The organism is Curvibacter sp. PAE-UM, assembly GCF_001432305.1.
Lineage (GTDB): Bacteria > Pseudomonadota > Gammaproteobacteria > Burkholderiales > Burkholderiaceae_C > Hylemonella.
Window position 1 is genome coordinate 1,375,094 of record NZ_KQ483358.1, and the last position, 54,590, is coordinate 1,429,683.

Below are 54,590 nucleotides of genomic sequence, written 5' to 3' on the forward strand. Positions count from 1 at the left end.
CGCCCGGCCGTCATGAAGCCGAAACACGCGGCGTGCACACTCGCCGCATGCTTTCCTTTGCGACCAGTCTTCTCTCCACGCTTCAGGGCGCTTTTTCCGCCGACACCGTCACCAGCGATGTCGATGACCGGCTCGAGGCCATCCGGCAGGCCATGCTCGACAGCCTGGCGGGTACCGGCATGCCGTCCGCCCAGGTGACGCGTCGCATTCTGTTCGCCTGCGACGCCGAGTCGCTGTGGTACCTGCGGCCCGAGCTGCTGCGTGAGATCGCCGTCCTGCACGGAGAGACGAGCGCCAGGCGTTGCATCGACCATGTCTCGGCCATGTTCGCCGGCCTTCTGCCCCGGGCCATGCAGGCCGGCCGGCCGGCACTTGCCGGCTAGGGCTACGCCGGGCCCTGGCGGCCCGGCACCCTTGCTTACTCCGCCTTGATCGCCCGATCCGCAATGATCTTGCCCAGCACCGCCGTATCGGACTTGATGCGCAGCGCCAGCGCTTCCGAGGAGCCGCCTGCCACCTGCCAGCCCTGCTGGAACAGGCGTTGCCGCACCTCGGGGCTGCGCGCGATCTCGCTGAAGAGTGCCGAGAGTCTGGCGACGACGGGCTTGGGCATGGAAGCCGGGCCGGCCACAGCGTTCCAGATCTCGAGCTGGAAGTTCTTCACGCCGGCTTCGGCCAGGCTGGGAATTTCCGGTGTCAGCGTGCTGCGGCCGGCCGACGTGACGCCCAGCACGCGGACCTTGCCCGCACGTGCCTGTGCCAGGGCCAGGCCCGGCGGCAGCATGGAGAGCTGGATCTGTCCGCCCAGCATGGCCGTCACCACCTGCGGGTAGCCGGGGTAGGGCACGTGCACGGGGTTCATGTCCACGCGCGCCTTGAGCAGTTCCATGCCGATATGGCCCACGGTGCCCACGCCGGGCGAGCCATAGCTCCACTTGTCGCCGCTGCTGCGTGCCGCGGCCAGGAATTCGGCGGTGGTCTTGCCGGGGGCGTCGACCGGTGCGGCCAGCACCAGCGGTGCGGTGCCGATCAGGCTGATGGGGGCCAGGTCCCTGGCCGGGTCATAGGGCGTCTTCGCGTTCAGCAACTTGGCGATGGTCAGGTTGCCATTGATCATCACACCAATGGTGTGGCCGTCGGTGGCCTTGGCCACCATGTCGGCCGCGATATTGCCGCCCGCACCCGGCTTGTTCTCCACGATGACCGGCTGGCCCAGCGCCTTGCTCAGCGGTTCGGCCAGCGTGCGTGCCACCAGGTCGGGCGAGGTGCCGGCCGGAAAACCGACCATGATTTTCAGCGGTTTGGTTGGCCAGGCCGCAGCCTGCTGGGCCTGGGCACCGACGGTCAAGGTCAGGAGGCCGAGCGCCAGCAGGGCGCGCCGCAGCGGGGAGGGTGTCAATCGCATTCTTGTCTCCAAAGAAAAAGCCCCGGACTCATGGCAAGTCAGGGGCCTGTTGAGGCGTGCGCCAGGATCAGGCGTATTCTGCCAGTGCCGTCTTCATCTTCTTCATGGCGGCCACTTCGATCTGGCGGATGCGCTCAGCGCTCACGCCATACTCGGCCGCCAGTTCGTGCAGCGTCATGCCGCCCGAGCTGTCGTCGTTGACCTTGAGCCAGCGCTCTTCCACGATGCGCCGGCTGCGCGCATCCAGCACGTCCAGCGCCGCGGCGATGCCGTCGCTGGCCAGCACGTCGCGCTGGTGCGCCTCGATCATGGCGGTGGGCTCGTGGTTGGCATCGGCCAGGTAGGCAATGGGGCCGAAGCTGTCTTCGCCATCGTCGCCCGGGCCCGGGTCCAGCATGACGTCACCGCCCGACAGGCGGGTTTCCATCTCGATGACCTCTTCGCGCTTGACGTTGAGCTCCTTGGCCATCAGGTCGATTTCCTGCTCGCTCAGCGTCTCGCGGTGGGTGGCGGCGTCCGCGGCGGCGGCGTCGGCCTTGTAACCCTGCTTCTTGGAGCGCAGGTTGAAGAACAGCTTGCGCTGGGCCTTGGTTGTGGCAACCTTGACCATGCGCCAGTTCTTCAGGATGTATTCGTGGATCTCGGCCTTGATCCAGTGCAGGGCATAGCTGACCAGGCGCACGCCCTGGTCCGGGTCGAAGCGCTTGACGGCCTTCATCAGGCCCACATTGCCTTCCTGGATCAGGTCGCCGTGGGGCAGGCCGTAGCCCAGGTACTGGCGGGAAACGGACACCACCAGACGAAGGTGAGAGAGCACCAACTTACCGGCGGCCTCAAGATCGTTCGAGTCGCGGAATTTGCGCGCGAACTCCTGCTCTTGCTCCAGCGTGAGCATGGGCAGGCGGTTGGCGGCAGAAATATAGGCGTCGAGATTACCCAGCGGGGGCACGAGCGCCCAGGGATTGGCGACGGTCAGCGCAGAAGCGGAAACTCCAGTGACAGCGGTCATGGCAGAACTCCTTTCGAGGTCATGTTTCTATATTAGCACTCTCTATGATTGAGTGCTAAACCCAAAGTTCCTGGGGTTTTACACAGTTCCGTGGAGGGATATCCGCGTGGCGGGCAGGGGCGGCCGAAAACGTTTGGAAATTGTATTGCGAACCATTATCATTCGCATGACTAGCCGATCTACCCCCACCCGCCATGATTGTTTGCGTCTGCCATCGCGTTTCCGACAAGACCATCGAGCGTGCCGCCCGTGCCGGCGCCGACTTCGACGAGATCCAGCTCGAACTCGGCGTGGCCACCCAGTGCGGCAAGTGCGAGGGCTGCGCTCGCGCCCTCTGGTCCGAATGCCGGCCCAGCCACAAGATGGCGCACCTGGGCCAGGAACTCGGCCTGGGTCGTTCCATCCAGCTCGTGGCCGCCTGAATCTCTGCTGTCACCCCATGAAAAAGGGCTACGCACTGCGTAGCCCTTTTTGTTGGCGCAGGGACCGGCTCAGGAGAGCTCGCCCATCTGGCTCTGCAGGTAGTTCTGCAGGCCCACCTTCTCCAGCAGTTCGATCTGGGTTTCCAGGAAGTCGATGTGCTCCTCGGTGTCGTCCAGGATCTCCTGCAGCAGGTCGCGCGAGACGTAGTCGCGCACCTTCTCGCAGTGGGCGATGCCGTCCTTGATGGTGGCCTGCGCCCCCGTCTCCAGCGCCAGATCGCTGCGCAGGATCTCGGGCACGTCCTCACCGATGTTGAGCTTGCCCAGGTCCTGCAGATTGGGCAGGCCGTCCAGCATGAAGATGCGGTCCATGAGCTTGTCGGCGTGTTTCATCTCGCCGATCGACTCCTCGTATTCCTTCTTGGCCAGCTTGTCCAGGCCCCAGTGCTTGAGCATGCGGTAGTGCACGAAGTACTGGTTGATGGCCGTCAACTCGTTCTTGAGCTGGGCCTGCAGGTGGGAGATGGCTTGTGGGTCGCCTTTCATGGGCCTTCCTGTTCGGTGGTGTGGGAGACAGCTTGCATTGTCATCCAAAGCACGTTGCTTGCAAGCCCATGGTCTTGAGGAATGGTGCTGAGAACCATGCCCAGTAGGGCTTGCAGCTGTATACTGTAAATATGAACAGTATTACATCGGGGGTGCCGGTACCTGTCGCTGAGGCCTCGGTGCACGCGCTGCAGCGGCTCGATAACCGCGTGGCCGCAGGTTTCCCGTCCCCGGCCGAAGACCTGGGTGGACAGCGTGTGGACCTCACGCGTGAACTGGTCACGCATCCGCAGGCCACCTTCCTGTTGCGTGCGCGGGGCCACTCCATGGTGGGCGCGGGCATCCTGGATGACGACATCCTGGTGGTGAATCGCGCGCTCGTGCCGCGGCACCAGAGCGTGGTGGTGGCCGTGGTCGACGGCGAGTTCACCGTCAAGACGCTGTGGCAGCGCGCGGGTCGCGTCAAGCTCCAGCCTGCCAACCCGGCCTATCCCGAGATCGTTCCCACGGACGGCCAGACGCTGGAGATCTGGGGTGTGGTCACGGCCGCTATCCACCAGTATGTGCGCTGAGCGGAGGGCCCGGTGTACGCCCTGATCGACGGCAACAATTTCTATGTGAGCTGCGAACGCGTATTCCAGCCGCGGCTCGAAGGCCGGCCCGTGATCGTGCTCTCCAACAACGACGGCTGCGCCATCTCGCGCAGCAACGAGGCCAAGGACATCGGCATTCGCATGGGCGCGCCCTGGCACGAGATCCGGCACATGGAGCGCAGCCACGGCCTGGTGGCCCTCTCGGCCAACTTTGCGCTCTACGGCGATATGTCCGACCGCATGATGGAGGTGCTTGCGGACTTCGGCGCGCGCCAGGAGATCTATTCCATCGACGAGTGTTTCGTGGACCTCTCGGGCGTGCCGGGCGACCTGGCGGACAGCGGCCAAGCCATGCGCCAACGTGTGCTGCAGTGGCTGGGCCTGCCTTGCAGCATCGGCATCGGCCCGACCAAGACCCTGGCCAAGTTCGCCAACCACATCGCCAAGACCGCTGAGCGCAAACCCGAGCCGTATCCGGCGCGGCACGCGCGCGTCTGCAACCTGGCTGCGCTGGACCGCGCTGAGATCGACGCCCTGCTGGCCGCCACCGATGCCGGCGGGGTCTGGGGTGTGGGCTGGCGTCTGCGAGACCAGCTGCGCGATGCCGGCGTGCACACGGCGCTGGACCTGGCGTGCCTGGACCCGGTGCAGGTGCAACGTCGCTGGTCCGTGGTGCTCGAGCGCACCGTGCGTGAGTTGCAGGGCCGGCCCTGCGTGGGTCTGGAGGACGGCCCGCAGGACAGGCGCCACATCGCCGTCACACGTTCCTTCGGCCACAAGACCGGTGCGTTGGCTGATCTGCGCGAGGCCGTCACCGTCTTCGCCACGCGCGCGGCCGAGAAGCTGCGCCGCCAGCGTGGCGTGGCGGGGCAGGTTTATGTCTACATCCGCACCGGGCACTACGAACAGGCACGCCCCCGCTCCAAGGGGCATTCCGTCGAGTTGCCGCAACCCACGAACGACACATCGCGTATCGTGCACGCGGCCCTCGCGGTGCTGGAAGGCATTTACAAGCAAGGCTACCCCTATGCCAAGGCCGGGGTCATCCTCATGCACCTGCAACGCGAAGGCCTGCGCCAGGGAGAGTTAGATCTGGGAGACGCCCCCGCGCCGCGTCCACGGCTGGTGCAGGTGCTGGACCAGCTTAACCAGCGTTACGGGCAGGACACGGTCTTTCTGGCCAGCGCCGGCCTGGGCGGCCGCGCGCGCCGCTGGAGCATGAAGCAGGAACACCGTACGCCGCGCTACACGACCAGCGTCGGGGAACTGCTGGAAGTGCAGGCTTGAGACGGTTCAGGCGAGGCGGGGGTTCACGTGGGCATCCAGCGTCCGCCGCTGCAACGTTCGATGCCGGCAAGATCCTGGCGTGACTGCACCTCGGTGTAGCCGGCCTGTGCGAGCAGTGCGCGCACGGCCTGCGCCTGATCCCAGCCATGCTCCAGCAGGAGCCAGCCGCCGCGCTGCAGTCGGTCCGGCGCCTGGGCGACGATGGTGCGGATGGCATCCAGGCCGTCGTGTCCTGAACTCAGGGCCATCTGCGGTTCATGTCCCAGCTGGTCCAGATGCGGATCACCCTCGGCGATGTAGGGCGGGTTGGAGACGATCAGGTCGAACTTCTGCTGCAGGCCTTGGAGCCAGTTGCCGGCGTGGAAAGCCACATCGAGCGTGAGGCGCTGCGCATTGGCCTGGGCCACGGCCAGGGCCTCAGGGCTGGTGTCCACGGCCTCGACGCGTGCTTGCGGCCTTTGGCTCTTGAGGGCGAGGGCGATGGCGCCGCTGCCCGTGCCCAGGTCCACCACCGATCCCTGGGGCGCCAGGTGTTCAAGCGCCCAGTCGACCAGGGTCTCGGTGTCGGGGCGCGGGTCGAGCACACGCGCATCGACCTGCAGCGTCAGGCCGTAGAACTCGCGCTGGCCGGTCAGGTAGGCCAGGGGCGTGCCGGCAGCGCGGCGGCGCGTGAGATTGATGTAGCGCATCTCCGCATCCGGGGCGAGCGGGTCGCTGTCGTGGGCGACCAGCCAGGCGCGGTCATTCTGCGGGCGGCCCAGGGCGTGCAGCAGCAGCAACTGTGCATCCAACCGCTCCAGCCCGAGGGCGGAGCAGGCCGCGGCGAGGGCTTGCTGGATCTGCATGGTGCTACGGAAAATGTAGCTGCATTCTAGGACGGGAAGCCGATTTCGGGCGGTTTTCCAGGATCAGTTGTTGCCTACTTCCAACTCCGCCAGCTGCTCGGCCTCACGCGCGTGGCGCAGGGCGCTCACCACGTCGTCCAGCTCGCCCTCCACGATGCGGTCGAGCTTGTAGAGCGTGAGATTGATGCGGTGGTCGGTCAGGCGGCCCTGCGGGAAGTTGTAGGTGCGGATGCGGTCGCTGCGGTCGCCGCTGCCGATCAGGCCCTTGCGCATGGCGGCGTCCTTGGCGGCGCGTTCGCTGCGGTCCTTTTCCTGGATGCGGGCCGAGAGCACCTGCAGGGCCTTGGCCTTGTTGCGGTGCTGGCTGCGGTCGTCCTGGCATTCGGCCACGATGCCGGTGGGGATGTGGGTGATGCGCACGGCCGAGTCGGTCTTGTTGATGTGCTGGCCGCCGGCGCCGCTGGCGCGGTAGGTGTCGATGCGCAGGTCGGCCGGGTTGATCTGCACGGCCTGGGTTTCGTCCGGCTCGGGCAGCACGGCCACGGTGCAGGCACTGGTGTGGATGCGGCCCTGGGTTTCGGTGGCCGGCACGCGCTGCACGCGGTGGCCGCCGGATTCGAAACGCAGGTCGCCATAGACGTGGTCACCGGCGATGCGCAGCACCACTTCCTTGTAGCCGCCGAGTTCGCTGGGCGACTCGCTGATGAGTTCGGTCTTCCAGCCGCGGCGCTCGCAGTACCGTGTGTACATGCGCAGCAGGTCGCCGGCGAACAGCGCCGATTCGTCGCCGCCGGTGCCGGCCCGGATTTCCATGAAGGCGTTGCGCGTGTCGTCCGGGTCCTTGGGCAGCAGCAGGCGCTGCAGCTCTTCTTCCAGCTGGGTCAGCTCGGCCGTGGCCGCGGTGATTTCTTCCTGCGCCATCTCAGCCATGTCCGGGTCGGCCAGCATGCCCTGGGCACCGGCGAGGTCCGCCTCGCGCTGCTGGTAACGGGCGTAGCGGCCGGCCATCTGCGTGACCTCGTTGTGCTCGCGCGAGAGCGCGAGGAACTGGCCCATGTCGGCCATGATGTCCTCGCGCGAGAGCAGGAAGTTGAGTTCTTCCAGGCGCTGGGCGTAGCGTTCGAGTTGCTGGCGCAGAAAGGGTTTCATGGAGATCGAAGGGGAATTCTGTTCGGGTTCCCTCGCCCCTTTGGGGAGAGGGTGGGTGTGAGGGGCTGGGGCCATCGATGCCCTTACCCTGACCCTCTCCCAGCGGGAGAGGGAATACGAGGGCCGCCGCTAACGCTCTTTGCGCAGGAAGAAGTGCTGGATGGCGGCGCTGGCGCGTTCGCGCGCGGCGGCGTCGCCGGCATGCAGCTCGGCCAGGGCGCCGTGCAGCATCTTCTGCGTCAGGCCCCGGGACAGGGTCTGGAGTACCGCGTCCACGTCCTCGCCCCGGGCCAGGGCCTTGCGCGCGCGCGCGATCTCGGCGGCGCGCCACTCGTCGGCCTGGGCGTTGAGCTGCTGGATCAGCGGCACGCTGCTGCGCTGGTCCATCCAGTGCATGAAACTCTGCACGCCGGCGTCGATGATGACTTCGGCCTGGGCCACGGCGGCCTGACGGTTGGCCTGGCCGGTCTGCACCACGACGGCCAGGTCGTCGACGGTGTAGAGGTAGACGTCGGACAGGCCCTTGACTTCGGGTTCGATGTCGCGCGGCACGGCCAGGTCCACCATGAACATGGGGCGGTGTTTGCGCAGTTTCAGCGCACGCTCCACCGCACCCAGGCCGATCAGCGGCAGGGTGCTGGCGGTGCAGCTGATGACGGCGTCGAATTCGTGCAGGCGCTCGGGCAGTTCGGCCAGGCGCATGGTTTCGGCGCCAAAACGACTGGCCAGTTTTTCGCCACGGTCCAGCGTGCGGTTGGCGATGACCATGGCCTTGGGATTGCGGGCCGCGAAGTGGGTGGCCGCCAGTTCGATCATCTCGCCGGCCCCGACAAAGAGGATGCGCACCTGTTGCAGGTCTTCGAACAGGTTGCCGGCCAGGCGCACGGCAGCGGCCGCCATGCTGATGGAGTGCGCGCCGATCTCGGTGGAAGTGCGCACTTCCTTGGCCACGGCAAAGGAACGTTGGAACAGCTGGTTGAGCGTGGTGCCCAGGGCGCCGGCTTCTTCGGCCACGCGCACGGCGTCTTTCATCTGGCCCAGGATCTGCGGCTCGCCCCGCACCATGGAATCGAGCCCGCTGGCCACGCGGAAGGCGTGGCGCGCGGCTTCATTGCCCTGCAGGGTGTAGGTGTGCGAACGCAGCTCTTCGGCCGAGACCCCGCCGCTTTTGGCCAGCCAGTCCAGCGTGGGGGCCAGCTCCAGCTGCTCGCTGGCGCAGTAGATCTCGGTGCGGTTGCAGGTGGAGAGGATGGCGGCCTCGGGCGGGCGCGGGAGCGCACCGCGCAGGCCGTGTAAGGTGGGGGGTAGCTGGTCGAGCGCAAAGGCAAACCGGCCGCGCAAATCGAGCGGCGCGGTCGTGTGATTGATGCCCAAAGCCCAGACTGCCATGGCGTGATTATAAAATTTATAGATACATCAATGGTTTGCGCCATTTTTTACCGGCGCCGGCCTGTTCCATGAACCTCCAAGACATCCTCTTACACCTGCTCAACTTCGTCGCCCCGGCCTTCGCGCTGGCCGTGCTGGTGCCCCTGCTGGCCTGGCCCCTGTTCAGGAAGCGGACCGCCATGCCCTGGTGGGGGCAGGTGCTGGTGAACTTCGCGGTGGGGGTGAGCGTCCTGCTGGCCAGCCTGTGGTGGCTGGGGCGCGACGGCAAGATGACGGCCTATGCGATGCTGGTGCTGGCCGTGGCCAGCTCGCAGTGGCTGCTGGCTCGGGGCTGGCGGCGCTAGCCGCTGACATGCAAAAGCCGGGCAGGGCCCGGCTTTTTTGCGGGGGCAACGCTCAGAAGTCGTAGGTGACACCGACGGACAGGCGTGTCATGTCGGCGCGACTGCTGGTGGACGGCACCTTGGTGCGACCCAGGCTTTCGTATTGCACGCGCATGCTGAACTCCCTGTCGAACCGGATCTGCGCGCCAAAGCCGTAGATCAGGTCGTCGGGCAGGCCGTTCACCCCGCCGTCGTGCAGGCCCACGCCGGCTTTGCCGAACAGATGGATCTGGCTGTTGAGCGGCACCCTGCCCACGGCCACGGCGCTCAGGATGTTCTGGTTGATGCTCACGCGCCCCGTGCCGGGCACGTTGGCTGTGGCGCTGCCGATCAGCGTCAGGCCTGCTTCCAGGTCGAGGTTGGGGAGGTAGTGGTAGCCGCCGGAAAGTGTGAGTGCCCCGGGGCTGGAATAGGAGCCGGGGCCACTGAAGCTGACGATGCCGTAGTCGGCGGCGCCGTAATAGCGGGAGCTCTGGGCCAGTGCGGGGGTGAGGGCGGCGCTGCAGAGCAAGGCCGTGGCGAGGATTTTTTTCATGGCGTGAACCTGTCGTTGCAATGGAGGACCCGCCGGGTGGCGGGGACGCGGTCGGAATTATGGGAAAGCCGCGGCCACGCCTTGTAACGAGGTGTTATGCCCCTCTTCGCCCTGGGCGTAAAAAAGCCGGGCAGTGCCCGGCTTGCTGGAGCGGTTCGGGAGAACTCAGAAATTCAGCACGCCGCCAATGGAAACGCGGCTGATGTCGGCACCCGGATCGGTCGGGCTGCTCTTGGACTTGCCCAGGGCTTCGTACTGCAGACGCAGGCCGAACCGGGAGTTGATGTTGAATTGGCCGCCGAAACCGATGATGGCATTGGTGGTGGTTTCCTTGCTGTAGGTACCGGCATAGGCGCCGGTACCCGTGATCTTTGCGGTGTGGAAGCCGATGCCGGCCTTGCCGAAGAGGTCGAAGCTCTGCGACAGCGGCAGGATGCCGACCGCCAGGAAGCGGGCATCACCCTGTGCGGCGGTGGTGGTGCCGTTGTTGTAGACCAGGGTGGAGTCGCCGTAGCCGGTCAGGCCGCCTTCGAGCGCAAAGTTGCGGTTGAAGCGATAACCGCCCGAGACGGTGAGGGAGCCCGGGTTGGCGTAATTGGTGTTCTGCATCTTCAGCGTACCGGCATCCAGCGCGAGATACCAGTGATTTTCCTTTTGCGCCAAGGCGGGCGTGGCGACGGCTGCGCAAAGCAGGGCGGCGGCGATGATCTTTTTCATGGGACTCCCGGAAAAGTTGAGACAAAAAAACGGTGCGTTCCCGCAAGGGAGCACGGGGTGATTCTAGGTGCCTCTTTTAACGTCAGGGGCTGCGTGCGGGTTGACGGCCACGCTGTCGGCTTGTGAGGGATCGAAGAAATCCACGCGGTCGGTGATCAGGCCGTCGAGGCCCAGCGCCAGCAGGTCTTGCGCAGCGCTGGCGTCGTTCACCGTGTAGCACAGGCAGCGCAGTCCGGCCGCGCGCGTGCGCGCCACCAGGGCGGCATCCCATAACGTGTACTTGCAGACCACGGCGACGCAGTCCAATTTGTGCGCGGTGTCCAGCCAGCCCTCCCACAAGCTGTCCAGCAGCAGGGCGCGCGGCAGTGCCGGGGCCGTAGCCTGCGCGCCCGCCAGGGATTCGGGCTGGAAAGAACTGAGCAAGGGCGGCACCGCTGCTCCTTGCCACAGCTGCGCTGCGGCTTGTGCCACGACCTCGCCGGTCTGGCGCTCGGTGCCGGGGGTGGGCTTGATTTCGATATTGAGCAGGCTGTCGTGGTCCAGGCAGAAACGTGCAATGGTCTGCAGCGTCGGGATGGGCTCGCCGGCATAAGCGGGTGCCAGCCAGCTGCCCGCGTCCAGCCGGGCCAGCTCGGCCCATGGCCACTGGCCCGCCGTGCCCTGGCCCTTGGTGGTGCGTTCCAGGGTGGCGTCGTGCAAGAGAAAAGGCACGCCGTCGGCGCTGAGCTTCACATCGCATTCGAACATGCGCCAGCCGTGCGCGTGCCCAAGCCTGAAGGCGGCCAGGGTGTTCTCGGGGGCCAGCTTGCCGGCGCCGCGGTGTGCGACCCAGCGCGGGTAGGGCCAAGGCTGGGCGCCGGAGGCCGGGCTCACAGGCGTTTCCCCGTGGCCTCGTCGAAGCGGTGCAGGCGTTCAGCTTGCGGGAGCAGGTGCAGGGTGCTGTCGATGGCGGGGACCGTGCCCTGGCCTTCGTTGACGCGCACGATGATCTGCTCGCTGTCCATGCGCGTGTAGAGCAGGCGCTCGGCGCCCAGCATCTCGATGGCCTCGACCCGCACGCTCCAACCCTGAGCTGCTGGCTGCGGCACGATGTCCAGGTGCTCGGGGCGGATGCCCAGGATGGTGCCCGGCGCCACATGCGGCGCGCTGCTCAGCAGGTTCATGGGCGGCGCGCCGATGAAGCTGGCCACGAAGGTGGACGCCGGGCGGTGGTAGACCTCTTCCGGCGTGCCGAACTGTTCCATCACGCCGGCGTTCATCACGATCATGCGCTGCGCCAATGTCATGGCCTCGACCTGGTCGTGCGTGACGAAAAGCGAGGTGATGCCCAGTTCGCGGTGCAGTTTCTGGATCTCGATCCGGGTCTGGGCGCGCAATTTGGCGTCCAGGTTGGACAGCGGCTCATCGAAGAGGAAGACCTGGGGCTGGCGCACGATGGCACGGCCCATGGCCACGCGCTGGCGCTGGCCACCGGAGAGCTCACGCGGCTTGCGCTCCAGGAAGGGTTCCAGCTCCAGGATGCGCGCGGCCTTGTCCACGCGTGCGCGGATCTCGTCCTTGGGCACCTTGGCGATCTTCAGGCCGTAGGCCATGTTGTCGTACACGCTCATGTGCGGGTAGAGCGCGTAGTTCTGGAACACCATGGCGATGTCGCGCTCGGCGGGTTCCAGGTCGTTGACCACGCGCGGGCCGATGCGGATCTCGCCGCCGCTGATCTCTTCCAGCCCGGCCACCATGCGCAGCAGGGTGGATTTGCCGCAGCCCGAGGGGCCGACGATGACGATGAACTCGCCGTCGGCGACCTCGGCGTTGACGCCATGGATGACCTGGTTGGCCTTCGGGCCATGGCCGTAGCGCTTGATGACGTTGGAGAGGGTCAGGGATGCCATAACTTGGGTCTCTTATTTTTCCGTGTCCACCAGGCCCTTGACGAACCACTTCTGCATGAGCATGACCACCAGCGCCGGCGGGATCATGGCCAGGATGGCGGTGGCCATCACGATGTTCCAGTCGTTGGCGGCGTCGCCGCCCGAGATCATGCGCTTGATGCCCATCACCACCGGGTACATGTCCTCGCTGCTGGTCACCAGCAGCGGCCACAGGTACTGGTTCCAGCCGTAGATGAACTGGATCACGAAGAGCGCGGCGATGCTGGTGGTGGACAGGGGCAGCAGCACGTCCTTGAAGAAACGCAGCGGCCCGGCCCCGTCCACCCGGGCTGCTTCCACCAGTTCGTCCGGGACGGTCAGGAAGAACTGGCGGAACAGGAAGGTGGCCGTGGCCGAGGCGATCAGCGGCACGGTGAGGCCGGCGTAGCTGTTGAGCATGCCCAGATCACTGACGACCTGGTAGGTGGGGCCGATGCGCACCTCCACCGGCAGCATCAGCGTGACGAAGATGGCCCAGAAGAAGAACTGGCGACCGGGGAAGCGGAAGTAGACGATGGCAAAGGCCGACAGCAGCGAGATCGCGATCTTGCCCAGCGCGATGACCAGTGCCATCACGAGGCTGACGGTCATCATGCGCCCGACCGGGGCCGTGGAGGCCGCGCTGCCGCTGGTGCCGAAGATGGCGGCCTTGTAGTTCTCCACCAGGTGGGGGCCCGGCAGCATGGGCATGGGCACCTGCACGATGTCCTGTGCCGTATGGGTGGAGGCGACGAAGGTGATGTAGAGCGGGAACGCGACGATGATCACCCCCAGGATCAGCACCAGGTGGGAGATGGCGGTGGCAAGCGGGCGGCGTTCAACCATGGTGCGCGATCAGTAGTTGACTTTCTTTTCCACGAAACGGAACTGCACCACCGTCAGGGCGATGACGATGACCATCAGCACCACCGACTGCGCGGCGGAACCTCCCAGGTCCAGCGCCTTGAAGCCGTCGTAATACACCTTGTAGACCAGGATGGCGGTGTCCTTGCCCGGGCCGCCTTCGGTCGCCGCGTCGATGATGGCGAAGGTGTCGAAGAAGGCGTAGACCACGTTGATGACCAGCAGGAAGAAGGTGGTGGGCGAGAGCAGGGGGAAGATGATGGACCAGAAGCGCCGCCAGGGCCCGGCGCCGTCGATGGCGGCGGCTTCGATCAGGCTCTTCGGGATGGACTGCAGGCCGGCCAGGAAAAACAGGAAGTTGTAGGAGATCTGCTTCCACACGGCGGCAAAAACGATCAGCGTCATGGCCTGGTTGCTGTTGAGCAGGTGATTCCACTCGATGCCCATGCTGCGCAGCGCGTAGCTCACCACGCCGATGGAGGGCGCGAACATGAAGAGCCACAGCACGCCGGCTACGGCCGGCGCGACCGCATAGGGCCAGATCAGCAGGGTCTTGTACAGGGACGCACCACGCAGCACCCGGTCGGCGAAGACGGCCAGGGCCAGAGCCAGCGTCAGGCCCAGTACGGCGACCAGCAGCGAGAAAACGGCCGTGGTCTTGAAGGAGGCCAGGTAACTCTCGTCATTCCACAGCCGCTGGAAGTTCTCCAGCCCGACCCATTCGATCGAGGTGCCGAAGGCGTCCTGCTGCTGCAGGGATTGCACCAGCGCCTGGGCTGCCGGCCAGAAAAAGAACACGGCGATGACCAGCACCTGGGGTGCCAGCAGAACCCAGGGCAGCCACCAGCTCTTGAAACGGACCCGTTTTTCCATGGTGTGTGATTCTGCACTTCCCAAAGACACCCTCCCCGCCGGGCGGGGAGGGACGGGGAGGGGTGCCGACTTTCAGCGCCAGCTAACAAGTCCCTCAGGACTTGTTAGCTTTCTCGAAACGCTCCAGCTGTTCGTTGCCGCGTTTGACGGCGGTGTCCAGTGCCTCCTGGGCAGACTTCTTGCCGGCCCAGACCTGCTCCAGTTCCTCTTCCATGATGGCGCGGATCTGCACGAAGTTGCCCAGGCGGATGCCGCGCGACTTGTCGGTGGTCTTGCGGATCATCTGGTTGACGGCGGTGTCCGTGCCCGGGTTCTCCTTGTAGAAACCGGACTTCTCGGTCATCTGGAAGGATGCCAGTGTGATCGGCAGGTAGCCGGTGCGCTGGTGGCTCTTGGCCTGGATCTCGGCGCTGGTCAGGTGGTTGAAGAAGGCGGCCACGCCCTTGTATTCAGCCGCTTTCTTGCCCGACATCACCCACAGCGAGGCGCCACCAATCACGGTGTTTTGCGGCGTGCCAGCCACATCCGGGTAGTAGGGCAGGGGCGCAATGCCGAAATCGAACTTGGCGTTCTTTTTGATGGTGGCATAGGTGGACGAGCTGGCCGTGGCCATGGCGCACTCACCCGAATAGAAAGGCGCATCGCCCTTGTTGCCGCGGCCGCGGTAGTGGAACAGGCCCTGCTTGGACATGTTGGCCAGGTTCTCGATGTGGCGCACGTGCAGCGGGCTGTTGAAGGCCAGGCGGGCCGACGTGCCGCCGAAGCCATTGTTCTGGGTGGCGAACAGGGTGTTGTGCCAGGTGGAGAAGCTCTCCAGCTGTGTCCAGGTCTGCCAGCTGGTGGTGAAGGGGCAACTCACGCCCGAGGCCTTGAGTTTGGCGGCGGCCAGCACCAGTTCCGGCCAGGTCTGCGGCGGCTTGTTGGGGTCCAGGCCGGCTTTGCGGAACATGTCCTTGTTGTAGTTCAGCACGGTGGTCGAGCTGTTGAGCGGGTAGCTCAGCATCTGGCCGTTGGGCGCCGTGTAAAAGCCCACCACGGCGGGGATGTAGGCCTTGGCGTCGAATTTGTAGCCGGCGTCGCTCAGCACCTTGCCGACGGGCACGATGGCGCCCTTGGCCGCCATCATGGTGGCCGTGCCCACCTCGAACACCTGCAGGATGTGCGGGGCATTGCCGGCGCGGAAGGCGGCGATGGACGCGGTCATCGATTCGTCATACGTGCCCTTGTAGGTGGGGATCACCTTGAATTCCTTCTGGCTGGCGTTGAAGTCGTTGGCCAGGTCGATGACCCAGTCGTTCAGGCCGGCGGTCATCGAGTGCCACCACTGGATCTCGGTCTGGGCCTGAACGGGGGCGAGCAGCAGGGCCGAGAGGGCGGCGACGCTCAGTTTCGTGGAAAGTTTCATGGGGGGCTCCTTGTGGACAAGCTCGCCAGCCTAGGCGGGGAATGTGACAGACACATTAAGCCCCGGTTACGCTCATCTCCGGATTCGGGGTTTCCATGATGCGGACATGGCCCCCATGCACTGGCCGGGGGTTCTTTGTTGCACTGCGGTAACATCTCGCCTCAGCCGGTGGCTCCGTTCTGGCTGAAATTCCGGATCTCCCATGAACGCACCGACTCCGCTAGATCAATTCGTGGATGCAGCCGGCCATGCGCCGCACGGCCACGAGCGCATCCGCGAAATTCCCTACAACTACACCTCCTTCTCCGACCGCGAGATCGTCATCCGCCTGCTCGGCGCCCGTGCCTGGGAGGTGCTCAACCAGCTGCGCGAGGAGCGCCGCACCGGCCGTTCGGCCCGCATGCTCTACGAGGTGCTGGGCGACATCTGGGTGGTGCAGCGCAATCCCTACCTGCAGGACGACCTGCTGGACAACCCCAAACGCCGGGTGCTGCTGGTCGAGGCCCTGCACCATCGCCTGGGCGAGGTGCAGAAGCGCCGCACGCCGCAGGCCGACCCGCAGCGCGACGCGCTGGTGGGCGAATTGCTGGAAGCGGCCAGCCGCGCCGTCGAGGCCTTTGATGCCTCTTTCCAGAAAATTGCCGCCCTGCGCCGCAAGGCCCAGCGCACGCTCAGCCGATTGACGGCCAAGGACAACGTCAAGTTCGACGGCCTGTCGCGGGTTTCGCATGTGACCGACGCGACCGACTGGCGCGTCGAATACCCCTTTGTGGTGCTGACGCCTGACAGCGAAGCCGAGATGGCGCGACTGGTCAAGGGTTGTATCGAGCTGGGCCTGACCATCATCCCGCGCGGGGGTGGCACGGGCTACACGGGCGGCGCCATTCCGCTGAGCTGGAAGAGTGCGGTGATCAACACCGAGAAGCTCGAGGCCATGACCGAGGTGGAGATGCTGCAGCTGCCCGGCCTGGACCGGGCCGTGCCCACCATCTGGACCGAGGCCGGTGTGGTGACGCAGCGCGTGGCCGATGCGGCCGAGCGCGCGGGCTTTGTGTTTGCGGTCGATCCGACCTCGGCCGAGGCTTCCTGCGTGGGCGGCAACATCGCCATGAATGCCGGTGGCAAGAAGGCCGTGCTCTGGGGTACGGCGCTGGACAACCTGGCGAGCTGGCGCATGGTCACGCCCGACGCGGGCTGGCTGGAAGTCACACGTGTGGGCCACAACCTGGGCAAGATCCACGACGCCGACGTCGCCAGCTTCGAACTCAAGTATTTCGAGGCCGACGGCAAGAAGCTGGTGAAGACCGAGCGCCTGGACATCCCGGGCCCGAGTTTCCGCAAGGAAGGCCTGGGCAAGGACGTGACCGACAAGTTCCTCTCCGGCCTGCCCGGCGTGCAGAAGGAGGGCTGTGACGGCCTGATCACCAGCGCGCGCTGGGTGGTGCACCGCATGCCGGCGCACACCCGCACGGTCTGCCTGGAGTTCTTCGGCCACGCGCGTGACGCGGTGCCCAGCATCGTCGAGATCAAGGACTTCATGTTTGCCGAGCAGAAGCGCAGTGGCGTGCTGCTCGCGGGCCTGGAGCACCTGGACGACCGCTACCTCAAGGCCGTGGGTTACGCCACCAAGAGCAAACGCGGCGGCCTGCCCAAGATGGTGCTGATCGGCGACATCGTGGGTGACGACACCGACGCCGTGGCCCGCGCCACCAGCGAGGTGGTACGCATCGCCAATTCGCGCAGCGGCGAGGGCTTTGTTGCCATCAGCGCCGAAGCGCGCAAGAAATTCTGGCTGGACCGCAAGCGCACGGCCGCCATCAGCAAGCACACCAACGCCTTCAAGATCAACGAGGACGTGGTGATCCCGCTGCCGCGCATGGCCGAGTACACCGACGGCATCGAGCGCATCAACATCGAGCTCTCGCTGCGCAACAAGATCAAGCTGGCCGACGAGCTGGAGGTTTTCTTCGGCGAGGGCAGCCTCACCCATTTGCTGACGATCGGCAAGCCGGATGACGCCAACGAGGCGCCGTCGGCCGAGCTCATGGAAGAACGTGTGGCGCAGGCTCGCGAGCTGGTGCGTACGGTACGCGCCCAGTGGCAGGACTGGCTGGACCGGGTGGATGAGTTGTTCCCCCAGCTGCAGGACCATTCCTTGCGCGCGAGCTGGAAGACCCAGATCCGCACGCCGCTGCAGGACATCTTCACCGGCCGCGCCTTCGAGCCCATGCTGGCCGAATGCAATGCCATCCAGCAGCGTGTGCTCAAGGGCCGGGTCTGGGTGGCGCTGCACATGCACGCGGGTGACGGCAATGTGCACACCAACATTCCCGTCAACAGCGATGACTACGAGATGCTGCAGGCCGCGCACGGCGCGGTCAAGCGCATCATGGCGCTGGCGCGCTCACTCGACGGCGTGATTTCGGGCGAACACGGCATCGGCATCACCAAGCTCGAATTCCTGAGCGACGCCGAGCTCCAGCCTTTTGCGGATTACAAACAACGCATCGACCCCGAGGGGCGCTTCAACCGCGGCAAGCTGCTGCGCGAGAGCGCCCATCCCGCCGACCTGACCAACGCCTACACGCCCAGCTTCGGCCTGATGGGGCATGAGTCGCTGATCATGCAGCAGAGCGACATCGGCGCCATTGCCGACAGCGTCAAGGACTGCCTGCGCTGCGGCAAGTGCAAACCCGTGTGCTCCACCCACGTGCCGCGCGCCAACCTGCTGTACAGCCCGCGCAACAAGATCCTGGCGACCTCGCTGCTGGTGGAGGCCTTCCTCTACGAGGAGCAGACTCGCCGCGGCATCTCGATCCGCCACTGGCAGGAGTTCGAGGACGTGGCCGACCACTGCACGGTCTGCCACAAGTGCCTCTCGCCCTGCCCGGTGAAGATCGACTTTGGCGACGTCTCGATGAACATGCGCAACCTGCTGCGCAAGATGGGGCAGAAGACCTGGCGCCCGGGCAATGCGGCGGCCATGTTCTTCCTCAACGCGACCAACCCCGAGACCATCAAGCTGATGCGTACGGCCATGGTCGGCGTGGGCTTCAAGGCCCAGCGTCTGGCCAACCAGCTGTTGCGTGTGGTGGCGAAGAAGCAGACCGCCCGGCCGCCGGCCACGGTGGGCCCCGCGGCCATCAAGGAACAGGTGATCCACTTCATCAACAAGAAGATGCCCGGTGGCCTGCCCAAGAAGACGGCGCGTGCCCTGCTGGACATCGAGGATGCCGACTACGTCCCCATCATCCGCGACCCGCAGGCCACCACGGCCGAGACCGAGGCGGTGTTCTATTTCCCGGGTTGCGGTTCGGAGCGTCTGTTCAGCCAGGTCGGCCTGGCCACCCAGGCCATGCTCTGGCACGCAGGCGTGCAGACCGTGCTGCCGCCGGGTTATCTGTGTTGTGGTTATCCGCAGCGCGGCAGCGGCCAGTTCGACAAGGCGGAGAAGATGATCACGGACAACCGGGTGCTTTTCCACCGCGTGGCCAACACGCTGAACTACCTGGACATCAAGACCGTGGTGGTGAGTTGCGGTACCTGTTACGACCAGCTGCAGGGTTACAAGTTCGAGGAGATCTTCCCGGGCTGCCGCATCATCGACATCCACGAGTTCCTGCTCGAAAAAGGCATCAAGCTCAGCGGCGCCCAGGGGGGCTATCTTTACCACGAGCCCTGCCACAACCCCATGAAGCTGGGCGACTCGATGAAGACGGTGCGCACGCTGCTGGCCGGGGACTCGAAGGACAACGTGCTCAAGAGCGACCGTTGCTGCGGCGAATCCGGCACCCTGGGCGTGACCCGGCCCGATGTGTCCACCCAGGTGCGCTTCCGCAAGGAAGAGGAAATCCGCAAGGGTGAAACCGAACTGCGCGAGGCCGGACTGGTGGGCGCGAAGGACAACGTCAAGATCCTGACCAGCTGCCCCAGCTGCCTGCAGGGCCTGACCCGCTACGGCAACGACCTGCAGAACGGCCTGCTGGAGGCCGACTACATCGTGGTCGAGATGGCTCGCCAGATCCTGGGCGAGGGCTGGATGCCGCAGTACGTTGCCTTGGCCAACGCCGGCGGTATCGAGCGTGTCCTGGTATGACCCTGCTGGCGGCTTGGCCGCCAGTCTGGGGATAATCCGCTTTCAACAGACGAGGTGACTCTCATGGCAGGTTTGCAGTCCGGCGCACCGACGCCGCAGGATCTCACGGTGCACAGCAAGTCGCGGGTGCTGGAAATAGCCTTTTCCGATGGCAAGACCTTCCGCATCCCTTTCGAGCTGATGCGCGTGTATTCGCCCTCGGCCGAGGTGCAGGGCCACGGTCCGGGCCAGGAGGTGCTGCAGACCGGCAAACGCGAGGTGGAACTGGCGGGGCTGGAGCCGGTGGGCAATTACGCTGTCCAGCCGACCTTCTCCGACGGCCACGACAGCGGCATCTTTTCCTGGGATTACCTCTATTTCCTGGGCTCGCAGCAGGACCAGCTCTGGGCCGACTATGAATCCCGCCTTAAAGCAGCCGGCGTGGACCGCGACGCGCCCATGCCCGAAAAAGCCGGCCACGCCTGCGGCAGTCATTGATCATGAGCAGCACCCATTTCGGATTCGAGACGGTCGACGAGGCCGAGAAGGCCCGCCGCGTGCGTGGTGTGTTCGATTCGGTGGCGTCGAAATACGATGTCATGAACGACCTCATGTCCGCCGGCCTGCATCGTGTCTGGAAGGCCTGTACCGTTACCGTCGCCAACCTGAAGGAGGGCGACCGCGCGCTGGACATCGCCGGCGGCACCGGTGACCTGGCCCTGGCTTTTTCCAAAAAGGTCGGCAAGACCGGCCAGGTGGTGCACACCGACATCAACGAAGCCATGCTGCGCGTGGGGCGTGATCGCCTGATCGACGCCGGCGTGGTCCTGCCCACCGTGGTCTGCGACGCCGAGAAGCTGCCTTTCCCGGATCGCCATTTCGACCTGGTCAGCGTGGCCTTCGGCCTGCGCAACATGACCCACAAGGACCAGGCCCTGGCCGAAATGTGCCGGGTGCTCAAGCCCGGCGGCAAACTGCTGGTGCTGGAATTCTCGAAAGTGGCGCCGCCGCTGGCCAAGGCCTACGACTGGTATTCCTTCAAGATCCTGCCCCAGCTGGGCAAGCTGGTGGCCGGCGACGCCGACAGCTATCGCTACCTGGCGGAGTCCATCCGCATGCACCCGGGCCAGGAGGAACTCAAGGCCATGATGAAAAAAGCCGGATTCGGTCATGTGGATTTTCACAACATGGCTGGCGGTGTGGTGGCACTTCATGTTGGAATCAAGTGCTGACGTACCGGATTTGAGTTAAGTTCGGCATACACAGGCATGTACGGTATTTTTGGAGCAAGCATGAAACTCTGGTCTTTGGCACTCTCTCTGATCCTGGCGCTGGGCGCCGTGGACGTCGAGGCCAAGCGCCTTGGCGGCGGCAAATCGGTTGGCAAGCAGTCGAGCAATGTGACGCAGCGTGAGGCTGCGCCTGCCGCCCCTGGGGCCCCGGCACAGAATGCGGCGGCGGCCAAACCCGCTGCGCCGGCGGCGGCACCTGCAGCCGCACCGAAGAAGCCCTGGGGCGCCATGCTGGGTGGCCTGGCCGCCGGTCTGGGTCTGGCATGGCTGGCCAGCTCGCTGGGCCTGGGCGAGGCCTTCGGCCAGTTCATCCTGATTGCCCTGGTGGTGCTGCTGGCCATGATGGCTTTCGGCTGGTTCATGCGCAGCCGACGCGCTGGCGCCGCGGACCGCAGCCCCTACGCTTTCCAGGGGGCCGGTGCCGGTGAGGTCCCCACAGCCAAGCCCGCCTATCGCCCGGAGAACGTTGGCAACGACGCCTCGGCCCGTCCCTGGGAGCGCAGCCAGACGGCTTTTGACGGCTCCGGCGGCACCTCCGGCATCGTGATCGGCTCTGGCCTGGCCAGCAGCTGGAGCGTTCCCGCCGGTTTTGACGCCGACGGCTTCCTCAAGGCCGCCAAGAGCAATTTCATCCTGCTGCAGGCCGCCTGGGACCAGGCTGACATGGGCACCCTGCGCTCCATGATGACGGACGACATGCTGACCGAGATCAGCGCCCAGCTGGCCGAGCGCGAGGCCCACACGGGCGGCGCCGTGAACCTGACCGAGGTGCAGATGCTGCAGGCCCAGTTGCTGGGCATCGAGGAACTGGGCGACGGTTATATGGCCAGCGTCGAGTTCTCCGGCATGATCCGCGAGACGCCGCAGGCCGGCCCCAGCCCCTTCCGCGAGGTCTGGAACATGGTCAAACCCAGGGACGGCAGCCGCGGCTGGCTCGTGGCCGGAGTGCAGGCCCTGCAATAAATCAGCCTGCTTCTAATCAATAATCGGGGACTATGGCAACACAGTCCCCTTTTTCATTGCTGGAAGACGTTTTCCAGAAGCTCGGCACGACCCTGCAGCCACCCGAGTGGGCCGTGCAGGAAACGCAGCGGCGTATCGTGCTGCTGCTCAACCATGTGCTGATGCAGGAGCCCGAGGCCATGAACCGGATGGCGCGGCAAAAGGGGCGGGTGGTGCTGTTCCATTGGCGCGAGTTCCAGTTCAAGCTGCAGCTCACGCCGGCCGGTCTGCTGGACCTGGCGGCCGCCGATACCCCGTCCGACCTGACGCTCTCCGTGACCGAGGCTTCCCCGGTGGCCCTGATGCAGGCGGCGCTGGCGGGTGACAAGCCGGCGGTGCGCATCGAGGGCGACGTTCAGCTGGCGGCCGAGATCAACTGGCTGGTCGACCATGTGCGCTGGGACATCGAGGAAGACCTGGCGCGCATCATCGGCGATGCACCGGCCCATGGCCTGGCCCAGGCCGCGCGGCGAGCCCTGGACACTTTGCGCCAGTGGCTGACGCCCAAGCGCGGAGGCCAGGCATGACCCGTCTGCTACGCGGCACCTACATCGTCTGGATCGTGCTGCGATATGGTCTGGATGGGCTGGTCCTGACCAGTTTCCAGAAGCCCTGGCTGCGTGTGATTGCACGCATCGTCTCGATCGGCCGCAATCTGGACGCGCCGCGTGGCCAGCGCCTGCGTGAGGCGCTCGAACGCCTGGGCCCGATCTTCGTCAAGTTCGGCCAGGTGCTCTCGACCCGGCGTGACCTGCTGCCGGCCGACATGGCCGACGAGCTGGCCAAGCTGCAGGACCGCGTGCCGCCTTTCCCCTCCGAGGTGGCGGTGGCCACGATCGAGCGGGCCTTTCGCAAGCCGGTGGACCAGATCTTCAGCGAATTCGAGCGTGAGCCGGTCGCCAGCGCCTCCATTGCGCAGGTGCATTTCGCCAAGCTCAGGGACCGTGATGGCCATGAGCGCGAGGTGGCCGTCAAGGTGCTGCGCCCCGGCATGCTGCCGGCCATCGAGAAGGACCTGAGCCTGATGCGCCTGATGGCCGGCTGGATCGAGGGCTTGTCGTCCGATGGCAAGCGCCTCAAGCCGCGAGAGGTGGTGGCCGAGTTCGACAAATACCTGCACGACGAACTCGACCTGGTGCGCGAGGCCGCCAGTGCCGCCCAGTTGCGCCGCAACATGGAAGGCCTGGACCTGGTGCTGATCCCCGAGATGTTCTGGGACTACTGCCAGAGCGAGGTGATCGTGATGGAGCGCATGAAGGGTATCCCCATCAGCCAGACCGCACGCCTGCGCGAGGCGGGCGTGGACATGAAGAAGCTGGCCCGCGACGGCGTCACCATCTTCTTCACCCAGGTGTTCCGCGACGGCTTCTTCCACGCCGACATGCACCCGGGCAACATCTTCATCAGCACCGACCCGGCCACCTTCGGGCGCTACATCTCGCTGGACTTCGGCATCGTGGGCACGCTGACCGAGTACGACAAGGAATACCTGGCGCAGAACTTCACGGCCTTCTTCCGGCGCGACTACAAGCGTGTGGCCGAGCTGCACATCGAGTCCGGCTGGGTGCCGCCGCGCACCCGCGTGGACGAGCTGGAATCCGCCATCCGCGCCGTGTGCGAACCGTATTTCGACCGCCCGCTCAAGGAAATCTCGCTGGGCATGGTGCTGATGCGCCTGTTCCAGACCTCGCGCCGTTTCCAGGTCGAGATCCAGCCGCAGCTGGTGCTGCTGCAGAAGACCCTGCTCAACATCGAAGGCCTGGGCCGCGAGCTCGACCCCGATCTGGACCTCTGGAGCACGGCCAAGCCCTTCCTGGAGAAGTGGATGGCCGACCAGATCGGCCCGCGCAGGCTGCTGGAGGAGCTGAAGAACCAGGCGCCGCGCTACGCCAAGATGCTGCCGGACCTGCCGCGCCTGCTGCACGACTACCTGAAACACAACGCCGTCGGGAACCGCCGCGAGCTGGAAGAACTGCTGGCCGAGCAGCGCCGCACCAATCGCCTGCTGCAGGCGCTGATCTACGCAGGCATCGGTTTTGCTTTGGGATTGATCGTCGTCCAGATGGTGATCCGCTTCCAGTTGTTTTAGGGAATAGGTTCTGGGGATAATCCGGGCCCAATGAATCAAGGAGATACACGGTGCTGCTGACCCTCGTCATTGTTTACCTGCTGGTGACCATTGCCATCGGCCTGTACGCTGCCAAACGCGTCAAGAACTCGGCGGACTTCGCCATCGCCGGGCGCCGGTTGCCGCTGGTCATGATCGTCACCACCACTTTCGCCACCTGGTTCGGCTCGGAGGTGGTGCTGGGCATTCCGGCCAAGTTCGTCGGCGGTGGCCTGGGTAGCGTGGTCGAAGACCCCTTCGGGGCCGGTACCTGCCTGATCCTGGTCGGCATCTTCTTCGCCGCCAAGCTCTACCGCATGACCCTGCTGACCATCAGCGACTTCTTCCGCGAGCGTTATGGTCGCAGCGTCGAAGTCGTCTGCTCGCTCATCATCATGCTGAGCTATCTGGGCTGGGTGTCGGCCCAGGTCACGGCCCTGGGCCTGGTGTTCAACCTGCTGTCAGGCGGCGCCATCAGCATCCCCGTGGGCATGGTGATTGGCGTGGTATCCGTTCTGGCCTACACGCTGTTCGGGGGCATGTGGTCGGTGGCGCTGACCGACTTCATCCAGATGATCATCCTGGTAGCCGGCCTGAGCATCCTGGCCGTGTTTGCCGGCCATATGGCCGGCGGCGCCGACAAGGTCGTGGCGCTGGCGGTCAGCCGCGACATGTTCAACTTCCTGCCCGAGCCCAGCTTCAAGGACGTGGTGTTTTTCATCGCCGCGGCTATCACCATGATGCTGGGGTCCATCCCGCAACAGGACGTGTTTCAGCGCGTGATGTCGGCCGACAGTGCCAAGTCGGCCTCCCGGGGGGCCGTGATTGGCGGGATGCTTTACATCCTGTTCGCCTTCGTGCCGATGTTCCTGGTCGTCAGCGCCCTGATCATCATGCCCGAGCGCGCCAATGCCCTGTTGCAGGAAGACCCGCAGAAAGTGCTGCCCACCCTGGTGATGGAACAGATGCCCTTCATCATGCAGGTGCTGTTTTTCGGCGCGCTGCTCTCAGCCATCAAGTCCTGCGCCTCGGCCACCTTGCTGGCGCCCAGCGTGACCTTCGTGGAGAACATCTGGCGCCAGTTCAACCCGCACATGAGCGACAAGCAGGAGTTGAAGACCATGCGCATCACCGTGCTGCTCTTCAGCGCCCTGGTGCTGCTGTATGCGATCAAGATGCAGGGCACCTCGATCTATGAAATGGTGTCCGGCGCCTACCAGGTGACCCTGGTGGGGGCCTTCATTCCGCTGGTCTTCGGTCTGTACTGGCAGCGTGCCACCACGCAGGGCGCACTTTTCTCCATCGTGCTGGGTCTGCTGACCTGGGGGCTTTTCCTGGCCACCCCGGCAGGCGAGGAGTTCCCGGCCCAGCTGGCCGGCGTGCTGGCTGCGCTGGCGGGCATGTTGCTGGGTTCGCTCGGGCCCCAGACCATCGTCAACCGGCATGCCGGCCACCACAAGCTGGCGGGCGTGGAGTAAGACGCCCCGGCCCCGGGGTGGGCATCGGCCTTGATTCCGGGGTGGCCGCCTATAATTGAGGGTTTCCTGCCGGTTCCCCTGTCACAGGACGGGGTGCGTGCAGGGCTTTCGTCTGATTTGACCCCTTCCACCTCCTTCGAGCCATGCCAATTTACGCCTACAAATGTGAATCCTGCGGTGCTGCCAAGGATGTGCTGCAGAAGATCTCCGACCCGACCCTGAGCGACTGCCCGGCCTGCGGCAAACCCACTTTCCGCAAGCAGGTGACGGCCGCCGGCTTCCAGCTCAAGGGCAGCGGCTGGTACGCCACCGATTTCCGCGGGGGTGCCACCCCTGCCGCCGCTACCACTGCCACGGCCGCTACAGCCGCGACCAGCGAGGCGCCGGCTGCCGCTGCGCCGGCCAGCCACAGTTGCGGCACAGGCTGCGGTTGCGCTTGAAACCCATGGCCAAATTCCGCAAATGGCTGTTCGCGGGCCTGCTGGTGCTGGCCCCGCTGGGCATAACCGTCTGGGTGCTGGAATGGGTGGTGTCCACGCTGGACCAGACCCTGCGCATCCTGCCCGAGGCCTGGCAACCGGACCGCTGGCTGGGTCTGCACATCCCCGGCCTGGGCGTGGTGTTCGCCCTGGCTGTGGTGCTGGCCATCGGCGCCCTGGCCTCCAACATCATCGGTAACCAGCTGGTCGGCTGGTGGCACGCGCTGCTGCACCGCATCCCGGTGGTGCGCTCCATCTATTCAGGCGTCAAGCAGGTCTCGGACACTCTGTTTTCCGAGAAGGGCAACGCCTTTCGCCAGGCCGTGCTGGTGCAGTGGCCGCGTGAGGGCATGTGGACCATCGGTTTCGTGACCGGCACGCCCGGTGGCGACCTGGTCAACCATCTGCCAGGTGAGTACCTGAGCGTCTATGTGCCGACCACGCCCAATCCGACCGGTGGCTATTTCGTGATGATCAAGACGAGCGACTGCATCGTCCTCGACATGAACGTCGACGAGGCACTGACCTATGTGATTTCCATGGGGGTGATCGTTCCTGGCGCTGCCAAGCACTCCCCGCTGCAGCCGGCCGAACCCGGCCAGCAACCCCATCCCTGAGTTTCTGAAAGAGTAAGCCAAATGGCCATGCGTTCCCACTACTGCGGTCTCGTGACCGAGGCCCTGCTGGGTCAAACCGTCACCCTGTGCGGCTGGGTCAACCGTCGGCGCGACCACGGTGGCGTGATCTTCGTCGACCTGCGCGACCGCGAAGGTTATGTGCAGGTGGTCTGCGACCCGGACCGTGCGGAGATGTTCAAGACCGCCGAAGGCCTGCGCAACGAGTTCTGCATCCAGGTCAAGGGCCTGGTGCGCTCGCGCCCCGAAGGCACCACCAACGACAGCCTCAAGAGCGGCAAGATCGAGGTGCTGTGCCATGAGCTGAACGTGCTCAACCCCTCCGTCACGCCGCCCTTCCAGCTTGACGAGGACAACCTGTCCGAGACCACGCGCCTGACGCACCGCGTGCTGGACCTGCGCCGCCCCTACATGCAGAACAACCTGATGCTGCGTTACAAGGTGGCCATGGAGGTGCGCAAGTTCCTCGACGCCAATGGCTTCGTGGACATCGAGACGCCCATGCTGACCAAGAGCACGCCCGAGGGCGCGCGCGACTACCTGGTGCCCAGCCGCGTGCACGACGGCCAGTTCTTCGCGTTGCCGCAGTCGCCCCAGCTCTTCAAGCAGTTGCTGATGGTGGCCGGCTTCGACCGTTATTACCAGATCACCAAGTGTTTCCGCGACGAAGACCTGCGCGCCGACCGCCAGCCCGAGTTCACGCAGATCGATATCGAGACCAGCTTCCTGAGCGAGCAGGACATCCGCGACATGTTCCAGGGCATGATCACCACGGTGTTCAAGAACACCATCGGGGTGGACCTGGGCGAATTCCCGGTCATGACCTACCAGGATGCCATGTACCTGTACGGCTCGGACAAGCCCGATTTGCGCGTGAAGCTGCAGTTCACCGAAGTGACCGAGCTCATGAAGGACGTGGACTTCAAGGTGTTCTCGGGTGCCGCCAATATGGTGGGTGGCCGTGTCGTGGCGCTGCGCGTGCCTGGTGGTTCGGTCGAAGGCGGCGGCATCAGCCGTGGCGAGATCGACGCCTATACCGAGTTCGTCAAGATCTACGGCGCCAAGGGCCTGGCCTATATCCGCGTCAACGAAGTAGCGAAGGGTCGCGATGGCCTGCAGTCACCCATCGTCAAGAACATCCATGACGCCGCGCTGACTGAAGTGCTCAAGCGCACGGGTGCGCAAGACGGCGACCTGATCTTCTTCGGTGCCGACAAGGCCAAGATCGTCAATGACGCCATCGGTGCGCTGCGCATCAAGATCGGCCACAGCGAATTCGGCAAGAAGAACGGCCTGTTCGAGGCCCGCTGGGCGCCGATGTGGGTGGTGGACTTCCCCATGTTCGAGTTCGACGAGGAAAACCAGCGCTACACCGCCGTGCACCACCCCTTCACCGCGCCCAAGGCCGGCCATGAAGACTGGATGGTCACCGCGCCCGAGAAGTGCATCTCCCAGGGCTACGACATGGTGCTCAACGGCTGGGAAATGGGGGGCGGCTCGGTCCGTATCCACCGCGCCGACGTGCAGCAGAAGGTGTTCGACGCCCTGAAGATCACACCTGAAGAGGCCCAGATGAAATTCGGTTTCCTGCTGGATGCGCTGCAGTATGGCGCGCCGCCGCACGGCGGCCTGGCCTTCGGCCTGGACCGCATCGTGACGCTGATGACCGGTGCCGAGTCCATCCGCGATGTGATCGCCTTCCCCAAGACCCAGCGCGCCCAGTGCCTGCTGACCCAGGCCCCGAGCCCGGTGGACGAGAAGCAATTGCGCGAGCTGCACATCCGCCTGCGCAACCCGGACGGCGTCAAGGCGGCCTGAGGGGTCTTGGTGCAGAATCAAAGGGCGCTCTGGTAGCGCCCTTTTTGCGCTCCCGGACCGCCCTTTTTCCATTCATGGACCCGATCTACAAAATCCCTCAGTCCGTGCTGGTGGTGATCCATACGCCCGACCTCGAGGTGCTGCTCATCAAGCGCGCCGACGCCGAGGACTACTGGCAGTCGGTCACCGGCGCCAAGGACCACCTCGACGAATCCTTCGAGACCACGGCCATGCGCGAGGTCGCCGAGGAGACCGGCATCGATGCCCGCGCCCGTGGCCATGCGCTGCTGGACTGGGGGCTGGAAAACGTCTACGAGATCTATCCGCGCTGGCGTCACCGTTACGCGCCGGGAGTGATACGCAACACCGAGCATCTGTTCGGCCTGCTGGTGCCGGCGACCACGGCCGTGACCTTGAGTCCGCGCGAGCACACCGACTATCAATGGCTGCCCTGGCGCGATGCGGCCGAGGCCTGTGCCTCGCCCAGCAATGCCGAGGCCTGCCTGATGTTGCCGCGTTTTGCCAGGACGTCGTCCGTCCTGCCAGAATGATGACCATGAAGACCCTGCGCGTCGCCACCTACAACATCCACAAGGGCGTGCAAGGCCTGGGCCCGCGCCGGCGCCTGGAGATCCACAACCTGGGGCTGGCCGTGGAGCAGCTCGACGCCGACATCGTCTGCCTGCAGGAGGTGCGCAAGGTGCACCGGCGCGAGGAGCAGTACTTCAGCCGTTGGCCCGAGATGCCGCAGGCCGATTTCCTGGCGCCTGAGGGTTACGAGGCGGTCTACCGCACCAATGCCTATACCCGGCACGGCGAGCATGGCAACGCCATGCTGTCACGCTGGCCGGTGGTGTCGCACCAGCATGAGGACATCTCGGACCATCGGTTCGAGCAGCGCGGCTTGCTGCACAGCGAGGTCATGGTGAACGAGCGACCGGTGCATGTGGTGGTGGTGCATCTGGGCCTGATCCGTGCCAGCCGCGTGCGCCAGGTGGATCAGCTGAGCCGTTATATCGAGCGCGAGGTGCCGGCCGGTGCCCCGCTGATCGTGGCAGGCGACTTCAACGACTGGGGTGACCGCGTGCGTCTCATGCTCGAAGGCATGCAGATGCAGACCTGGCACCCGGGTCGCAACCCCACCTTTCCGGCCCGTCTGCCCCTGGTGCAGCTGGACTACGTCTATGCGCGCGGCCTGCAGCCGCTGCATGTGGACGTGCCGCGCGGGCGCGCCTGGTGGCGCATGTCCGACCATCTGCCGCTGATTGCGGAATTCAGTCTGCCAGCATGACGGACCGTCACCTCCCCACCTTGCGTGCTGCGCATCACGTGCAACTGCTGCAGGGCGGGCAGGAACTGTTCCCCGCCATGGTGCGGGCGATCGACCGGGCGCTGCACGAAGTGCGCATCGAGACCTACATCTTCCATCCGGACGCCGCTGGCGAGCAGGTGGCTGCGGCCTTGGTGCGGGCGGCGCAGCGCGGGGTGGAGGTGTACCTGGTGATGGATGGCGTGGGCACGCCCACGCTGCCGGCAGAATGGTCCGGTCGCTTCGACGCGGCCGGCGTGCAGTGGCGGATCTTTCTCCCCCTGGGGCGGCTTGGGCTGCTGATCCCCAGCCGCTGGCGCCGGCTGCATCGCAAGCTGTGCGTGGTCGATGGCCGGGTGGCTTTCTGCGGTGGCATCAATGTCCTGGATGACAGGAACGATCCCAACCATGGCCCTCTTGAGGCGCCGCGCCTCGATTTTGCGGTGCGTGTCACAGGACCTCTGGTGCGTGCCGTGCACGAGGTGACGGTCCAGTTCTGGTGGCGAGTACAGGCGGGTAGCAAGGTCCGGGAAGTCGATCTGCCGGCGGCTTGGCATCACTTGGAAGAAGCGGTCAGACAGGCGCTGCAGGAGGGCGCAGCCGACAGCGCCGAGTTGGACACTGTGCTTCGTGGCGGCGCGGGGACGCGCGCGGCCCTGCTGCTGCGCGACAATTTGCGGCACCGCAGCCGCATCGAGCGCGCCTATCGCAAAGCGATCGCCGAAGCGCGCGAAGAGATCATCATTGCCAACGCCTATTTCGCACCGGGACGCAAATTGAGACAGTCGCTGATGCACGCCAGGCAGCGCGGTGTGCGGGTGCGCCTGCTGCTGCAGGGGCGCTACGAGTATTTCATGCAATTTCACGCCGTCCGTATGGTGTACGGCGTCCTGTTGGGGGCCGGCATGGAAATCCATGAGTACTCGCCCAGCTTCCTGCATGCCAAGGTGGCGGTGATCGATGGCCACTGGGCCACCGTCGGATCCTCCAACCTCGATCCCCTGAGCCTCCTGCTGGCGCGGGAGGCCAATGTGGTGGTGGACGATGCCGGTTTTGCGCGGGATCTGCGCGCCCGCCTGGTCCATGCCATGGAGCATGAAGGGCGTCGTGTGGACCCGACCCGTTATGCCAACCGGCCCTGGCATCAGCGCCTGCTGGATCGCATGGCCTTCAGCCTGATGCGGGTGGGCGTGTTCCTGACCGGCAATCGCTACTGAATTGATAGCTTCATCTGTTGCTGTCAAAGGTTGTTTCGCCGATAACCCTGATGGTGAATCGCTGTTACCATAACGGCATGCTGAAGAAAAGCCAGAGTCCCATGAACCCGACAGACGCTGCCAACGAGGGCACCCCGGTGTCCGTGAAGATTCGCGAACGCCTGCTGGCGGCGCGCAAGCGCTTCTACGCGAACGACAACATCGCCCCCTACATTGAGCCTGGCGAGCTGGAGCAGTTGCTCGACGAGGTCGAGCACAAGATGCAGCACGTGCTCGACAGCCTGGTGATCGATACCGAGAACGACCACAACACCGACAACACGGCGCGGCGCGTGGCCAAGATGTACGTCAACGAGGTGTTTCGCGGGCGTTATGTGCAGGCGCCGACCATCACGGAATTCCCCAATGCCGAGCACCTCAACGAGCTGATGATCGTCGGTCCGATTACGGTGCGCAGTGCCTGTTCGCACCATTTCTGCCCGGTCATCGGCAAGATCTGGATCGGTGTCATGCCCAACGAGCACACCAATGTCATCGGCCTGTCCAAGTACGCGCGTCTGGCCGAGTGGATCATGGGCCGGCCGCAGATCCAGGAAGAGGCCGTCGTGCAGCTGGCCGACCTGATCCAGGAAAAGACCCAGCCCGATGGCCTGGCCATCGTCATGGAAGCCAGCCACTACTGCATGGCCTGGCGCGGGGTGAAGGACATGGACAGCAAGATGATCAACTCGGTCATGCGCGGCGTGTTCCTGAAGGATCCCAACCTGCGCCGCGAATTCCTGTCACTGATTCCCCGGAGGAGCTGAACATGCTGGTCCGCCTGCTTTACGCCAGCCGCGCCATTGATACGAGCCCGGAAGCCATCGAGAACATCCTCGCGCACTCGCGCCAGTACAACCCGAGCTGTGGCGTCACCGGCATCCTGTGTTACGGCGGCGGCATCTTCCTGCAAGCCATCGAGGGTGGACGCAATGCGGTCAGCGACCTTTATGGCCACATCCAGCGCGATGTGCGCCACAAGGACGTGGTGCTGTTGCACTACGAGGAAATCACCGAACGGCGCTTTGGCGGCTGGACCATGGGGCAGGTCAACCTCTCGCGCATCAACACCTCGATCCTGCTGAAGTATTCCGAGAAGCCGGAGCTGGATCCTTACTCGGTGTCAGGCCGCGTTTCGCTGGCCCTGCTCGAAGAGCTGATGGCGACGGCGTCCATCATCGGCCGCAGCTAAAAACTGGCGAATAAATCTACTGCGCTTGCCCGTCGCGGCGTTGGGCGGTGTTGGCTTCGGCCGCTGCGCTTAACTTTCGCTTTGCGAAAGTAAGCCTGCGCCGCAACTTCGTTGTCGAAATCCTCACGTACTTGAAGTACGTTCCGGTTCCTGCGCTCCGTCCGCCTTGCGCTCGGGCTGCTCGCTACGATTTCTTCGCCAGTTTGGGCGTAGCAAGGCGTGAGCCTCAGCTGTTCTTGGGGATGACCGTGTCTTCGATCTTGCCTGCCAGCTGGACCAGGGCCAGTCCGGCCGGGCAGCCCGGTGTGACCTGCATGAGCAACTGGCGGCGCATGATGGCCTGACGCACAGAGGGGTCGACCGGGATGTCGCCCAGGTGCACCAGCTTGACCGGTTTGCCCGGCTCGCCAGGAACGAAGCGGTCCACCACCTGCTGCAACTGGACCGTGATGGCCCGGCCGTCACCCGGACGGGCGGTCTGGTTGACGATCATGCGGATGGTCTGGCGCTTCTGCTGGCCGACCAGCACCTTGATGGTGGCGTAGGCATCGGTCAGCGAGGTCGGCTCAGGCGTGACCACCAGCAGCACCTCGGAGGCCAGGGAGACGGCGAACAGGACCACGTCGGAGATGCCGGCGCCGGTGTCGAGCAGCACCACATCAAAACGCGGCACCAGGCTCTCCATCACGCGCAGGAATTCGTCACGCACTTCGGGGGTCAGGCGTGAGTATTCGACCATGCCGGAGCCAGCCAGCAGCACCGAAAAACCGCCCGGTGCCTTGATGATGGCCTCATCCAGCTTGGCCTTGCCGGTGAAGACGTCGTGCAGCGTGGTCTTGGGATAGAGATTGAGCACCACGTCCAGGTTGGCCAGGCCGAGGTCGGCATCCAGCACCAGCACACGCAGGCCGCGCCGCGCCAGCGCGGCGGCCAGGTTGGCCGAGACGAAGGTCTTGCCCACGCCGCCCTTGCCGCTGGTGATGGCCAGCACCTTGCCCAGGGGTTTGAGGGGCACGGGTGGCGCCGGCTTGTCCTTGTCGGTATTCACTTCATCACTCATCAGCTGAACCTCTGCGTGCTGCTGTCGGTCAGGTCACCCCAGGCGGAGTCGGCCAGGGCCAGGTTGCCGAACAGCAGGCTTTTCTCTTCCGGACTGACGGAAATGACTTGTTGGTGATCGATGCACACCCGGTTGCGCCCCTGGGCCTTGGCCAGGTAGAGCTGGGTGTCGGCACGCTCGATCCACAGATCGGCGGTGGAGCGCACCCAGACCGGGGCGAAGGCGCCGCCCACGCTGGTAGTGATCTCCAGGTTGATCACTGGACTGGCCGGTATGGACAATGCGGCGACCGACTGGCGCACGCGCTCGGCGACGGTCTCGCCATAGGCTGCCTGGCAGTCGGGCATGACGATGGCAAATTCCTCGCCACCGTAGCGGGCCACGGTATCCTGCGGGCGCACGCAGCTGGCGATGCAGCGCGCCACGGCCTGCAAGACCTTGTCACCGGCCAGGTGGCCATGGGTGTCGTTGATTTTCTTGAAGTGGTCGATGTCCAGCATCAGCAGCAGGGCCGAGTTGCCGGAGCGGGCCACGATTTCTATCTCACGCGAGAGTACCGCCCTGAAATGGCGTCGGTTGGCCAGACCCGTCAGCGGGTCGCGCAGGGAGAGTTCGCACAGCCCGTCGATGATGCGCTGCAGGTAGGCGGTGGGCCCGTCAGCCGGCGCCGGCAGCTCGGTGCCGTCGTGCTCGAGCAGCGCGCGCGCGTCGTCCAGACGCAGCGCATGCACGTCAACCGGGGGAGTGGCAGCTGAACTCACAGAGGATGTCCATCATTTACCATCAAAGTCTAACAGGAGCCCTGCGGGGCAAGGAGCCAAATTTGACCGGCTTCTTCCTTTAAATCACGGCTTCGAGCGACTGGGCATGGAAACAGGGAATGAGAAAGTGCGGGATATGAAGTGGGCCTGCGGGTTGCTGTTGCTGCTGAGTCTGTTGGCCCCAGCGGCTGCGCGGACGTCGATTTCGAGCTGGGCGGGCACTGTGACCCATGTCAGCGATGGCGACACGCTGTGGGTGCGGCCGCAGCGCGGTGGTGCGCCCCGTCCGGTACGCATCGACGGTATCGATGCGCCCGAACTCTGCCAGATCCATGGTGAGACGGCGCGGGCCGCCCTGGTGGGCCGGGTGCTGGGTCAGGCGGTGCAGGTCCGCGTGCGCCGGCATGACGATTACGGCCGGGCCCTGGCGCGGGTCAGTCTGCGCGGGCAGGACCTGGGGGCCTGGCTGGTCAGCCAGGGCCACGCCTGGTCCTACCGCTACCGCGGGCAAAGCGGGCCGTATGCGCAGCAGGAAGGCCAGGCACGGGCGCGCCAGCTGGGACTGTTCCGCCAGGGACGCGCTGAGTTACCGCGTGAGTTTCGCCGCCGCCACGGTCCCTGCCACTGAGGCGGGCTTGTTTCAGTGGGCAGCCTGGCCGCACACCGGGCAGGCCGGGTTGCGCGGTATCTGGATCTCGCTGAAGGCCATGTGCCGGCCGTCCAGCATGAGCAGGCGGCCAGCCAGCGGCGTGCCAGCACCGCTGAGCAGCTTGAGGGCCTCGGCCGCCTGCAGGGTGCCGATGATGCCCACCAGTGGCGCGAACACGCCCAGGGTGGCACAGCGGGTTTCCTCGAAATCGTCCTGCGGGGGAAAGACGCAGGCGTAGCAGGGGGAGTCGGCCGTGCGCGGGTCATAGACCGCGAGCTGACCGTCAAAACGGATGGCCGCGCCTGAGACCAGGGGTTTGCGCAGGCGTACGCAGGCCGCGTTGACGGCCTGGCGGGTGGCGAAGTTGTCACTGCAGTCCAGCACCACATCGGCACGGGCCACCAACTCATCGAGCAGGGCGGCATCCGCACGTTGCGCGACGGTGTGGACCTGCACGTCGGGATTCAGGGCGGCCACGGCCTGGCGGATGGATTCGACCTTCGGCGCGCCCACACGCGCCATGCTGTGGGCGATCTGGCGCTGCAGGTTGGTGACATCGACCGTGTCGTGGTCGACCACGGTGAGCTGGCCGACACCGGCCGAGCCGAGGTAGAGCGCGACCGGTGATCCCAGGCCGCCGGCACCGATGATCAGGGCGTGGCTGTCGAGGAGGCGCTGCTGGCCTTCGATGCCGATTTCCTCGAGCAGGATATGGCGCGAATAACGCAGCAGCTGATCGTCGGTCATCGTCTGCTCAGAGAGGGCTGGCGTCTCGACGGACGCCGCCGCCCAACTCAGTTTTCCTTGGGTTCTTCCTTGCGCTCGGTCTGGGTCTTGCTGACCAGAACCGGCAGGCCCTTGAGCTGGTTGAGCGCCTGCATCAACTGGAAATCCTTGTCGGTGCCGAATTCAGGCAGCTTGCGTTCGGCCGCCGGCTTCTTGGCCTCGTCTTCCAGCTTCTTGAGGGCTGCATCACGAGCCTTCTCGCGAGCCTCGTCCTTCTTCTCGGCGCCCTGGCCGTTGCTCAGGTGCTTGTCGAGGTCCGCTTCGCGCGTGCGCAGCACCGAGAAGACATTGCCTTCGGCGGTCTCGTCCACCATGACATCGGGCAGGATGCCCTTGGCCTGGATGGAACGGCCCGACGGCGTGTAGTAGCGTGCCGTGGTGATCTTCAGGCCGGTGTCGGGGCCCAGCGGGCGCACGGTTTGCACCGAGCCCTTGCCGAAGGTCTGGCTGCCCATGATGGTGGCGCGCTTGTGGTCCTGCAGGGCGCCGGCCACGATCTCGCTGGCCGAGGCCGAGCCTTCGTTGACCAGGACCACGAGGGGAACCTTCTTGAGGCTGGCGGGCAGGCGCTTGAGCGGGTCGCTGTTGCCGCGGCGCTGGTAGAACTCGGGCGAAGCCTTGAAGGTGAACTTGCTTTCGGCGAGCTGGCCGTTGGTCGAGACCACGGTCACGTTCTCCGGCAGGAAAGCGGCCGAGATGGCCACGGCGGCATCGAGCAGACCGCCCGGGTCGTTGCGCAGGTCCAGCACCAGGCCCTTGAGTCCGGACTCCTGCTTGTAGATCTCTTCGATCTTGCGGGCGAAGTCGTCCACCGTGCGTTCCTGGAACTGGCTCAGGCGGACCCAGGCGTAACCGGGCTCGATCACCTTGGCCTTGACCGACTGGGTCTTGATTTCCTCGCGCGTGATGGTGACGGGGAAGGAGCGGTTCTCGTCCTTGCGGAAGATGGTCAGCATGACCTTGGTGTTGGGCTCGCCGCGCATGCGCTTGACGGCTTCATTGAGCGTCAGGCCCTTGACGGCGGTGTCGTCGATGCGGGTGATCAGGTCATTGGTCTTGAGACCGGCGCGGTGGGCGGGCGAGCCCTCGATGGGCGAGACGACCTTGACCAAGCCGTCCTCCTGCGTGATCTCGATGCCCACGCCGACGAAACGCCCGGCCGTGCCTTCGCGGAATTCCTTGTAGGACTTCTTGTCGAAGTACTGCGAGTGCGGGTCCAGGCTGGAGACCATGCCGGAGATGGCATCGGTGATGAGCTTCTTCTCGTCGACCGGCTCGACATAGTCGGTCTTGATCATGCCGAAGACGGCGGCGAGCTGCTGCAACTCCTCCAGCGGCAGCGGCGCTACGGCATTGCGTGCCACGGTTTGCAGGGAAACGGTGGTGAGCGCGCCGGCAAGCACGCCCAGCGAAACCCAGCCGGCGATTTTCAGTTTCTGACCCATGGATAGACCCTCGTCGCTTCAATATACACGTTTGGAAGCGAAAACACCGCCGGGGTTCCGGCGGTCGGTGACAAATTGTTTGCCGGGCATGACCGGTCCTTCCCACTTGGGGACGAACCGGCCTGGTGCAAGGCTCGGTTTCAGGCCTTGCCTTGCGTGGCGACCGCTGCCGCCGCCCGGGCGGCCGCCTCGGCGTCGCCCAGGTAGTAGTGGCGGATGGGCTTGAGGCTGGCGTCGAGTTCGTAGACCAGCGGGATGCCGTTGGGGATGTTCAGGCCCACGATATCCTGGTCGGAGATGCCGTCCAGGTACTTGACCAGGGCGCGGATCGAGTTGCCATGGGCGGAAACCACCACCCGCTGGCCGGACCGGATGGCCGGGGCCAGGGATTCGTTCCAGAAGGGCAGCACGCGTGCCACGGTGTCCTTCAGGCATTCGGTCAGCGGCACCTGATCGGCAGGCAGGCCGGCATAACGGCGGTCGCCCCGTTCGCTGCGCGGGTCGGTCGGCTCCAGGGCCGGTGGCGGGGTGTCGTAGCTGCGGCGCCAGACCAGCACCTGCTGCTCACCGTATTGTTTGGCCATGTCGGCCTTGTTCAGGCCTTGCAGGGCGCCATAGTGGCGCTCGTTCAGGCGCCAGTCCTTGACCACCGGCAGCCAGCTGCGGTCCATCTCGTCCAGGCAATACCACAGGGTGTGGATGGCGCGCTTGAGCACGCTGGTGTAGGCCACGTCGAAATCGTAGCCCTCGGCCTTGAGCAGCTTGCCGGCCGACATGGCCTGGGAGACGCCAGTGGGGGTGAGATCGACGTCGGTCCAGCCGGTGAAGCGGTTTTCCAGGTTCCAGGTCGATTCGCCGTGGCGGATGAGCACGAGTTTGTACATGGTGGTGGGGCGGTTACGGAACGGTTACGGGGGCAGGGCAGGGGCAAACCGCCCGGTTTCTGCAGCAATCAAGCCGTCATTTTAAAATCAGCCTTTTGCACTTACCGTCTCCAACAAGGAATATTGTGAAATTCATCCTCGACAACTGGTCGCTGATCCTGGTTTGCCTGACCTCCGGCCTGCTGCTGGCCTGGCCGGCCATCAAGGGCGCCGCCGGCGGATCCCTGACGCCGGTCGCCGCCGTGCAGCTGATCAACCGTGAAAAAGCCGTGGTGATCGACGTTTGCGAGGCCAGCGAATATGCCGCCGGCCACGTCAGCGGCGCCAAGCACATCCCCCTGTCCCAGCTGGCCAAGCAGCTGCCGGCCGTGGTGAAGAACAAGGAATTGCCCGTGATCTTCGTCTGCCAGAGCGGGGCGCGCTCCAGCAGCGCCGCCCGCATCGCCAAGGGCCTGGGCTACACCCAGCCCCTGTCCCTGGGCGGCGGCCTGTCCAGCTGGCGCGCCGCCAGCATGCCGGTCGAGAAAGGTTGAACCCATGCAAGCAGTGAAGATGTACACCACGGCCGTTTGCCCCTATTGCACGCGTGCCAAGCAGTTGCTCAAGTCCAAGGGCGTCGAGCAGATCGAGGAAGTCCGCATTGACACCGATCCCCAGGCGCGCGAGCACATGATGACCATCACCGGCCGGCGCACCGTGCCGCAGATCTTCATCGGCAGTACCCATGTGGGCGGCTGCGACGACCTGATGGCGCTGGATGCCCAGGGGGGGCTGGTTTCCCTGCTTCAGGCGGCCTGAGATAATCGGCGCCAATCCGATCGTGAGCCCGCTCGGTATCTGCCGGGCGGGCTTTCATTTTTTGACACCTGTCCATCTCACAAGGCAAGTCCATGGCCGACCAGCAAGAACCCGTTTTCCAGATCCAGCGCGTCTACCTCAAGGAGGCTTCGCTGGAGCAGCCCAATTCGCCCGGCATCCTGCTGCAGGGCGAGCAGCCTTCGGTCGACATCCAGATCGGCGTCGAGGCCCAGCCGGTGGCTGAGGGGGTCTACGAGGTGTGCGTGACGGCCACCGTGCACACCCAGATCGCCGACAAGACCGTGTTCCTGGTCGAGGCCAAGCAGGCCGGTATTTTCGAGATCCGCAACCTGGCGGAAGACCAGATGGGCCCCATCGTCGGCGTGGTCTGCCCGCAGATCGTCTTTCCCTACCTGCGTGGCAACGTGGCCGACATCGTGCAGCGCGCCGGCTTCCCGCCCGTGCACCTGGCAGAGATCAATTTCCAGGCCACGTACGAGCAGCAGCAACAGGGTAACGGGCTCAAGGTCCAGTAAGGCCGGGCCCGTTTCCCCTTACCGCTGTCTTCCCAGACCATGAAAATCCTCGTGCTTGGCGCCGGTGCCTGGGGTACGGCGCTGGCCATGAGCGCCAGCCAGAACCCGCAGACACGCCACGACGTCACCTTGTGGGCGCGGGACGGGGTGCAGGCGGGGGCCATGCGGGCCGAGCGTGTCAACGCGCGTTATCTGCCCGGGCTGGCTTTGCCCGAATCCCTGCGGGTGATCGACGGGCCGGCCGATGGGCTGGCCGGTCTGGTGCTGGGCCAGGACCTGGTGGTGATCGGCACCCCGATGTCCGGTTTGCGCGGCGTGCTACGGCAGATCCAGGCTTGCGACCAGCCCGTGGCCTGGCTGTGCAAGGGCTTCGAGCCGGCCGAACCGGGCTCCCAGGGGCTGCTGGCGCACGAAATCCAGGCCGAGGTGGCGCCCGGCCTGCAGGCCGGCGTGCTCAGCGGCCCGAGTTTTGCGCTGGAGGTGGCACGTGGCCAGCCCACGGCGCTGGTGGCCGCCAGCCGCCACGCGGTGGTGCGCGAGCGTCTGGTCGCCGCCTTCCACAGCCCGACGCTGCGCATCTATGACAACGAGGACATCGTGGGTGTCGAGGTGGGCGGGGCCGTCAAGAACGTGCTGGCTATCGCCACCGGCCTGTGCGACGGCCTGAACCTGGGCCTGAATGCCCGTGCCGCGCTGATCACCCGTGGCCTGGCCGAGATGACGCGCCTGGGGCTGGCCCTGGGCGCGCGGGCCGAGACCTTCATGGGTCTGTCGGGGCTGGGCGACCTGGTGCTGACTGCCACCGGCGATCTCAGTCGCAACCGCAAGGTGGGCCTGCTGCTGGCCCAGGGGCAGACGCTGGCGCAGGCCGTGGCTTCGCTGGGCCATGTGGCCGAGGGCGTCTACTGTGCCCGCACTGTGGTGCAGCGGGCGCAAAGCCTGGGCGTGGACATGCCCATCGCCCAGTGTGTGGTGGCCCTGCTGGATGGCCGCATGCAGCCGGCCCAGGCCGTGGCGGCCCTGATGGGCCGCACGCCCGGTTCCGAAGCGAAATAAGACCGGGCCCGGACCGGCCTGCCGTCAGGCGCCGTCGCGGGCGATGCGCGCGCTGATGTGGGCAATGGCTTCTTCCACCTGGTCCACCAGGATCAGGCACAGGTCTCCCTCGCCCAGGCGGTCCATGGCCGTGTCGATGGCCAGGAACTCGCCGCGGATCTCGTTCACGTCACGCGCGCGCTTGGCCTCGGCCAGGCCTGAGCGCAGCAGGGCCAGCACCTCGCCGTCAGCGCGGCCGCGCTGGCAGGCGTCCTCAAACAGCACGATCTGGTCGAAGGCATCGCCCAGGATGCGGGTCTGTTCGCGGATGTCCTCGTCGCGCCGGTCGCCGGCGCCGCTGATGACCACCGAGCGGCGCTGGGCCGGCATGGCCCCCACGGCCTGCACCAGGGCCAGCATGGCGTCCGGGTTGTGGCCGTAGTCGGCGATCACCGTGGCACCCCGGTAGCGGAACAGGTTGAAGCGGCCCTGCGCGTTGTTGGCGTCGTTGTCGAACGTGGCCAGACCCTGGCGGATCAGCGCCCAGTCCAGGCCCAGCGCCCAGGCGGCCCCCACGGAGGCCATGACGTTCTCGACCTGGAAGCCGATGGCGCCGCCCAGGGTGAGCGGCACACCAGCCAGCGGCAGCCGGTGCTGGACCTTGCCTTCGGCCGCCACGAGATGACCGTCCTCCACATAGACCGCGCGTTTGCCCTGGGCCAGGTGCGTGGCCATGACCGGGTTGTGGCGGTCGGCGGCGAAGTAGGTGACCAGGCCGCTGCGGCATTGGCTGGCCATGGCCGCGACGATGGGGTCGGTCGCGTTCAGCACGGCGGTGCCCTTGTCGGAGATGTTCTGCACGATCACGCGCTTGAGCACGGCCAGGTCTTCCACCGTGGTGATGAAGTTCAGGCCCAGGTGGTCGCCGGCCCCGACGTTGGTGACCACCGCCACGTCGCAGCGGTCGAAGGCCAGGCCTTCGCGCAGCATGCCGCCGCGTGCGGTTTCCAGCACGGCGGCGTCCACGTCGGGGTGCTGCAGCACATTGCGCGCGCTCTTGGGGCCGCTGCAGTCGCCGGTGTCGATGCGCTCGCCGGCAATAAAAACGCCATCGGTGCTGGTCATGCCCACGCGCAGATTGTTCTGCGTGAGCAGGTGGGCGATCAGGCGCACGGTGGTGGTCTTGCCGTTGGTGCCGGTCACGGCCACCAGCGGGATGCGGCCATTCTCATGTTCCGCGAACATGGTGGAGATGATGGCCTCGCCCACCGCACGGCCCTTGCCATAGGAGGGTGAGAGGTGCATGCGCAGGCCGGGTGCGGCGTTCACTTCGACGACGCCGCCACCGGTTTCCTCCAGCGGCTGCAGGATGTTGTCGCAAACCATGTCCACGCCACAGATGTCCAGCCCGACCATCTTGGCGGCAATGATGGCGCGGTGCGCCACCTCGGGGTGCACGTCGTCGGTGACGTCGGTGGCGCTGCCGCCGGTCGAAAGATTGGCGTTGTGGCGCAGCGAGACGCGCCGGCCGCGCGCCGGCACCGAATCGGCGTTCAGGCCCTGGCCGGCCAGGCAGGCCAGCGCGATGTCGTCGAAGCGGATCTTGGTCAGCGAGGTCGAATGGCCGCTGCCGCGGCGCGGGTCCAGGTTGACCTGGTCGACCAGCTGGCGCACGCTGTGCTCGCCGTCGCCCACCACCGTGGGCGGGTCGCGGCGGGCTGCGGCGACGAGCTTGTTGCCCACCACCAGCAGGCGGAAATCGTTGCCGGGCAGGAAACGCTCGACCAGGATCTCGTTGTCGAACTCGGAGGCGGCCGCATAGGCCTTGAGCAATTGCTCGCGTGTGGTGATGTTGACGGTGACGCCCTTGCCCTGGTTGCCGTTCTTGGGCTTGATCACCACGGGCAGACCGATCTCGCCGGCAGCGGCCCAGGCCTCTTCGGCTGACGTGATCTCACGTCCCAGCGGCACCGGCACGCCGGCGCTGGCCAGCAGCTTCTTGGTCAGTTCCTTGTCCTGGGCGATCGATTCGGAGATCGCGCTGGTCACGTCCATCTCGGCGGCCTGGATGCGGCGCTGCTTGCTGCCCCAGCCGAACTGGATCATGCTGCCCGAGGTCATGCGGCGATAGGGGATGCCACGGGCCGTGGCCGCGTCGGCGATGCAGCCGGTGCTCGGGCCCAGGCGCACGTCCTCGTCGAGTTCGCGCAGCTGGCCCAGCGCGGCGGCCAGGTCAAACGGTGTGTCTTCCAGGGCGGCGCGGCACAGGTTCTGGGCCATTTCCAGGGCCATGCGGCCGACAGCCTCTTCGGAATATTCGACCACCACCTGGTAGACGCCGGGTTCGACCGTGGGCGTGGTGCGGCTGAAGGTCACCGGGCAACCGGCTTGCGCCTGCAGGCCCAGCGTGGCCAGTTCCAGCACATGGGCCAGGGGCACGGTGTCGTCATGACCGGTCGGGTTCAGCGGCAGGATCTGCGGGAAGCGCGTGCGCAGGCGCAGACCGAAGTTCTGGCGCGCGCTGAGCTCGCATTCCGCTGGCGTGCAGTGGACGACAGCCTCGATGGCAGTGTGGTGGCTCCACAGATTGGGGCCGCGCAGGGCGCGTATGCGTTTGACTTCCATATCAGTGGTCGTTGGTGAGGTTGGCCTTGAAGGTGCGCAGGCCGGCGCCGATCAGTTCGGGTTTGACGTCCAGCGCCCAGGCGGTGGCCACGGCGGCCATCACCATGTCGGGCTTGGCGGCCTTGGTCGGGTTGAGCGAGTCCAGCGGCACTTCGCTGACCTCGTCCATCCCCAGGGCCAGCACGATGTGGCGGTCGCGCAGGAACACGGTGCGCTCGCCCTGCTGGCGATGCTGTGCGATGGCCGGCAGCTGGGCGTCGGAGCCGTAGAAGATGACCTTGCCGTCGCACAGCGCGGCCATCTCGACCACGCGCGGATCGGCGGCGTTGAGCACCGCCGTGCCGCTGGGCAGGATCACGTCGACCTGGGTGCGCACCACGTTGTAGAGCTTGTCGGCGTCGTCGATGTAGAACTCGGCCAGGTCCTCCAGGCCGTCCAGATCGGTCACCACGCCGACTGTGCAGCGGTCATAGGCCAGGCCCTCGGACAGGATGGCGCGATGGGTGTGCTCGAACACGGCCGCTTCCAGCGAGCGGTTGATCAGCAGGCGCTGGCCGGTTTCCCAGTCTGAACCGTCACGGGATTCGACCTGGCGGGGGCCCAGGAAGAAGCCGTCTCGGCAGGCCAGGCCGACCTGGGTGCCGTTGATGTGCAGCAGCCAGTTCACCATGCGCGCGATGCGGGTGGTGTTGCGCGTGCCGGTGATGCCGACGATGGGGATGCGGCCCTGGTCTTCGCCGGGGAAGAGGTGGGCCACGATGGCCTGGCCGACGTTGCGCGGCTGGCCTTCGGCGGGCTTGAGATGCATGAGCAGGCCGGGGCCGGCGTTGACCTCGATGATGGCGCCGCCCTGCTCGGCCAGCGGGCGCGAGATGTCGGGTGTGACCAGGTCGATGCCGGCGATGTCCAGTCCGACCACCCGCGCGGCCAGCGCGGCGGCGGCGGCGACCTGGGGGTGCACCTGGTCGGTCACGTCGTAGGCCAGGTCGCCGTGGCGACGGATCAGCACCACCTGGCCGGGCGGCGGAACGGAGGCGCCGTTGTAGCCCTGGCGCGAGAGTTCGAGCTGGGCGATCGGCTCCTTGTCCAGGACCAGCGGCTCCAGGGGGAATTCCTCCTCCTCGCCGCAGCGCGGGTCGCTGTTGATCTGGCTGTCGATCAGCTGCAGGATGGTGGAGCGGCCGTCGCCGGTGACGACCTGCTTCTTGCCGCGCGTGGCGGCCACCACCTGCCGGCCCACGACCAGCAGGCGATGGGCCTCGCCCTCGATGTACTTTTCCACCAGCACGCCGCTGCCTTCGGCATCGGCGGCATGCCAGGCTTTCTCGACGTCCTCGCGCGTGTGCAGGTCGGTGAACACGCCGCGGCCGTGATTGGCGTCGGTCGGTTTGACGGTGATCGGCACGCCGATGTCCTGTGCCACGCTCCAGGCCTGTTCGGGGCTGTCGACCTCTTCGCCTTCGGGGACCGGCACGCCGCAGGACTGCAGCAGCTCCTTGGTGAGTTGCTTGTCGCTGGCGATGCTCTCGGCGATGGCGCTGGTCTGGTCGGTCTCGGCGGTCCAGATGCGGTGCTGGCGTGCGCCATAGCCCAGCTGTACCAGATTGCCGTCGTTCAGGCGGATGTGCGGAATGCGGCGGTCGGTGGCGGCTTCGACGATGTGCGCCGTGCTCGGGCCCAGGAAGAGCCGGTCGCACAGCTCGCGCAGGCGGGCGACGGTGGTGGACACGTCATAGGGCCGGTCCTCGATGGCAGCCAGCAGCAGTTCGCGCCCGGCTTCCAGCGCCGCTCGGCCGACTTCTTCCTGCCGGGTACGGAAGGCCATCTTGTAGACACCATGTTTGGAGGTCATGCGTGTCTTGCCAAAGCCGGTCTGCATGCCGGCCTGGGTTTGCAACTCCAGCACCACGTGCTCCAGGATGTGGCCGGCCCAGGTGCCGTCACGCAGCCGCTCCAGGAAGCCGCCGGGCTCGCCCACCCCGCAACGGTGCTGGGCCAGGCCGGGGAGCATGCCGGTCAAACGCTCGTAAAATCCGGGGATGACATTGGAAGGCCGGTCTTCCAGTTCCCCCAGGTCCAGCCAGGTCTCGATGACCGGGCGATAGGTCCAGATGTTGGGACCGCGCAGATGGCTGACCCGCAGAATTTGAAGGTTTTTCTTAGTCATGAAGCTGGGCAGGGTGAACTAGCGGTCCCTGCGGTGGTCTTGCTCGCTGGCAGGGCCAGAGCGGGCGATGGCTGCGGTATGTCTCCAAGGTGCCGTGCATAAAACGGGGACAATCGACATCAGCAAATCCTTACCCAGGTTCCGGACTCCATGACTCGCTCTACCCCGTCAGCAGCTCTATTATCTTTCAGCGACGTTCCGGCGGAATGGCTGGCTGAAATACGCACACAACTGCACCCTGATGAGAACGTCCAGGCGGTGCTGGAGGTTGACCTCGACACCCGCCTGCAGTTCGGCCGCGGCCTGCTGGTGGCCACCGAACGACGCCTGCTGGCCCGGGCGCCAGGCCAGTCTGCCTGGCAGGCCTGGGCGTACCACCCCACCCTGAAACTGAATCAGCACGACCACGCCGGTGTCGGCCATCTGGAGCTGCTGGACGGCCAGGGCCGGCTGGCGCACTGGTGTTACACCTTGGGACAAAATCTGCAGGCCGTGCGTCTGGCCGAGCAGGTGGGTCACCAGTTGAACAGCCTGAGCACCGGCCAGCCGGTGCCCGTCCCGGTCGGCCATGAATGCCCGATCTGCAAGGCGTCCCTGGATCCCGGCCAGGACGAGTGCCCGATCTGCGCCAAGGTCATCCACACCCCGCCGTCGACCTGGACCCTGCTGCGCCTGTGGCGCTTCGCCAAACCCTACAAAGGCCAGCTGCTGCTGGGTTTCGTGCTCACCTTGCTGGGCACGGCCGCCAGCCTGGTGCCGCCCTACCTGACCATGCCGCTGATGGACGAGGTGCTGGTGCCGCTGGAGGCGGGCAAGCAGGTGGACCCCATGCTGGTCGTGCTCTACCTCAGTGGCCTGCTGGGGGCGGCTGTGGTGGCCTGGGGCCTGACCTGGGCCAAGACCTATATCCTGGCCCTGGTGTCCGAACGCATCGGCGCCGACCTGCGAACCACCACCTACGACCACCTGATGCGCCTCTCGCTCGAATACTTCGGCGGCAAGCGCACCGGTGACCTGATGGCACGCATCGGCAGCGAGACCGACCGCATCTGCGTCTTCCTCTCGCTGCACCTGCTGGACTTCTTCACCGACCTCATCATGCTGCTGATGACGGCGGCCATCCTGTTCTCCATCAATCCCTGGCTGGCCCTGGCCACGCTGATCCCGCTGCCCATCATCATGTGGATGATCCACGCGGTGCGGCATCGCCTCAAGACCGGCTTCGAGAAGATCGATCGCGTCTGGTCCGAGGTGACCAGCGTGCTGGCCGACACCATCCCCGGCATCCGCGTGGTCAAGGCCTTTGCCCAGGAAAATCGCGAGTCGGCCCGTTTCCACGAGGCCAACCGCCAGAACCTGCAGGTCAACGACCGCATCAACAAGATCTGGGCGCTGTTTGCGCCCAGCATCTCCTTCCTGACCGAGGTTGGCCTGCTGGTGGTCTGGGGCGTGGGCGTCTGGCTGATCGCAAAAGGCGAGACCTCGGTGGGCGTGCTGACGGCCTTCATCGCCTATATCAGCCGCTTCTATGGGCGCCTGGACTCCATGAGCCGTATCGTCTCCTGGACCGAGCACTCGGCCTCGGCGACCAAACGCATCTTCGACATCCTGGATCACGTGTCCAGCGTGCCGGAACCGGCGCAGCCGGTGCATCTGAAGCAGGTGCAGGGCCGCATCGAGGTGCGCGACGTGGGTTTCCGTTATGGCAACCGCGAGGTCAACCGCGGCATCAACGTCACCATCGAGCCGGGCCAGATGGTGGGTCTGGTGGGCCACAGCGGCTCGGGCAAGAGCACCCTGGTCAACCTGATCTGCCGCTTTTACGACGTGACCGAGGGTTCGATCCGCATCGACGGCGTCGACATCCGCTCCCTGCCCGTGGCCGAGTACCGCCGCAACATCGGCCTGGTGCTGCAGGAACCCTTCCTCTTCTTCGGCACCATTGCCGAAAACATTGCCTACGGCAAACCCGACGCCACGCGCGAGCAGATCGTGGCGGCCGCCCGTGCCGCCCACGCGCACGAGTTCATCCTGCGCCTGCCGCAGGGTTATGACTCCATCGTGGGCGAACGCGGCCAGGGCCTGTCGGGTGGCGAGCGCCAGCGCATCTCGATCGCGCGCGCGCTGCTGATCGACCCGCGCATCCTGATCCTGGACGAGGCCACGGCCTCGGTGGACTCCGAGACCGAGAAGGAGATCCAGAAGGCGCTGGACAACCTGGTGCAGGGCCGCACGACCATCGCGATTGCCCACCGCCTGTCCACCCTGCAACGCGCCGACCGCCTGATCGTGCTGGACCGCGGCCAGGTGGTGGAGGAGGGCACGCACGACGAGCTCATGGCACGCCAGGGCGCCTACTACAACCTTTACCAGGCGCAAGCGCGCAACGTGGATACCGACATGGATGACGCCGAGGCGGAAGTGAATCCCGAACGCAAGGACGACGCCAAATGAACTCGCGCCCCATCCTGAACCAGATGCAGGTTGCCGCGGCCCTGTCGCGCAATGCCTACGACAAGCTGGCGCTGACCCTGGCCGATGGCCAGATACGTACCGGCGTGGTGCCGGTCCGCGCCTTTCCCATCCAGGCGCCTGAGCGCGACATCTCCCTGCTCGATGCCGACGGCCACGAGGTGGCCTGGATCGAGGAGCTGGCGCGCGTGCCCGAGCCGGCCCAGGGCCTGATCCGTGCCGCGCTGTCCGAGCGTGAGTTCATGCCCGAGATCCGCGCCATCCGGGGCGTGAGCAGCTTTTCCACGCCCAGCACCTGGCAGGTCCGCACCGACCGCGGCGACACGGCCTTCGTGCTCAAGGGCGACGAGGACATCCGCCGGCTGGCGGGCAACACCCTGCTGGTGACCGACTCGCATGGCATCCAGTTCCTGATCCGCGACATGACGGCGCTCGACCGCGAGAGTCGCCGCCTGCTCGACCGCTTCAAGTGAACCCGGCTTCGCCGGGCTGATTCGCACATGAACTCTGTTTCCGACTATTCCGAGACCTTCCTGCAGCAGCTGGCGCAGGCCGATGTGGCCCGGGCCCTGCGGGAAGACGTGGGCAGCGGCGACCTGACCGCCGGCCTGATCGATCCGGCGCGCCGGGCGCATGCGCGTATCCTGGCCCGCGAGAGCGCCGTGATCTGCGGTGCGGCCTGGGTGCAGGCCACCTTGCAGCAGGTGGTGCCTCAGGCCAGCGTCACATGGCACGTGCGTGACGGCCAGCGCTGCGAGGCCGACCAGGTGGTGCTGGAAATGACCGGGCCGGCGCGCGGCCTGCTGACGGCCGAACGCACCATGCTCAACTTCCTGCAACTGCTCAGCGCCGTGGCCACGCACACTGCCACCTATGTGCAGGCGGTGCAGGGTGTGCCGGGCAACCGCGCACGCATCGTCGACACGCGCAAGACCCTGCCCGGCCTGCGCCTGGCGCAGAAGTACGCGGTGCACTGCGGCGGTGGGACCAACCACCGCATCGGCCTGTACGACGCCGTGCTGATCAAGGAAAACCACATCGCTGCCGCTGGCGGCGTGACGGCCGTTCTGCAACGCGCCGCAACCGTGGCGCCCACGGCCGAGTTCGTCGAAATCGAGGTCGAGACCCTGGCCCAGCTCCAAGAGGCCCTACTGGCCGGTGCCCGCATGGTGCTGCTGGACAATATGAGCCTTGAAACGCTGCGCGAGGCCGTGCGCCTGAACGCCGGGCGCGCCATCCTGGAGGTCTCGGGTGGGGTGAACATGGGCACGGTACGCGAGATCGCCGCCACCGGCGTCGACCGCATCTCGATCGGCGCCCTGACCAAGGATGTGAAGGCCGTTGATTTCTCCATGCGGTTTACGGAGCTCTGATGAATACCGGAACCCACGTCATCGACGTTGAATACGAGCAGCCCGAGACAGCGCAGGGTGAGGGCGCGGCCTGTTCCACGCATCACGCCTGGGCGCGCGTGCCGGTGGAGCCCGGCCCGGCCGAGCGTGCTGCGCTCAAGGACAAGATCCGTCGCCTGCTCAAGGAAAAGAACGCGGTGATGGTCTCGCACTACTACGTGCACCCGGACCTGCAGGACCTGGCCGAGGAAACCGGCGGCATCGTCAGCGATTCGCTCGAGATGGCACGCTTCGGTCGCGACCACGCGGCCCAGACCCTGGTGGTCTCGGGTGTGCGCTTCATGGGCGAAACCTCCAAGATCCTCTCGCCGCACAAGCGCGTGCTCATGCCCGACCTGGACGCGACCTGCTCGCTGGACCTGGGCTGTCCCATCGACGAGTTCTCGGCCTTCTGCGATGCCCATCCTGATCGCACCGTGGTGGTCTATGCCAACACCAGCGCCGCCGTGAAGGCGCGCGCCGACTGGCTGGTCACCTCCAGCTGCGCGCTGGACATCGTGCGCGCCCTGAAAGAGCAGGGCCACAAGATCCTGTGGGCGCCGGACCGCCACCTGGGTGGCTACATCCAGCGCGAGACCGGGGCCGACATGCTCATGTGGAACGGCTCCTGCATCGTGCACGACGAGTTCAAGAGCTTCGAACTGGAAGAACTCAAGAAGGAGCACCCAAAGGCCAAGGTGCTGGTGCACCCGGAGTCGCCCGCCGCCGTGGTGGCCTTGGCAGACGCGGTGGGCTCCACCTCGGGCATCCTCAAGGCCGCGCAGGAAATGGACGCGCCGGAGTTCATCGTGGCCACCGACAAGGGCATGATGCACAAGCTGCGCACCCTCAACCCCGGCAAGACCTTCATCGAGGCGCCCACCGCCGGCAACAGCGCCACCTGCAAGAGCTGCGCGCACTGCCCCTGGATGGCCATGAACGGGCTGGCCGGGGTGGCCCAGGTGCTGGAGAGCGGGGGCAACGAGATCCACGTGGACCCGGCGCTTATTCCGCGTGCGCGGGTGCCGATTGACCGCATGCTGGCCTTCACGGCAGCGCTCAAGGCCGGCCAGCCGGTCTCCGGCCTGGTGCCCCATATCGGGGCGGCATAATCGCGCGAACAAGGAGTTGATCCATGTCCCGCAAAGTGCTCGCCGTCTATCCCGGAACCTTTGATCCCATGACCCTGGGCCATTCCGACGTCATACGCCGGGCGGCCCAGCTGTTTGATCAGGTCATTGTGGGCGTCGCGGCAGCTCATCACAAGAAGACCATGTTCACCCTCGATGAGCGTATCGGCATGGTGCGCGAGGTCATGCACGACCAGCCCAATGTGGTGGTCGAGAGTTTCTCGGGCCTGCTGCGTGACTTTGTCGTGGGGCGCGGTGCCAAGGTCGTCATCCGCGGCCTGCGCGCGGTGACCGATTTCGATTACGAGTTCCAGCTGGCCGGCATGAACCGCAGCCTCATGCCCGAGGTCGAGACGGTTTTTCTCACGCCCAGCACGAGTTACCAGTTCATCTCCAGCACCCTGGTGCGCGAGATCGCCACCTTGGGCGGCGAGGCCGAGAAGTTTGTCGACCCCTTGGTGGCGCAGCGTCTGGCCGAAAAGGTGCGCAGCCTGGGGCGTGCGTAGCGCCTCGCCTCCCATGTCCGGGGGCAAGCCGCCCGCGCCGGCCCGGGGTCGTGTTTCAAGGTGAAACCGCCACATCGTGTGCCACACACGCGTCGCATAATTGACGCATGACCGAACTCATCCTGATCCGTCACGGCGAGACCGACTGGAACCGCGAACTGCGTTTCCAGGGTCAGCTCGATGTGCCGCTCAACGCCACCGGCCTGGAGCAGGCCCAGCGGGTGGCCGCTCGCCTGGCCCAGGAATCCATGCAGCAGTTGGTCAGCAGCGATCTGCAGCGCGCCCTGCAAACCGCCCAGGCCGTGGCCGGGCGTTGTGCGCAGCCGCTGGATCCAGTCCTGGACGCTGCGCTGCGCGAGCAGCATTTCGGAGTGGTGGAGGGCTTGCGTGTGCCTGACATCCAGCAGCAGCACCCGCAGGCCTGGGATCAGTGGGTGCGTTTCGAGGCCGACTTTGCCTTCGAGGGCGGTGAGAGCACGCGTGCCTTCCATGCCCGCGTGCTGGCGGCCCTGCGCGCCCTGGCACGACGCCATCCGGAGCAGACCCTGGCGGTGGTGACGCATGGCGGGGTGCTGGACATGGTCTACCGCAGTGCCCTGGGCCTGGCGCTCTCCGGTCCACGGGTCAGCGACATTCCCAATGCCGGCATCAACCGCGTGCGCCTGCTGGGCGAAGCGGTCGAGATCATCGACTGGGCCGACACGCGGCACCTGGCCGACTTGCCCCCGCAGCCGGTCTACGACCAGCAGCGCCTGGCACGTGAGCGCGCTGAGGCCGCGCGGGTCGTGGCCCCGGAGGCTGATCCGGCCTGATCGCATCGGGGTTATGGGGCTGCTGAGATAATCGGGTCACCATGGCCCTGCTGATCACCGACGAATGCATCAATTGCGATGTCTGCGAGCCCGAGTGTCCGAACCAGGCGATCTATCTCGGGCCGGAGATCTATGAAATCGACCCGACCCGCTGTACCGAGTGTGTGGGCCATTTCGACCAGCCTCAGTGTGTTCAGGTCTGCCCGGTGGCCTGCATCCCGGTGAACCCGGATCACGTGGAAGACAGCGAAACCTTGTGGCAGAAATACCGGCGCCTGCAGGCCGAGCCCACAGCGGCTGTCGCCAGCAAGCCGCCTTCCGCCTGAGCCCCCGGGCTTACTTGGGCGTGGCAGGCACGCGGTAGGCCGGCAGTTTTTCCTTGGTACTGCTCTTCCTGGCGGCTGCCTTCTGTGCTGCCTTGTCGGCATCACGCTGGGCCTTGCCGGCCTTTTCAGCAGCACGTTGTGCGGCCGCCTCTTCCTTCAGTCGGGTCTTCTCCAGCGTGTCGCCGGCACGTTTTTCATGTTTCACGCTGGCTTCGTGCGCTTTGCGTTGCTCGGGTGTTCGGCTATCGGCTGCGTCGATGGTATTGCCGCCGGGGCAGGGCGTCTGGCTGTAGCTGCTGCCACAGCGGTAGACGGTCTGTGCCGACAGTCCGGTGCACAGCGGCATGGCAGCGATCGCGAGTATGAGTGACACGGTCTTCATGCGGGCTCTCCTTCCTTGGGGGGCAGATCGGCTGGGCGCGGCGGCTTGGGCCGGGGCGGCTTGCTGGTGTGGATCAGCATGGTGGCCTTTTCCATCTCGCCGGCCAGAAGATCGGGCAGGGCCTTGACGGAGCGTGCAATGCAGTCCTCGATGGCGATCCGGTGTTCGGGTGAGGGTTTCTTGAGCACCCAGTTCACCACTTCGGCCTTCACGCCCGGATGGCCGACGCCGATGCGCAGGCGCCAGTAGTCGTCGGTGCCCAGCCTGGCATGGATGTCGCGCAGGCCATTGTGGCCGGCGTGGCTGCCGCCGAACTTGAGCTTGACCTGGCCTGGCACGATATCGAGTTCGTCGTGCGCGACGAGGATTTCCTCTGGCTGGATCTTGAAGAAGCGCGCCAGCGCCGCCACCGATTTGCCCGATTCATTCATCCAGGTCTGCGGCTCCAGCAGCCAGATCGTCTGGCCCCGGGCGGTGGTGCGTGCCACGAGGCCGTGGTAGCTCCTGTCCATGACCGGGTTGACCTTGAGCTCACGCGCCACGGCGTCGATCCACCAGAAGCCGGCGTTGTGCCGGGTGGCCTCGTATTCGGGGCCGGGGTTGCCCAGGCCGACAAACAGTTTGATCATGCGCGGATTATCAGTGCATCGTGGGGGGAGCCCGGCGGGTCGGGTCCCAAAAAAAACGGCCCACCGAAGTGGGCCGTTGACGCAAAGCCAGAAGGCTTATTTCTTGGCGGCGGGCGCCTTGGCAGCCGGAGTCTTGGCAGCCGGAGCGGCGGCCTTGCCGGCAGCCGGGGCCGCAGCGGGAGCAGCACCTTCGGCGGCGGGAGCTGCTTCGGCGGTGTCCGCGCCGGCAACCATCACCACGGACACCACGACCGGGTTGGCCTTGCCGTGGGTCACGGCAGTCACGCCCTTGGGCAGCTTGATGTCGGACAGGTGCAGCGAGGCACCCTTCTTCAGGCCGCTCAGGTCCACGGCGATGAACTCGGGCAGATCGGCCGGCAGGCAGAGCACTTCGATTTCGGTCAGCACGTGGTTGGCGATGCAGCCGTCGGCCTTGACCGCGGGCGAATTCTCGTCACCGCTGAAGTGGAAAGGCACCTTCATGTGCAGCTTGGTGTTGGCGTCCACGCGCTGGAAGTCGATGTGCAGCACCAGGGGCTTGAAGGGGTGCATCTGCACGTCGCGCAGCAGCACCTTGTTGCTCTTGCCGTTCACTTCCATCTCGAGGATGGACGAGTGGAAGGCTTCCTTCTTCAGGGCATGCCACAGCGCGTTGTGGTCGAGCTCGACCAGCTGCGGCTCAACCGTGCCACCGTAGACGATACCGGGCGTGCGGCCCGTGTTGCGGAGACGGCGGCTCGCACCCGTGCCCTGCTTGGCGCGCTCAAAAGCGACGAATTTCATAGTTCACTCCAGAAAGAGCCCACCGCGACCAGTGAGACTCCGTTTCAACAAAGGCCTGCGGCGGTATGCGTGCAGGCCGGCTTTTTGCCCGGATCAGAACAGATCGTCCTGGTCCGAGAACAAACTCATGACCGACTCGCCCTTGGCGATGCGGTGGATGGTTTCCGCAATCAGCGGCGCCACGTTCACCTGCCGGATCTTGGCGCAGCCGGTGGCGGCGGGACTCAGCGGGATGGTGTTGGTCACCACCACCTCGTCCAGGGCCGTGCCCTTGGACAGGCGCTCGATCGCCGGACCCGAGAAGATCGGGTGCGTGCAATAGGCGTAGACCTTCTTGGCGCCGCGCTCCTTGAGCACCTCGGCCGCTTTCACCAGCGTGCCGGCGGTGTCGATCATGTCGTCCATGATCACGCAGTTGCGGCCTTCGATCTCGCCGATCACGTGCATCACTTCGCTCACGTTGGCACGCGGGCGGCGCTTGTCGATGATGGCCAGGTCGCAGCCGAGCTGCTTGGCCAGCGCGCGGGCGCGCACCACGCCGCCCACGTCGGGCGAGACCACGATCAGGTCTTCGTACTTCTTCAGGCGCAGGTCACCCAGCAGCACCGGCGAAGCGTAGATGTTGTCCACCGGGATGTCGAAGAACCCCTGGATCTGGTCGGCATGCAGGTCCATGGTCAGCACGCGAGCCACGCCCACGGTCTGCAGCATGTTGGCCACCACCTTGGCCGTGATCGGCACGCGCGTCGAGCGCGGGCGGCGGTCCTGGCGGGCATAGCCGAAATAGGGGATCACGGCGCTGATGCGCTCGGCCGAGGCGCGCTTGAGCGCGTCGACCATGATGAGCAGTTCCATCAGCGAATCGTTGGTCGGCGCGCAGGTCGACTGCACGACGAAGACGTCGCGGGCGCGCACGTTCTGATTGATCTCGACGGTCACCTCGCCGTCGGAAAAACGGCCGACCGTGGCGGCACCCAGCGAGATGCCGAGGTGCTTGGCAATGTCGGCGGCCAATGCCGGATTGGCATTGCCCGTGAAGAGCATGAAATCGGGGGGCGGAGCGACCTGCATGAACGATCCAGCGATGAGTGACTATTGACCCAGAAAAATTTGGCAGGGGAGAAAGGATTCGAACCTTTGCATGCTGGAATCAAAATCCAGTGCCTTAACCAACTTGGCGACTCCCCTACACAGGTCAACAGCTGAGTACAGCTGCCCACCGACTAACTCTTTTCGCTGGCCGCCCAACCGCTAAGCGGGTGCGCCTCCAGGCTGCAACACAACCGGGCCTGCAATGTATCCGGCGCCTTCGGAACACGCAGGTCGGGCGGTGCCCACGCAAACACGGCACTTCCTGAGCCTGTCATTCGTCCCGCAAGACCCAGGGTGGCGAGCCATTCCAGAGCTTGCGTGACACCCGGGCAGAGCCGCTGGGCGACAG

The 54,590-nt window shown here is 65.7% G+C and carries 57 protein-coding genes, 1 tRNA gene and 1 other RNA gene (1 of these 59 cut by a window edge); 33 read left to right on the top strand and 26 right to left on the bottom strand.

Going from position 1 to position 54,590, the window contains the following annotated elements; translation table 11 throughout:
• The first annotated feature begins 47 nt into the window (after nucleotides 1-47).
• Nucleotides 48-383, top strand: a complete 336-nt coding sequence (locus AO057_RS06725; RefSeq protein ID WP_057674905.1) for a hypothetical protein — start codon at nucleotides 48-50, stop codon at nucleotides 381-383.
• Nucleotides 384-418: 35 nt separating this feature from the next.
• On the opposite strand, the gene AO057_RS06730 is transcribed toward AO057_RS06725, so the two are convergent.
• Together AO057_RS06730 and rpoH are read right to left on the bottom strand one after the other, a co-directional pair.
• Nucleotides 419-1,405 carry a Bug family tripartite tricarboxylate transporter substrate binding protein gene (locus AO057_RS06730; protein ID WP_205630000.1) on the bottom strand — a complete coding sequence of 329 codons (987 nt, stop codon included), beginning with the start codon at nucleotides 1,403-1,405 and terminating at the stop codon, nucleotides 419-421.
• Nucleotides 1,406-1,472: 67 nt separating this feature from the next.
• Nucleotides 1,473-2,414 carry an RNA polymerase sigma factor RpoH gene (gene rpoH, locus AO057_RS06735; protein ID WP_057674906.1) on the bottom strand — a complete coding sequence of 314 codons (942 nt, stop codon included), beginning with the start codon at nucleotides 2,412-2,414 and terminating at the stop codon, nucleotides 1,473-1,475.
• A gap of 194 nt (nucleotides 2,415-2,608) precedes the next feature.
• Here rpoH and AO057_RS06740 point away from each other — a divergent pair, with 194 nt between their 5' ends.
• Nucleotides 2,609-2,836 carry a (2Fe-2S)-binding protein gene (locus AO057_RS06740; RefSeq protein ID WP_057674907.1) on the top strand — a complete coding sequence of 76 codons (228 nt, stop codon included), beginning with the start codon at nucleotides 2,609-2,611 and terminating at the stop codon, nucleotides 2,834-2,836.
• 69 nt (nucleotides 2,837-2,905) lie between these two features.
• Here AO057_RS06740 and bfr read toward each other — a convergent pair whose 3' ends face one another.
• Nucleotides 2,906-3,382, bottom strand: coding sequence for a bacterioferritin (gene bfr, locus AO057_RS06745; protein ID WP_057674908.1), 477 nt, complete (start codon nucleotides 3,380-3,382; stop codon nucleotides 2,906-2,908).
• Nucleotides 3,383-3,513: 131 nt separating this feature from the next.
• On the opposite strand from bfr, the gene AO057_RS06750 reads away from it, so the two are divergent.
• On the top strand, nucleotides 3,514-3,954 hold the full coding sequence (locus tag AO057_RS06750; RefSeq protein ID WP_057674909.1) for a LexA family protein: 441 nt from the start codon (nucleotides 3,514-3,516) through the stop codon (nucleotides 3,952-3,954).
• Between the two features lie 12 nt (nucleotides 3,955-3,966).
• Nucleotides 3,967-5,262 (top strand): Y-family DNA polymerase, encoded by a 1,296-nt coding sequence (locus tag AO057_RS06755; protein WP_057674910.1) that lies wholly within the window; start codon nucleotides 3,967-3,969, stop codon nucleotides 5,260-5,262.
• Between the two features lie 23 nt (nucleotides 5,263-5,285).
• Here the strand turns inward: AO057_RS06755 and prmC are convergent, their stop codons facing one another.
• From prmC to hemA, 3 genes are all read right to left on the bottom strand, one after another.
• Nucleotides 5,286-6,107, bottom strand: coding sequence for a peptide chain release factor N(5)-glutamine methyltransferase (gene prmC, locus AO057_RS06760; protein WP_057674911.1), 822 nt, complete (start codon nucleotides 6,105-6,107; stop codon nucleotides 5,286-5,288).
• Nucleotides 6,108-6,170: 63 nt separating this feature from the next.
• Nucleotides 6,171-7,256, bottom strand: a complete 1,086-nt coding sequence (gene prfA / locus AO057_RS06765; protein ID WP_057674912.1) for a peptide chain release factor 1 — start codon at nucleotides 7,254-7,256, stop codon at nucleotides 6,171-6,173.
• 129 nt (nucleotides 7,257-7,385) lie between these two features.
• On the bottom strand, nucleotides 7,386-8,645 hold the full coding sequence (gene hemA, locus AO057_RS06770) for a glutamyl-tRNA reductase (RefSeq protein ID WP_057674913.1): 1,260 nt from the start codon (nucleotides 8,643-8,645) through the stop codon (nucleotides 7,386-7,388).
• A 68-nt stretch (nucleotides 8,646-8,713) separates the two neighbouring features.
• On the opposite strand from hemA, the gene AO057_RS06775 reads away from it, so the two are divergent.
• Nucleotides 8,714-8,989 (top strand): hypothetical protein, encoded by a 276-nt coding sequence (locus AO057_RS06775; protein WP_057674914.1) that lies wholly within the window; start codon nucleotides 8,714-8,716, stop codon nucleotides 8,987-8,989.
• 52 nt (nucleotides 8,990-9,041) lie between these two features.
• Here AO057_RS06775 and AO057_RS06780 read toward each other — a convergent pair whose 3' ends face one another.
• From AO057_RS06780 to ugpB, 7 genes are all read right to left on the bottom strand, one after another.
• Nucleotides 9,042-9,563, bottom strand: a complete 522-nt coding sequence (locus AO057_RS06780) for a porin family protein (RefSeq protein WP_057674915.1) — start codon at nucleotides 9,561-9,563, stop codon at nucleotides 9,042-9,044.
• Nucleotides 9,564-9,728: 165 nt separating this feature from the next.
• Nucleotides 9,729-10,280, bottom strand: a complete 552-nt coding sequence (locus tag AO057_RS06785) for an outer membrane beta-barrel protein (protein ID WP_057674916.1) — start codon at nucleotides 10,278-10,280, stop codon at nucleotides 9,729-9,731.
• Nucleotides 10,281-10,343: 63 nt separating this feature from the next.
• A complete protein-coding gene (gene ugpQ, locus AO057_RS06790; RefSeq protein ID WP_057674917.1) occupies nucleotides 10,344-11,153 on the bottom strand; it encodes a glycerophosphodiester phosphodiesterase in 810 nt (269 codons plus the stop codon).
• The gene (locus AO057_RS06795) at nucleotides 11,150-12,169 is read right to left on the bottom strand and encodes a sn-glycerol-3-phosphate import ATP-binding protein UgpC (RefSeq protein ID WP_057674918.1); all 1,020 of its coding nucleotides are present in this window, start codon (nucleotides 12,167-12,169) and stop codon (nucleotides 11,150-11,152) included. Before AO057_RS06795 ends, ugpQ begins: the two co-directional genes overlap by 4 nt.
• Nucleotides 12,170-12,181: 12 nt before the next feature.
• Complete coding sequence (gene ugpE, locus AO057_RS06800) at nucleotides 12,182-13,033, bottom strand: sn-glycerol-3-phosphate ABC transporter permease UgpE (RefSeq protein WP_057674919.1); 852 nt, start codon at nucleotides 13,031-13,033, stop codon at nucleotides 12,182-12,184.
• Nucleotides 13,034-13,042: 9 nt separating this feature from the next.
• On the bottom strand, nucleotides 13,043-13,924 hold the full coding sequence (gene ugpA, locus AO057_RS06805) for a sn-glycerol-3-phosphate ABC transporter permease UgpA (protein WP_057674920.1): 882 nt from the start codon (nucleotides 13,922-13,924) through the stop codon (nucleotides 13,043-13,045).
• Between the two features lie 94 nt (nucleotides 13,925-14,018).
• Nucleotides 14,019-15,329: a sn-glycerol-3-phosphate ABC transporter substrate-binding protein UgpB gene (ugpB, locus tag AO057_RS06810; RefSeq protein ID WP_057674921.1), complete on the bottom strand. Its 1,311-nt coding sequence runs from the start codon at nucleotides 15,327-15,329 to the stop codon at nucleotides 14,019-14,021.
• 202 nt (nucleotides 15,330-15,531) lie between these two features.
• Between ugpB and AO057_RS06815 the strand changes: the two genes are divergently transcribed.
• The 16 genes from AO057_RS06815 (at nucleotide 15,532) to AO057_RS17430 (ending at nucleotide 32,172) form a co-directional block, all read left to right on the top strand.
• Nucleotides 15,532-19,425, top strand: a complete 3,894-nt coding sequence (locus AO057_RS06815; protein ID WP_082605442.1) for a DUF3683 domain-containing protein — start codon at nucleotides 15,532-15,534, stop codon at nucleotides 19,423-19,425.
• Nucleotides 19,426-19,488: 63 nt separating this feature from the next.
• Entirely contained in the window at nucleotides 19,489-19,902 is a 414-nt protein-coding gene (locus AO057_RS06820; protein WP_057674923.1) for a gamma-butyrobetaine hydroxylase family protein, read from the top strand.
• A gap of 2 nt (nucleotides 19,903-19,904) precedes the next feature.
• Nucleotides 19,905-20,636, top strand: coding sequence for a bifunctional demethylmenaquinone methyltransferase/2-methoxy-6-polyprenyl-1,4-benzoquinol methylase UbiE (gene ubiE, locus AO057_RS06825; RefSeq protein WP_057674924.1), 732 nt, complete (start codon nucleotides 19,905-19,907; stop codon nucleotides 20,634-20,636).
• Between the two features lie 60 nt (nucleotides 20,637-20,696).
• Entirely contained in the window at nucleotides 20,697-21,659 is a 963-nt protein-coding gene (locus AO057_RS06830; protein ID WP_057674925.1) for a Tim44 domain-containing protein, read from the top strand.
• A 32-nt stretch (nucleotides 21,660-21,691) separates the two neighbouring features.
• Entirely contained in the window at nucleotides 21,692-22,225 is a 534-nt protein-coding gene (locus AO057_RS06835; RefSeq protein WP_057674926.1) for a ubiquinone biosynthesis accessory factor UbiJ, read from the top strand.
• A complete protein-coding gene (ubiB, locus tag AO057_RS06840; RefSeq protein ID WP_057674927.1) occupies nucleotides 22,222-23,787 on the top strand; it encodes a ubiquinone biosynthesis regulatory protein kinase UbiB in 1,566 nt (521 codons plus the stop codon). The genes AO057_RS06835 and ubiB overlap by 4 nt, the downstream gene beginning before the upstream one ends.
• A gap of 50 nt (nucleotides 23,788-23,837) precedes the next feature.
• Nucleotides 23,838-25,283, top strand: coding sequence for a high affinity choline transporter 1 (locus tag AO057_RS06845; RefSeq protein ID WP_057674928.1), 1,446 nt, complete (start codon nucleotides 23,838-23,840; stop codon nucleotides 25,281-25,283).
• Nucleotides 25,284-25,426: 143 nt separating this feature from the next.
• The gene (locus AO057_RS06850; RefSeq protein WP_057674929.1) at nucleotides 25,427-25,723 is read left to right on the top strand and encodes an FmdB family zinc ribbon protein; all 297 of its coding nucleotides are present in this window, start codon (nucleotides 25,427-25,429) and stop codon (nucleotides 25,721-25,723) included.
• A gap of 5 nt (nucleotides 25,724-25,728) precedes the next feature.
• Nucleotides 25,729-26,379 carry a DUF502 domain-containing protein gene (locus AO057_RS06855; RefSeq protein ID WP_057674930.1) on the top strand — a complete coding sequence of 217 codons (651 nt, stop codon included), beginning with the start codon at nucleotides 25,729-25,731 and terminating at the stop codon, nucleotides 26,377-26,379.
• A gap of 21 nt (nucleotides 26,380-26,400) precedes the next feature.
• Nucleotides 26,401-28,215: an aspartate--tRNA ligase gene (gene aspS, locus AO057_RS06860; protein WP_057674931.1), complete on the top strand. Its 1,815-nt coding sequence runs from the start codon at nucleotides 26,401-26,403 to the stop codon at nucleotides 28,213-28,215.
• A 74-nt stretch (nucleotides 28,216-28,289) separates the two neighbouring features.
• Nucleotides 28,290-28,766, top strand: a complete 477-nt coding sequence (gene nudB / locus AO057_RS06865; RefSeq protein WP_205630001.1) for a dihydroneopterin triphosphate diphosphatase — start codon at nucleotides 28,290-28,292, stop codon at nucleotides 28,764-28,766.
• A gap of 5 nt (nucleotides 28,767-28,771) precedes the next feature.
• Nucleotides 28,772-29,506: an endonuclease/exonuclease/phosphatase family protein gene (locus tag AO057_RS06870; RefSeq protein WP_156404485.1), complete on the top strand. Its 735-nt coding sequence runs from the start codon at nucleotides 28,772-28,774 to the stop codon at nucleotides 29,504-29,506.
• The gene (gene clsB, locus AO057_RS06875; protein WP_057674933.1) at nucleotides 29,503-30,741 is read left to right on the top strand and encodes a cardiolipin synthase ClsB; all 1,239 of its coding nucleotides are present in this window, start codon (nucleotides 29,503-29,505) and stop codon (nucleotides 30,739-30,741) included. Before AO057_RS06870 ends, clsB begins: the two co-directional genes overlap by 4 nt.
• Before the next feature lie 101 nt (nucleotides 30,742-30,842).
• Complete coding sequence (gene folE / locus AO057_RS06880; RefSeq protein ID WP_371258263.1) at nucleotides 30,843-31,547, top strand: GTP cyclohydrolase I; 705 nt, start codon at nucleotides 30,843-30,845, stop codon at nucleotides 31,545-31,547.
• Between the two features lie 2 nt (nucleotides 31,548-31,549).
• Entirely contained in the window at nucleotides 31,550-31,972 is a 423-nt protein-coding gene (locus AO057_RS06885; RefSeq protein ID WP_057674935.1) for a BLUF domain-containing protein, read from the top strand.
• Nucleotides 31,973-32,097: 125 nt separating this feature from the next.
• A non-coding RNA gene (locus AO057_RS17430) (sX9 sRNA) lies at nucleotides 32,098-32,172 on the top strand.
• Between the two features lie 26 nt (nucleotides 32,173-32,198).
• Here AO057_RS17430 and AO057_RS06890 read toward each other — a convergent pair.
• Nucleotides 32,199-33,032, bottom strand: a complete 834-nt coding sequence (locus AO057_RS06890) for a MinD/ParA family protein (RefSeq protein ID WP_057674936.1) — start codon at nucleotides 33,030-33,032, stop codon at nucleotides 32,199-32,201.
• Entirely contained in the window at nucleotides 33,032-33,793 is a 762-nt protein-coding gene (locus tag AO057_RS06895) for a GGDEF domain-containing protein (protein WP_057674937.1), read from the bottom strand. The genes AO057_RS06890 and AO057_RS06895 overlap by 1 nt, the downstream gene beginning before the upstream one ends.
• Nucleotides 33,794-34,016: 223 nt before the next feature.
• On the opposite strand from AO057_RS06895, the gene AO057_RS06900 reads away from it, so the two are divergent.
• Nucleotides 34,017-34,421: a thermonuclease family protein gene (locus tag AO057_RS06900; protein WP_240480745.1), complete on the top strand. Its 405-nt coding sequence runs from the start codon at nucleotides 34,017-34,019 to the stop codon at nucleotides 34,419-34,421.
• Between the two features lie 12 nt (nucleotides 34,422-34,433).
• Here the strand turns inward: AO057_RS06900 and AO057_RS06905 are convergent, their stop codons facing one another.
• The 3 genes from AO057_RS06905 to gpmA form a co-directional block, all read right to left on the bottom strand.
• Complete coding sequence (locus AO057_RS06905) at nucleotides 34,434-35,189, bottom strand: HesA/MoeB/ThiF family protein (RefSeq protein ID WP_057674939.1); 756 nt, start codon at nucleotides 35,187-35,189, stop codon at nucleotides 34,434-34,436.
• A gap of 47 nt (nucleotides 35,190-35,236) precedes the next feature.
• Complete coding sequence (locus AO057_RS06910) at nucleotides 35,237-36,673, bottom strand: S41 family peptidase (RefSeq protein ID WP_057674940.1); 1,437 nt, start codon at nucleotides 36,671-36,673, stop codon at nucleotides 35,237-35,239.
• Nucleotides 36,674-36,813: 140 nt separating this feature from the next.
• Entirely contained in the window at nucleotides 36,814-37,557 is a 744-nt protein-coding gene (gpmA, locus tag AO057_RS06915; protein ID WP_057674941.1) for a 2,3-diphosphoglycerate-dependent phosphoglycerate mutase, read from the bottom strand.
• Between the two features lie 125 nt (nucleotides 37,558-37,682).
• Between gpmA and AO057_RS06920 the strand changes: the two genes are divergently transcribed.
• From AO057_RS06920 to AO057_RS06935, 4 genes are all read left to right on the top strand, one after another.
• Nucleotides 37,683-38,090 (top strand): rhodanese-like domain-containing protein, encoded by a 408-nt coding sequence (locus tag AO057_RS06920; RefSeq protein ID WP_057674942.1) that lies wholly within the window; start codon nucleotides 37,683-37,685, stop codon nucleotides 38,088-38,090.
• 4 nt (nucleotides 38,091-38,094) lie between these two features.
• Entirely contained in the window at nucleotides 38,095-38,355 is a 261-nt protein-coding gene (gene grxC / locus AO057_RS06925; RefSeq protein ID WP_057674943.1) for a glutaredoxin 3, read from the top strand.
• Nucleotides 38,356-38,447: 92 nt separating this feature from the next.
• Nucleotides 38,448-38,891 (top strand): protein-export chaperone SecB, encoded by a 444-nt coding sequence (gene secB, locus AO057_RS06930; protein WP_057674944.1) that lies wholly within the window; start codon nucleotides 38,448-38,450, stop codon nucleotides 38,889-38,891.
• Nucleotides 38,892-38,930: 39 nt separating this feature from the next.
• Entirely contained in the window at nucleotides 38,931-39,947 is a 1,017-nt protein-coding gene (locus AO057_RS06935; protein WP_057674945.1) for an NAD(P)H-dependent glycerol-3-phosphate dehydrogenase, read from the top strand.
• A gap of 24 nt (nucleotides 39,948-39,971) precedes the next feature.
• Here AO057_RS06935 and cphA (AO057_RS06940) read toward each other — a convergent pair whose 3' ends face one another.
• Nucleotides 39,972-42,551, bottom strand: a complete 2,580-nt coding sequence (gene cphA, locus AO057_RS06940) for a cyanophycin synthetase (protein WP_057674946.1) — start codon at nucleotides 42,549-42,551, stop codon at nucleotides 39,972-39,974.
• 1 nt (nucleotide 42,552) lies between these two features.
• Nucleotides 42,553-44,718 (bottom strand): cyanophycin synthetase, encoded by a 2,166-nt coding sequence (gene cphA / locus AO057_RS06945; protein ID WP_057674947.1) that lies wholly within the window; start codon nucleotides 44,716-44,718, stop codon nucleotides 42,553-42,555.
• Nucleotides 44,719-44,868: 150 nt separating this feature from the next.
• On the opposite strand from cphA (AO057_RS06945), the gene AO057_RS06950 reads away from it, so the two are divergent.
• The 7 genes from AO057_RS06950 to AO057_RS06980 all read left to right on the top strand — a co-directional run bounded on the left by AO057_RS06950 (nucleotide 44,869) and on the right by AO057_RS06980 (nucleotide 51,355).
• Nucleotides 44,869-47,172, top strand: coding sequence for a cyanophycin metabolism-associated ABC transporter (locus AO057_RS06950; protein WP_082605443.1), 2,304 nt, complete (start codon nucleotides 44,869-44,871; stop codon nucleotides 47,170-47,172).
• Nucleotides 47,169-47,663 (top strand): cyanophycin metabolism-associated DUF1854 family protein, encoded by a 495-nt coding sequence (locus AO057_RS06955; RefSeq protein WP_156404486.1) that lies wholly within the window; start codon nucleotides 47,169-47,171, stop codon nucleotides 47,661-47,663. The genes AO057_RS06950 and AO057_RS06955 overlap by 4 nt, the downstream gene beginning before the upstream one ends.
• 27 nt (nucleotides 47,664-47,690) lie before the next feature.
• Nucleotides 47,691-48,563, top strand: a complete 873-nt coding sequence (gene nadC / locus AO057_RS06960) for a carboxylating nicotinate-nucleotide diphosphorylase (protein WP_057674948.1) — start codon at nucleotides 47,691-47,693, stop codon at nucleotides 48,561-48,563.
• Nucleotides 48,563-49,693 (top strand): quinolinate synthase NadA, encoded by a 1,131-nt coding sequence (nadA, locus tag AO057_RS06965; RefSeq protein WP_057674949.1) that lies wholly within the window; start codon nucleotides 48,563-48,565, stop codon nucleotides 49,691-49,693. The genes nadC and nadA overlap by 1 nt, the downstream gene beginning before the upstream one ends.
• Before the next feature lie 23 nt (nucleotides 49,694-49,716).
• On the top strand, nucleotides 49,717-50,217 hold the full coding sequence (gene coaD, locus AO057_RS06970; protein ID WP_057674950.1) for a pantetheine-phosphate adenylyltransferase: 501 nt from the start codon (nucleotides 49,717-49,719) through the stop codon (nucleotides 50,215-50,217).
• Nucleotides 50,218-50,324: 107 nt separating this feature from the next.
• Nucleotides 50,325-51,029, top strand: coding sequence for a histidine phosphatase family protein (locus AO057_RS06975; protein WP_057674951.1), 705 nt, complete (start codon nucleotides 50,325-50,327; stop codon nucleotides 51,027-51,029).
• Between the two features lie 41 nt (nucleotides 51,030-51,070).
• Nucleotides 51,071-51,355, top strand: a complete 285-nt coding sequence (locus AO057_RS06980) for a YfhL family 4Fe-4S dicluster ferredoxin (RefSeq protein WP_057674952.1) — start codon at nucleotides 51,071-51,073, stop codon at nucleotides 51,353-51,355.
• A gap of 10 nt (nucleotides 51,356-51,365) precedes the next feature.
• Here AO057_RS06980 and AO057_RS06985 read toward each other — a convergent pair whose 3' ends face one another.
• From AO057_RS06985 to ispE, 6 genes are all read right to left on the bottom strand, one after another.
• Nucleotides 51,366-51,737 carry a hypothetical protein gene (locus AO057_RS06985; RefSeq protein ID WP_057674953.1) on the bottom strand — a complete coding sequence of 124 codons (372 nt, stop codon included), beginning with the start codon at nucleotides 51,735-51,737 and terminating at the stop codon, nucleotides 51,366-51,368.
• A complete protein-coding gene (gene pth, locus AO057_RS06990; protein ID WP_057674954.1) occupies nucleotides 51,734-52,366 on the bottom strand; it encodes an aminoacyl-tRNA hydrolase in 633 nt (210 codons plus the stop codon). Before pth ends, AO057_RS06985 begins: the two co-directional genes overlap by 4 nt.
• Before the next feature lie 96 nt (nucleotides 52,367-52,462).
• A complete protein-coding gene (locus AO057_RS06995; RefSeq protein WP_057674955.1) occupies nucleotides 52,463-53,149 on the bottom strand; it encodes a 50S ribosomal protein L25/general stress protein Ctc in 687 nt (228 codons plus the stop codon).
• A 93-nt stretch (nucleotides 53,150-53,242) separates the two neighbouring features.
• Nucleotides 53,243-54,220, bottom strand: a complete 978-nt coding sequence (locus AO057_RS07000; protein ID WP_057674956.1) for a ribose-phosphate pyrophosphokinase — start codon at nucleotides 54,218-54,220, stop codon at nucleotides 53,243-53,245.
• A 40-nt stretch (nucleotides 54,221-54,260) separates the two neighbouring features.
• Nucleotides 54,261-54,337, bottom strand: a tRNA-Gln gene (locus tag AO057_RS07005).
• 35 nt (nucleotides 54,338-54,372) lie between these two features.
• Nucleotides 54,373-54,590: the 3' end of a 4-(cytidine 5'-diphospho)-2-C-methyl-D-erythritol kinase gene (ispE, locus tag AO057_RS07010; protein WP_057674957.1), read on the bottom strand. 640 nt of this gene lie beyond the right edge of the window; the window shows 218 of its 858 coding nt (coding positions 641-858); its start codon lies beyond the right edge, outside the window; the stop codon is at nucleotides 54,373-54,375.

Excerpts from the sequence above, each read along its gene's own strand:
- prmC (WP_057674911.1), bottom strand. The coding sequence starts at position 6,107 with ATGCAGATCCAGCAAGCCCTCGCCGCGGCCTGCTCCGCCCTCGGGCTG.
- aspS (WP_057674931.1), top strand. The coding sequence starts at position 26,401 with ATGGCCATGCGTTCCCACTACTGCGGTCTCGTGACCGAGGCCCTGCTG.
- cphA (WP_057674946.1), bottom strand. The coding sequence starts at position 42,551 with ATGGAAGTCAAACGCATACGCGCCCTGCGCGGCCCCAATCTGTGGAGC.
- AO057_RS06775 (WP_057674914.1), top strand. The coding sequence starts at position 8,714 with ATGAACCTCCAAGACATCCTCTTACACCTGCTCAACTTCGTCGCCCCG.
- bfr (WP_057674908.1), bottom strand. The coding sequence starts at position 3,382 with ATGAAAGGCGACCCACAAGCCATCTCCCACCTGCAGGCCCAGCTCAAG.
- AO057_RS06955 (WP_156404486.1), top strand. The coding sequence starts at position 47,169 with ATGAACTCGCGCCCCATCCTGAACCAGATGCAGGTTGCCGCGGCCCTG.
- AO057_RS06820 (WP_057674923.1), top strand. The coding sequence starts at position 19,489 with ATGGCAGGTTTGCAGTCCGGCGCACCGACGCCGCAGGATCTCACGGTG.
- ugpA (WP_057674920.1), bottom strand. The coding sequence starts at position 13,924 with ATGGAAAAACGGGTCCGTTTCAAGAGCTGGTGGCTGCCCTGGGTTCTG.
- AO057_RS06815 (WP_082605442.1), top strand. The coding sequence starts at position 15,532 with ATGAACGCACCGACTCCGCTAGATCAATTCGTGGATGCAGCCGGCCAT.
- clsB (WP_057674933.1), top strand. The coding sequence starts at position 29,503 with ATGACGGACCGTCACCTCCCCACCTTGCGTGCTGCGCATCACGTGCAA.
- AO057_RS06910 (WP_057674940.1), bottom strand. The coding sequence starts at position 36,673 with ATGGGTCAGAAACTGAAAATCGCCGGCTGGGTTTCGCTGGGCGTGCTT.
- coaD (WP_057674950.1), top strand. The coding sequence starts at position 49,717 with ATGTCCCGCAAAGTGCTCGCCGTCTATCCCGGAACCTTTGATCCCATG.
- AO057_RS06985 (WP_057674953.1), bottom strand. The coding sequence starts at position 51,737 with ATGAAGACCGTGTCACTCATACTCGCGATCGCTGCCATGCCGCTGTGC.
- AO057_RS06730 (WP_205630000.1), bottom strand. The coding sequence starts at position 1,405 with ATGCGATTGACACCCTCCCCGCTGCGGCGCGCCCTGCTGGCGCTCGGC.
- AO057_RS06780 (WP_057674915.1), bottom strand. The coding sequence starts at position 9,563 with ATGAAAAAAATCCTCGCCACGGCCTTGCTCTGCAGCGCCGCCCTCACC.
- AO057_RS06835 (WP_057674926.1), top strand. The coding sequence starts at position 21,692 with ATGGCAACACAGTCCCCTTTTTCATTGCTGGAAGACGTTTTCCAGAAG.
- folE (WP_371258263.1), top strand. The coding sequence starts at position 30,843 with ATGAACCCGACAGACGCTGCCAACGAGGGCACCCCGGTGTCCGTGAAG.
- prfA (WP_057674912.1), bottom strand. The coding sequence starts at position 7,256 with ATGAAACCCTTTCTGCGCCAGCAACTCGAACGCTACGCCCAGCGCCTG.
- AO057_RS06975 (WP_057674951.1), top strand. The coding sequence starts at position 50,325 with ATGACCGAACTCATCCTGATCCGTCACGGCGAGACCGACTGGAACCGC.
- ugpB (WP_057674921.1), bottom strand. The coding sequence starts at position 15,329 with ATGAAACTTTCCACGAAACTGAGCGTCGCCGCCCTCTCGGCCCTGCTG.
- ubiB (WP_057674927.1), top strand. The coding sequence starts at position 22,222 with ATGACCCGTCTGCTACGCGGCACCTACATCGTCTGGATCGTGCTGCGA.
- nadA (WP_057674949.1), top strand. The coding sequence starts at position 48,563 with ATGAATACCGGAACCCACGTCATCGACGTTGAATACGAGCAGCCCGAG.
- AO057_RS06725 (WP_057674905.1), top strand. The coding sequence starts at position 48 with ATGCTTTCCTTTGCGACCAGTCTTCTCTCCACGCTTCAGGGCGCTTTT.
- AO057_RS06870 (WP_156404485.1), top strand. The coding sequence starts at position 28,772 with ATGAAGACCCTGCGCGTCGCCACCTACAACATCCACAAGGGCGTGCAA.
- AO057_RS06855 (WP_057674930.1), top strand. The coding sequence starts at position 25,729 with ATGGCCAAATTCCGCAAATGGCTGTTCGCGGGCCTGCTGGTGCTGGCC.
- AO057_RS06935 (WP_057674945.1), top strand. The coding sequence starts at position 38,931 with ATGAAAATCCTCGTGCTTGGCGCCGGTGCCTGGGGTACGGCGCTGGCC.
- AO057_RS06785 (WP_057674916.1), bottom strand. The coding sequence starts at position 10,280 with ATGAAAAAGATCATCGCCGCCGCCCTGCTTTGCGCAGCCGTCGCCACG.
- gpmA (WP_057674941.1), bottom strand. The coding sequence starts at position 37,557 with ATGTACAAACTCGTGCTCATCCGCCACGGCGAATCGACCTGGAACCTG.
- AO057_RS06850 (WP_057674929.1), top strand. The coding sequence starts at position 25,427 with ATGCCAATTTACGCCTACAAATGTGAATCCTGCGGTGCTGCCAAGGAT.
- AO057_RS06905 (WP_057674939.1), bottom strand. The coding sequence starts at position 35,189 with ATGACCGACGATCAGCTGCTGCGTTATTCGCGCCATATCCTGCTCGAG.
- AO057_RS06980 (WP_057674952.1), top strand. The coding sequence starts at position 51,071 with ATGGCCCTGCTGATCACCGACGAATGCATCAATTGCGATGTCTGCGAG.
- grxC (WP_057674943.1), top strand. The coding sequence starts at position 38,095 with ATGCAAGCAGTGAAGATGTACACCACGGCCGTTTGCCCCTATTGCACG.
- AO057_RS06885 (WP_057674935.1), top strand. The coding sequence starts at position 31,550 with ATGCTGGTCCGCCTGCTTTACGCCAGCCGCGCCATTGATACGAGCCCG.
- AO057_RS06740 (WP_057674907.1), top strand. The coding sequence starts at position 2,609 with ATGATTGTTTGCGTCTGCCATCGCGTTTCCGACAAGACCATCGAGCGT.
- AO057_RS06795 (WP_057674918.1), bottom strand. The coding sequence starts at position 12,169 with ATGGCATCCCTGACCCTCTCCAACGTCATCAAGCGCTACGGCCATGGC.
- AO057_RS07000 (WP_057674956.1), bottom strand. The coding sequence starts at position 54,220 with ATGCAGGTCGCTCCGCCCCCCGATTTCATGCTCTTCACGGGCAATGCC.
- AO057_RS06995 (WP_057674955.1), bottom strand. The coding sequence starts at position 53,149 with ATGAAATTCGTCGCTTTTGAGCGCGCCAAGCAGGGCACGGGTGCGAGC.
- AO057_RS06830 (WP_057674925.1), top strand. The coding sequence starts at position 20,697 with ATGAAACTCTGGTCTTTGGCACTCTCTCTGATCCTGGCGCTGGGCGCC.
- ubiE (WP_057674924.1), top strand. The coding sequence starts at position 19,905 with ATGAGCAGCACCCATTTCGGATTCGAGACGGTCGACGAGGCCGAGAAG.
- hemA (WP_057674913.1), bottom strand. The coding sequence starts at position 8,645 with ATGGCAGTCTGGGCTTTGGGCATCAATCACACGACCGCGCCGCTCGAT.
- nadC (WP_057674948.1), top strand. The coding sequence starts at position 47,691 with ATGAACTCTGTTTCCGACTATTCCGAGACCTTCCTGCAGCAGCTGGCG.
- AO057_RS06750 (WP_057674909.1), top strand. The coding sequence starts at position 3,514 with ATGAACAGTATTACATCGGGGGTGCCGGTACCTGTCGCTGAGGCCTCG.
- nudB (WP_205630001.1), top strand. The coding sequence starts at position 28,290 with ATGGACCCGATCTACAAAATCCCTCAGTCCGTGCTGGTGGTGATCCAT.
- secB (WP_057674944.1), top strand. The coding sequence starts at position 38,448 with ATGGCCGACCAGCAAGAACCCGTTTTCCAGATCCAGCGCGTCTACCTC.
- rpoH (WP_057674906.1), bottom strand. The coding sequence starts at position 2,414 with ATGACCGCTGTCACTGGAGTTTCCGCTTCTGCGCTGACCGTCGCCAAT.
- cphA (WP_057674947.1), bottom strand. The coding sequence starts at position 44,718 with ATGACTAAGAAAAACCTTCAAATTCTGCGGGTCAGCCATCTGCGCGGT.
- ugpE (WP_057674919.1), bottom strand. The coding sequence starts at position 13,033 with ATGGTTGAACGCCGCCCGCTTGCCACCGCCATCTCCCACCTGGTGCTG.
- AO057_RS06950 (WP_082605443.1), top strand. The coding sequence starts at position 44,869 with ATGACTCGCTCTACCCCGTCAGCAGCTCTATTATCTTTCAGCGACGTT.
- AO057_RS06890 (WP_057674936.1), bottom strand. The coding sequence starts at position 33,032 with ATGAGTGATGAAGTGAATACCGACAAGGACAAGCCGGCGCCACCCGTG.
- pth (WP_057674954.1), bottom strand. The coding sequence starts at position 52,366 with ATGATCAAACTGTTTGTCGGCCTGGGCAACCCCGGCCCCGAATACGAG.